General features: G+C 39.5%; 56 protein-coding genes and 2 pseudogenes (1 of these 58 running past the window's edge). 19 read left to right on the forward strand and 39 right to left on the reverse strand.

Annotated features, from left to right (window positions below; genetic code table 11):
- Positions 1-81: 81 nt before the first annotated feature.
- The 7 genes from ssuE to ACN6MY_RS13545 form a co-directional block, all read right to left on the reverse strand.
- Complete coding sequence (gene ssuE, locus ACN6MY_RS13515) at positions 82-630, reverse strand: NADPH-dependent FMN reductase (RefSeq protein ID WP_419880660.1); 549 nt, start codon at positions 628-630, stop codon at positions 82-84.
- Between the two features lie 360 nt (positions 631-990).
- Complete coding sequence (locus tag ACN6MY_RS13520) at positions 991-1875, reverse strand: LysR family transcriptional regulator (protein ID WP_419880661.1); 885 nt, start codon at positions 1873-1875, stop codon at positions 991-993.
- Positions 1876-1997: 122 nt separating this feature from the next.
- Positions 1998-2135: a hypothetical protein gene (locus ACN6MY_RS13525; RefSeq protein WP_177201437.1), complete on the reverse strand. Its 138-nt coding sequence runs from the start codon at positions 2133-2135 to the stop codon at positions 1998-2000.
- 27 nt (positions 2136-2162) lie between these two features.
- Positions 2163-2384 carry a heavy-metal-associated domain-containing protein gene (locus ACN6MY_RS13530; protein ID WP_419880662.1) on the reverse strand — a complete coding sequence of 74 codons (222 nt, stop codon included), beginning with the start codon at positions 2382-2384 and terminating at the stop codon, positions 2163-2165.
- 14 nt (positions 2385-2398) lie between these two features.
- Positions 2399-2893 carry a DUF1641 domain-containing protein gene (locus ACN6MY_RS13535; RefSeq protein ID WP_419880663.1) on the reverse strand — a complete coding sequence of 165 codons (495 nt, stop codon included), beginning with the start codon at positions 2891-2893 and terminating at the stop codon, positions 2399-2401.
- Positions 2868-5849, reverse strand: coding sequence for a formate dehydrogenase subunit alpha (fdhF, locus tag ACN6MY_RS13540; protein ID WP_419880664.1), 2982 nt, complete (start codon positions 5847-5849; stop codon positions 2868-2870). The genes ACN6MY_RS13535 and fdhF (ACN6MY_RS13540) overlap by 26 nt, the downstream gene beginning before the upstream one ends.
- A 21-nt stretch (positions 5850-5870) precedes the next feature.
- The gene (locus ACN6MY_RS13545; RefSeq protein ID WP_419880665.1) at positions 5871-6653 is read right to left on the reverse strand and encodes a formate/nitrite transporter family protein; all 783 of its coding nucleotides are present in this window, start codon (positions 6651-6653) and stop codon (positions 5871-5873) included.
- A gap of 259 nt (positions 6654-6912) precedes the next feature.
- Between ACN6MY_RS13545 and istA the strand changes: the two genes are divergently transcribed.
- Genes istA through ACN6MY_RS13560 form a run of 3 tightly spaced genes read left to right on the forward strand, consistent with a single transcriptional unit; the run spans position 6913 to position 9164 of the window.
- Positions 6913-8169: an IS21 family transposase gene (gene istA / locus ACN6MY_RS13550; protein WP_419884159.1), complete on the forward strand. Its 1257-nt coding sequence runs from the start codon at positions 6913-6915 to the stop codon at positions 8167-8169.
- The gene (gene istB, locus ACN6MY_RS13555; protein ID WP_419880522.1) at positions 8166-8927 is read left to right on the forward strand and encodes an IS21-like element helper ATPase IstB; all 762 of its coding nucleotides are present in this window, start codon (positions 8166-8168) and stop codon (positions 8925-8927) included. The genes istA and istB overlap by 4 nt, the downstream gene beginning before the upstream one ends.
- A 27-nt stretch (positions 8928-8954) precedes the next feature.
- Positions 8955-9164: a hypothetical protein gene (locus ACN6MY_RS13560; RefSeq protein ID WP_419880666.1), complete on the forward strand. Its 210-nt coding sequence runs from the start codon at positions 8955-8957 to the stop codon at positions 9162-9164.
- A gap of 50 nt (positions 9165-9214) precedes the next feature.
- Here the strand turns inward: ACN6MY_RS13560 and ACN6MY_RS13565 are convergent, their stop codons facing one another.
- From ACN6MY_RS13565 to ACN6MY_RS13605, 9 genes are all read right to left on the reverse strand, one after another.
- Positions 9215-10249 carry an LLM class flavin-dependent oxidoreductase gene (locus ACN6MY_RS13565; protein WP_419880667.1) on the reverse strand — a complete coding sequence of 345 codons (1035 nt, stop codon included), beginning with the start codon at positions 10247-10249 and terminating at the stop codon, positions 9215-9217.
- A gap of 143 nt (positions 10250-10392) precedes the next feature.
- Positions 10393-11388 carry an LLM class flavin-dependent oxidoreductase gene (locus tag ACN6MY_RS13570; RefSeq protein WP_419880668.1) on the reverse strand — a complete coding sequence of 332 codons (996 nt, stop codon included), beginning with the start codon at positions 11386-11388 and terminating at the stop codon, positions 10393-10395.
- 568 nt (positions 11389-11956) lie between these two features.
- Complete coding sequence (gene pepF, locus ACN6MY_RS13575) at positions 11957-13744, reverse strand: oligoendopeptidase F (protein WP_419880669.1); 1788 nt, start codon at positions 13742-13744, stop codon at positions 11957-11959.
- A gap of 277 nt (positions 13745-14021) precedes the next feature.
- Entirely contained in the window at positions 14022-14936 is a 915-nt protein-coding gene (gene cysK / locus ACN6MY_RS13580; protein WP_419880670.1) for a cysteine synthase A, read from the reverse strand.
- An 89-nt stretch (positions 14937-15025) separates the two neighbouring features.
- A complete protein-coding gene (locus ACN6MY_RS13585; protein ID WP_419880671.1) occupies positions 15026-17281 on the reverse strand; it encodes an AAA domain-containing protein in 2256 nt (751 codons plus the stop codon).
- A 395-nt stretch (positions 17282-17676) separates the two neighbouring features.
- Positions 17677-18324 (reverse strand): pyroglutamyl-peptidase I, encoded by a 648-nt coding sequence (gene pcp / locus ACN6MY_RS13590; protein WP_419880672.1) that lies wholly within the window; start codon positions 18322-18324, stop codon positions 17677-17679.
- A 14-nt stretch (positions 18325-18338) separates the two neighbouring features.
- Positions 18339-19301, reverse strand: coding sequence for a DUF979 domain-containing protein (locus ACN6MY_RS13595; RefSeq protein ID WP_419880673.1), 963 nt, complete (start codon positions 19299-19301; stop codon positions 18339-18341).
- Between the two features lie 13 nt (positions 19302-19314).
- Positions 19315-20013 carry a DUF969 domain-containing protein gene (locus ACN6MY_RS13600; RefSeq protein ID WP_419880674.1) on the reverse strand — a complete coding sequence of 233 codons (699 nt, stop codon included), beginning with the start codon at positions 20011-20013 and terminating at the stop codon, positions 19315-19317.
- Between the two features lie 39 nt (positions 20014-20052).
- Positions 20053-20814 carry a LamB/YcsF family protein gene (locus tag ACN6MY_RS13605; protein WP_419880675.1) on the reverse strand — a complete coding sequence of 254 codons (762 nt, stop codon included), beginning with the start codon at positions 20812-20814 and terminating at the stop codon, positions 20053-20055.
- Positions 20815-21166: 352 nt separating this feature from the next.
- Here ACN6MY_RS13605 and pxpB point away from each other — a divergent pair, with 352 nt between their 5' ends.
- Together pxpB and ACN6MY_RS13615 are read left to right on the forward strand one after the other, a co-directional pair.
- On the forward strand, positions 21167-21850 hold the full coding sequence (pxpB, locus tag ACN6MY_RS13610; protein WP_419880676.1) for a 5-oxoprolinase subunit PxpB: 684 nt from the start codon (positions 21167-21169) through the stop codon (positions 21848-21850).
- A complete protein-coding gene (locus ACN6MY_RS13615) occupies positions 21847-22851 on the forward strand; it encodes a biotin-dependent carboxyltransferase family protein (RefSeq protein ID WP_419880677.1) in 1005 nt (334 codons plus the stop codon). Before pxpB ends, ACN6MY_RS13615 begins: the two co-directional genes overlap by 4 nt.
- A 142-nt stretch (positions 22852-22993) precedes the next feature.
- On the opposite strand, the gene ACN6MY_RS13620 is transcribed toward ACN6MY_RS13615, so the two are convergent.
- Entirely contained in the window at positions 22994-23749 is a 756-nt protein-coding gene (locus ACN6MY_RS13620; protein ID WP_419880678.1) for an IclR family transcriptional regulator, read from the reverse strand.
- Positions 23750-24409: 660 nt separating this feature from the next.
- On the opposite strand from ACN6MY_RS13620, the gene ACN6MY_RS13625 reads away from it, so the two are divergent.
- Positions 24410-24589 carry a hypothetical protein gene (locus ACN6MY_RS13625; protein ID WP_419880679.1) on the forward strand — a complete coding sequence of 60 codons (180 nt, stop codon included), beginning with the start codon at positions 24410-24412 and terminating at the stop codon, positions 24587-24589.
- A gap of 439 nt (positions 24590-25028) precedes the next feature.
- Here the strand turns inward: ACN6MY_RS13625 and ACN6MY_RS13630 are convergent, their stop codons facing one another.
- From ACN6MY_RS13630 to ACN6MY_RS13640, 3 genes and pseudogenes are all read right to left on the reverse strand, one after another.
- Positions 25029-26024 carry a multidrug resistance efflux transporter family protein gene (locus tag ACN6MY_RS13630; RefSeq protein ID WP_419880680.1) on the reverse strand — a complete coding sequence of 332 codons (996 nt, stop codon included), beginning with the start codon at positions 26022-26024 and terminating at the stop codon, positions 25029-25031.
- A gap of 236 nt (positions 26025-26260) precedes the next feature.
- Positions 26261-27352, reverse strand: coding sequence for a branched-chain amino acid aminotransferase (locus tag ACN6MY_RS13635; RefSeq protein WP_419880681.1), 1092 nt, complete (start codon positions 27350-27352; stop codon positions 26261-26263).
- 185 nt (positions 27353-27537) lie between these two features.
- A pseudogene (locus ACN6MY_RS13640) lies at positions 27538-28385 on the reverse strand (patatin-like phospholipase family protein).
- A 240-nt stretch (positions 28386-28625) separates the two neighbouring features.
- Between ACN6MY_RS13640 and ACN6MY_RS13645 the strand changes: the two are divergent.
- The gene (locus ACN6MY_RS13645) at positions 28626-29738 is read left to right on the forward strand and encodes an AI-2E family transporter (protein WP_419880682.1); all 1113 of its coding nucleotides are present in this window, start codon (positions 28626-28628) and stop codon (positions 29736-29738) included.
- A 177-nt stretch (positions 29739-29915) separates the two neighbouring features.
- On the opposite strand, the gene fdhD is transcribed toward ACN6MY_RS13645, so the two are convergent.
- Entirely contained in the window at positions 29916-30710 is a 795-nt protein-coding gene (gene fdhD, locus ACN6MY_RS13650; RefSeq protein WP_419880683.1) for a formate dehydrogenase accessory sulfurtransferase FdhD, read from the reverse strand.
- 15 nt (positions 30711-30725) lie between these two features.
- Positions 30726-31070: a DUF2294 domain-containing protein gene (locus tag ACN6MY_RS13655; RefSeq protein WP_419880684.1), complete on the reverse strand. Its 345-nt coding sequence runs from the start codon at positions 31068-31070 to the stop codon at positions 30726-30728.
- A gap of 484 nt (positions 31071-31554) precedes the next feature.
- Between ACN6MY_RS13655 and fdhF (ACN6MY_RS13660) the strand changes: the two genes are divergently transcribed.
- The 3 genes from fdhF (ACN6MY_RS13660) to ACN6MY_RS13670 all read left to right on the forward strand — a co-directional run bounded on the left by fdhF (ACN6MY_RS13660) (position 31555) and on the right by ACN6MY_RS13670 (position 36126).
- The gene (gene fdhF / locus ACN6MY_RS13660; protein ID WP_419880685.1) at positions 31555-34509 is read left to right on the forward strand and encodes a formate dehydrogenase subunit alpha; all 2955 of its coding nucleotides are present in this window, start codon (positions 31555-31557) and stop codon (positions 34507-34509) included.
- Positions 34510-34524: 15 nt separating this feature from the next.
- The gene (locus ACN6MY_RS13665; protein WP_419880686.1) at positions 34525-35004 is read left to right on the forward strand and encodes a DUF1641 domain-containing protein; all 480 of its coding nucleotides are present in this window, start codon (positions 34525-34527) and stop codon (positions 35002-35004) included.
- Positions 35005-35328: 324 nt separating this feature from the next.
- Positions 35329-36126, forward strand: a complete 798-nt coding sequence (locus ACN6MY_RS13670) for a formate/nitrite transporter family protein (protein WP_419880687.1) — start codon at positions 35329-35331, stop codon at positions 36124-36126.
- Positions 36127-36162: 36 nt separating this feature from the next.
- Here the strand turns inward: ACN6MY_RS13670 and ACN6MY_RS13675 are convergent, their stop codons facing one another.
- Positions 36163-36624, reverse strand: coding sequence for a YueI family protein (locus ACN6MY_RS13675; protein ID WP_419880688.1), 462 nt, complete (start codon positions 36622-36624; stop codon positions 36163-36165).
- Positions 36625-36763: 139 nt separating this feature from the next.
- Between ACN6MY_RS13675 and ACN6MY_RS13680 the strand changes: the two genes are divergently transcribed.
- From ACN6MY_RS13680 to ACN6MY_RS13690, 3 genes are all read left to right on the forward strand, one after another.
- Positions 36764-37459 (forward strand): DUF421 domain-containing protein, encoded by a 696-nt coding sequence (locus tag ACN6MY_RS13680; RefSeq protein WP_419880689.1) that lies wholly within the window; start codon positions 36764-36766, stop codon positions 37457-37459.
- Between the two features lie 348 nt (positions 37460-37807).
- Entirely contained in the window at positions 37808-38542 is a 735-nt protein-coding gene (locus tag ACN6MY_RS13685; protein ID WP_419880690.1) for a L,D-transpeptidase family protein, read from the forward strand.
- Positions 38543-39149: 607 nt separating this feature from the next.
- Positions 39150-39689 carry a GNAT family N-acetyltransferase gene (locus ACN6MY_RS13690; protein ID WP_419880691.1) on the forward strand — a complete coding sequence of 180 codons (540 nt, stop codon included), beginning with the start codon at positions 39150-39152 and terminating at the stop codon, positions 39687-39689.
- A gap of 224 nt (positions 39690-39913) precedes the next feature.
- On the opposite strand, the pseudogene ACN6MY_RS13695 reads toward ACN6MY_RS13690, so the two are convergent.
- The 3 genes and pseudogenes from ACN6MY_RS13695 to ACN6MY_RS13705 form a co-directional block, all read right to left on the reverse strand.
- Positions 39914-40021 (reverse strand): annotated as a pseudogene (locus ACN6MY_RS13695) (IS1595 family transposase); the annotation flags it as partial.
- Between the two features lie 431 nt (positions 40022-40452).
- The gene (locus tag ACN6MY_RS13700; protein WP_276205164.1) at positions 40453-40575 is read right to left on the reverse strand and encodes a hypothetical protein; all 123 of its coding nucleotides are present in this window, start codon (positions 40573-40575) and stop codon (positions 40453-40455) included.
- Between the two features lie 405 nt (positions 40576-40980).
- On the reverse strand, positions 40981-41388 hold the full coding sequence (locus ACN6MY_RS13705) for a MarR family winged helix-turn-helix transcriptional regulator (RefSeq protein ID WP_419880692.1): 408 nt from the start codon (positions 41386-41388) through the stop codon (positions 40981-40983).
- Between the two features lie 431 nt (positions 41389-41819).
- On the opposite strand from ACN6MY_RS13705, the gene ACN6MY_RS13710 reads away from it, so the two are divergent.
- Both ACN6MY_RS13710 and ACN6MY_RS13715 read left to right on the forward strand, forming a co-directional pair.
- Positions 41820-43334: an amino acid permease gene (locus ACN6MY_RS13710; protein ID WP_419880693.1), complete on the forward strand. Its 1515-nt coding sequence runs from the start codon at positions 41820-41822 to the stop codon at positions 43332-43334.
- A gap of 156 nt (positions 43335-43490) precedes the next feature.
- The gene (locus ACN6MY_RS13715; RefSeq protein WP_419880694.1) at positions 43491-44468 is read left to right on the forward strand and encodes a cation diffusion facilitator family transporter; all 978 of its coding nucleotides are present in this window, start codon (positions 43491-43493) and stop codon (positions 44466-44468) included.
- Positions 44469-44524: 56 nt separating this feature from the next.
- Here ACN6MY_RS13715 and ACN6MY_RS13720 read toward each other — a convergent pair whose 3' ends face one another.
- The 11 genes from ACN6MY_RS13720 to queC form a co-directional block, all read right to left on the reverse strand.
- Positions 44525-45028, reverse strand: a complete 504-nt coding sequence (locus ACN6MY_RS13720) for a DUF1648 domain-containing protein (RefSeq protein WP_419880695.1) — start codon at positions 45026-45028, stop codon at positions 44525-44527.
- A gap of 537 nt (positions 45029-45565) precedes the next feature.
- Positions 45566-45709: a hypothetical protein gene (locus ACN6MY_RS13725; RefSeq protein WP_419880696.1), complete on the reverse strand. Its 144-nt coding sequence runs from the start codon at positions 45707-45709 to the stop codon at positions 45566-45568.
- 278 nt (positions 45710-45987) lie between these two features.
- On the reverse strand, positions 45988-46161 hold the full coding sequence (locus ACN6MY_RS13730; protein WP_419880697.1) for a DUF3934 family protein: 174 nt from the start codon (positions 46159-46161) through the stop codon (positions 45988-45990).
- Between the two features lie 411 nt (positions 46162-46572).
- A complete protein-coding gene (locus ACN6MY_RS13735; protein ID WP_419880698.1) occupies positions 46573-47223 on the reverse strand; it encodes an amino acid ABC transporter permease in 651 nt (216 codons plus the stop codon).
- 13 nt (positions 47224-47236) lie between these two features.
- Positions 47237-47839, reverse strand: a complete 603-nt coding sequence (locus ACN6MY_RS13740; RefSeq protein ID WP_071352568.1) for an amino acid ABC transporter permease — start codon at positions 47837-47839, stop codon at positions 47237-47239.
- Between the two features lie 102 nt (positions 47840-47941).
- Positions 47942-48751: a transporter substrate-binding domain-containing protein gene (locus ACN6MY_RS13745; protein ID WP_419880699.1), complete on the reverse strand. Its 810-nt coding sequence runs from the start codon at positions 48749-48751 to the stop codon at positions 47942-47944.
- 15 nt (positions 48752-48766) lie between these two features.
- Entirely contained in the window at positions 48767-49495 is a 729-nt protein-coding gene (locus ACN6MY_RS13750) for an amino acid ABC transporter ATP-binding protein (protein ID WP_419880700.1), read from the reverse strand.
- Positions 49496-49693: 198 nt separating this feature from the next.
- Positions 49694-50098 (reverse strand): hypothetical protein, encoded by a 405-nt coding sequence (locus ACN6MY_RS13755; RefSeq protein ID WP_419880701.1) that lies wholly within the window; start codon positions 50096-50098, stop codon positions 49694-49696.
- A 323-nt stretch (positions 50099-50421) separates the two neighbouring features.
- Positions 50422-51150 (reverse strand): 7-carboxy-7-deazaguanine synthase QueE, encoded by a 729-nt coding sequence (gene queE, locus ACN6MY_RS13760; RefSeq protein ID WP_419880702.1) that lies wholly within the window; start codon positions 51148-51150, stop codon positions 50422-50424.
- The gene (gene queD, locus ACN6MY_RS13765) at positions 51143-51622 is read right to left on the reverse strand and encodes a 6-carboxytetrahydropterin synthase QueD (RefSeq protein ID WP_419880703.1); all 480 of its coding nucleotides are present in this window, start codon (positions 51620-51622) and stop codon (positions 51143-51145) included. The genes queE and queD overlap by 8 nt, the downstream gene beginning before the upstream one ends.
- 4 nt (positions 51623-51626) lie before the next feature.
- Positions 51627-52286, reverse strand: coding sequence for a 7-cyano-7-deazaguanine synthase QueC (gene queC, locus ACN6MY_RS13770; protein ID WP_419880704.1), 660 nt, complete (start codon positions 52284-52286; stop codon positions 51627-51629).
- Positions 52287-52736: 450 nt separating this feature from the next.
- On the opposite strand from queC, the gene ACN6MY_RS13775 reads away from it, so the two are divergent.
- The 3 genes from ACN6MY_RS13775 to ACN6MY_RS13785 all read left to right on the forward strand — a co-directional run bounded on the left by ACN6MY_RS13775 (position 52737) and on the right by ACN6MY_RS13785 (position 54811).
- Positions 52737-53618, forward strand: a complete 882-nt coding sequence (locus ACN6MY_RS13775) for a LysR family transcriptional regulator (RefSeq protein ID WP_419880705.1) — start codon at positions 52737-52739, stop codon at positions 53616-53618.
- A 120-nt stretch (positions 53619-53738) separates the two neighbouring features.
- Positions 53739-54107, forward strand: a complete 369-nt coding sequence (locus ACN6MY_RS13780) for a CidA/LrgA family protein (RefSeq protein ID WP_419880706.1) — start codon at positions 53739-53741, stop codon at positions 54105-54107.
- 83 nt (positions 54108-54190) lie between these two features.
- Positions 54191-54811 (forward strand): LrgB family protein, encoded by a 621-nt coding sequence (locus ACN6MY_RS13785; protein WP_419880707.1) that lies wholly within the window; start codon positions 54191-54193, stop codon positions 54809-54811.
- A gap of 224 nt (positions 54812-55035) precedes the next feature.
- On the opposite strand, the gene ACN6MY_RS13790 is transcribed toward ACN6MY_RS13785, so the two are convergent.
- The gene (locus ACN6MY_RS13790) at positions 55036-55758 is read right to left on the reverse strand and encodes a CBS domain-containing protein (protein ID WP_419880708.1); all 723 of its coding nucleotides are present in this window, start codon (positions 55756-55758) and stop codon (positions 55036-55038) included.
- A 226-nt stretch (positions 55759-55984) separates the two neighbouring features.
- On the reverse strand, positions 55985-56929 hold the full coding sequence (locus ACN6MY_RS13795) for an aminoglycoside phosphotransferase family protein (RefSeq protein ID WP_419880709.1): 945 nt from the start codon (positions 56927-56929) through the stop codon (positions 55985-55987).
- Between the two features lie 244 nt (positions 56930-57173).
- On the opposite strand from ACN6MY_RS13795, the gene ACN6MY_RS13800 reads away from it, so the two are divergent.
- A protein-coding gene (locus ACN6MY_RS13800) for an MFS transporter (protein WP_419880710.1) crosses the window boundary here: on the forward strand, positions 57174-57671 show its 5' end (the start). Its footprint extends 720 nt past the window's final position; 498 of the gene's 1218 nt are visible here — the first part of the coding sequence; the start codon lies at positions 57174-57176; its stop codon lies off the right edge, out of view.

Genomic DNA, 57671 nt, shown 5'->3' on the forward strand with positions numbered 1-57671 from the left:
GCATGAAGCTTCTATGCAATTTAGAACAGCAAAAAGAGCTGATTTGCTTAATCAGCTCCTTAAGTAACTTTTAGCCTTCCGTTATCGATTCCGAAAATGCTTTTCCTTATGAACCGCTTCTTCGAATTGTTCCAGCTGATTATTCAGCCTGCCAATCAGTTCCATATCTTTCAGCGGCATATTTTCATCTGTTTTATCAATTTGCTTATCTATAAAATAAAGTCCCTGGATCGGCTGTCCTTTTAATATAGCTATAAGAGGTTTTAAAGAATAATCAATCGCCAGCAAATGCGCCATGCTTCCGCCTACCATGATTGGCAGGACGGGTTTATTTTTAAAAGCCCCTTCAGGCAAAAGATCAATCAGCGATTTTAAAACTCCGGTATATGATGCCTTATACACTGGAGATCCAATAATCACTCCGTCTGCATTCAGGATAGCTTGTGATAATTTTTCAATCTCCGGGCTGTCATAGCGGGCATTTGCCAGGATATCTGCTGAAAAATCCCTCACTGAAACATATTCCGCAGAAAAACCATTCTTTTCTTCAAGCAATTGCACATGTTTAAGAATCAGGTCGGTCCTCGAAGGCGCGGACGGGCTTCCGGAAATGATGACAATTTGGCTCATTATATACTTCTCCCCTTTTTTTAGAATACAGATTATTTTTTAAAAAGCTCTGTTAAACTTGTGTATTGATTTTCGCTGTAAACGCAAGACTCGCGGGGGCGTCCGCCGAGCCTCCTCACAGCTTAGCTCCTGAGTGGTTTCGCCTGTAACGCTAATCCTCCAGGAGTCAAGCGAATCTGCTCCACTCAACAAAGTTCAGAAACCAACAATGTACTTTAACCAAAGCCTTTTAAAAAATGGATGTTTATCCGAAGCTGGCCTTATAAAATACATTATGATTCAAATACCTTGGATTAAATCATAATCTTCTTTTTAAATTACTGTCAATATATAGAGCCGTTATAAATGGCGGGTGTGGTTTCATTTAAGCGGGTAATTTTCATTCAGCCAAAGAGTGACTGTGGCGATAAACTTTTCTGCTGCAGGAGAAAGGCGTTTAAAGGATAGTGCGGATAAACCGATAGAACTGTATTCTTGATGGCCTGCAAGCGGAATTTTTTTCACACCGGCAGGGATGCTGCCTACAGCAATTTCCGGAAGTATGCTGACCCCGAGATGTTTATCCACCATGGCCAGTATAGCTTGCTCATCTTCCAGTTCGTATGAAAAACCAGGTGATATACGCTGTTTTTTTAATAATTTAAGAACGGTTTCACGAAAAGATTTTTTTAGAATCAAAGTTTCCCCCTTCAGCATGGAAAGCGGGAATTCGCTTGTTTGTGTAAGATTATGAGTTACAGGCAGTATCAAATATAATTTTTCGCTTTTCAGATTTAAAACTTCAAAATTTCCGGCTGGGGGCAAATTCACAAAACCGAAGTCAATGATTCCATCTGCTATCCATGAGCATATTTCCTGCTGATTCCCTTCCATAAGGTTAACTTTAATCGACGGATATTGATCGGTAAATTTTTTTAGCATTCCCGGGTACCAATGTGATGTAACGGATGAAAAAGAACCTATTTTTATGCTGCCGGTCTCGAGGCCGGAAATCTCTGCCGCATCCTGCTTTAATTTATGATAGCTGTTCATCATTTCCTTAATATGTATTAAAATCTTCTCACCATCTGCAGTCAGCGAAATGCCACCCCTGTTGCGGATAAGCAATGAAAACCCCAGCTCTTTTTCCAGGGAAGAGATCGCATGGCTGACTGCTGACTGTGAAATTTTTAAGAATTCGCCGGCTTTTGTTAAACTGCCGGTTTCTACCACTTGATAAAAAATTTCATATTTTCCCAGTGTCACAATAAACGCCTCTTTTAAAAGATTTTGTATATCGAATATAAATCAATATCAGGGAATGGGCAAAATTTTATACACCCGGATAAAAATAGCGGGACAACTTATTGCTGCCCCGCTAAACGATCTTATATGATTGAATCGCTGTCTAAATTATATCTTCTGTCATTGATGCAGTCTTCACACAAATAAAGATGTGATTCACCAACCAGAACCTCTTCGTCCTTCATATCCTTTTGATGTCCGCATATTTCACATTTATACATGGATTTTACCTCTTTCTGTCATTGGTGCTATTGCTGTTCATTACTTTCAATCCCATATCCAAGGTCCAGTATTGCCTGTTCAAAGTCCTGCCGGGAAGCCATCCTGCTGTCATATGAAAAGCTTGCTTCACGATGTTTTAGATCGATTTCAGCTTTATTGATACCCCAAACTGATTCTAAAGCCTGAAGGATTTTTTTACCGCTTTCCTGGCTGTCCAATCCGCTGACAATCATTTTCCACTGCTCCACTTCTTCTCTTCCTTTCAATGCTTTTTATTATTTTCAAGAAAGACTTCTCCCATGCCCTCCATGAAATCTACCATTGTGGTCATAGCCGCACGTATTTCAGGACTGCGGAGTCTTTTGCGCATTTTCCATAAAGATTGTTTTTCTCCCTGATGTCCCGTTTTGGAAAGGCGTTTAATACCATGGCTGACGCCTTGAAGCATTGTTTCAAGTTCGTTTGGATTCATTGCTGATAAAAAACCAAATAATCCCATGGCGCTTTTAATAATGTTATGGACAGCCGGCTGGTTGATTTGTCCAATGGCGATTGCGGCAACCTCTGTCCGCTGTTCGAGGAGAGAGTTAGCTGCTTCTAAAATCGTCAGGTCATTAAGGCCTTTCAAAACCCCTATTGCTGCCAGGACAGCTTCGCGGTTTTCTGCCAGCTCTTTCACAATATCTGCCACTGCTTGATTTTGTTCTTCTAAAGAATTTGGAATTGCTTTATTAATTTGCCTGATTGCTTTCGCCATATTCATCCCCCTTTATCTTAAAAAGTTCAGTTATTGGTTTAAAATCTTCTCTTTGCCACTTTTCTTCAACCCGTACACTGATTTGAGGAACTCTGTTTCCAAAACGATGGTTATGGCGTGGCAGTGGCGGCTCCCCTTCTTTTTCGATTACAGTCATCTTGACCCCAACTTCTTTATAGGCAGGTGTGTGGGTAATCGTATCATGATAGCTGCTTGTCAGGCGGTTAACAGCTTCATTATCTTCAAATGAATTCATGGTTAAGTAAAGTTCGTTGCCCTGGACTCTTTCCGTGACCATGACCCGAACCTCAACATGGCCATATGGCGAAGTTAGCCCTACAAGTGAACCGTCCTCCAGGTTTCTTTCAGCAGCTAATTCAGGTGAAACTTCTACCCAAGGATTAGGCACTTTATGTGTAAGCCCTTCTGATTTATATGTCATGTTTCCTTCATGGAAATGCTCAAGCAGCCTTCCATTATTCAAATGAAGGTCATATTCTTCCCCGGAAACGAAAGGAGGCGTCCACTCAACACTGACCAGCTTCGCCTTTCCATCAGGGAAAGGGAATTTATCTTTATAAAGCAGAGGTGTATCGGCCCCATCTTTAGCAACCGGCCATACAAGACTTTTGAAGCCTTCCAGTCTATCATAGTTTACTCCAGCAAATAATGGGGCAAGGCTTGCTGCTTCATCCATGATTTCGCTTGGATGCTGATAATTCCAATTTGCCCCCATCCTGTTAGCTAAATCCCGGAAGATTTCCCAATCAGGTTTTGAATTTCCAAGCGGCTCGAAAACTTGATAAAAGCGCTGGATTCTGCGTTCTGTATTCACAAATGTTCCATCTTTTTCAAGTGATGGAGATGCAGGGAGCACTACATCGGCATATTGTGCAGTTTTACTGAAAAATACATCCTGGACTACAAAAAAGTCTAATTTTTCAAATCCATCAATGACATGATTGGAGTTGGAGTCAACAATTGCCATATCTTCGCCAAATAGATATAAAGCTTTTAGCTTGTCATTATGAATGGCTTCTACCATTTGATGGTTATTCAACCCAGGAACTTCAGGTATGGCAGTACCCCATGCTTTCTCGTACCTCTCTCTTGCCTTTGGATCTTCAATAGCTTCATATCCAGGGAACCATGCTGGCATTGTGCCAAAATCACATGCTCCTTGAACGTTATTATGGCCCCTTAAAGGAAAAGCCCCAGTTCCAGGCCTGCCGTAATTACCGGTAATCAACAGGAGATTGGAAATAGCTGTGCTGGTATCTGTTGCTCCCTTGTGCTGTGTTACCCCCATTGCCCAAAGTACACATGCTGACTTTGCCTCATGAATCATTTCTGCAATTTTAATAAGATCGCTTTTTGGAATGCCTGTTTTTTCAGCTGCATAATCAATAGTGTACTGTCCCAAACTTTTCTTGAATTCCTCATATCCGGAAACACGCATTGAAATAAAGCTTTCGTCATGCCAATTCTGATCAATGATATATTTAGTAACAGCATTTAGCCAAATAAGATCTGTGCTAGGCTCAGGATGAACAAGGAAATCTGCCCGCTCTGCAAGTTCATGCTTTCTGATATCTGCTACAAGGAGCTTTTGGCCGTGCAGCTTATGCGACCGTTTAACACGGGTAGCCAGAACCGGATGTGACTCAGCGGGATTCGCGCCAATGACAATAATCAGCTCAGAGGCTTCAATATCTTTTATGGTTCCTGAGTCTCCTCCCATTCCGACTGTTCTCAGCAGTCCAGCGGTAGCAGGAGACTGGCAATAACGGGAGCAGTTATCCACATTATTTGTTCCCATGATGGTACGGGCGAATTTTTGGAACAGGTAGTTTTCTTCATTGGAGCATTTAGAAGAAGCAATATAGCCAATTGAGTGGGGACCATATTTTTCTTTAATCCCGCCTAATTTTTCTGCTATCAAATCAAGCGCTTCATCCCATGTTGATTCCACAAATTCATCTCCGTGGCGGATTAATGGCTTTGTCAGCCGTTCCTCACTGTTTACAAAATCCCATCCCCATTTGCCTTTTACGCAAGTAGATATGCCATTGACAGGAGCCTCTGTCTGCGGCTCGATTTTTAGAATATGCCGGTCCTTTGTCCATACTTCAAAGCTGCAGCCAACCCCGCAGTACGTACAAACTGTCTTAGTGCGCTTGATACGAGATTGACGCATAGTTGCTTCCACCTCGGAAACGGCAAAAATTTCTCTGTATCCAGGCTCCACTTCCTTCGTCATATCAATCATTGGCCCAAGAACCTTAGGAGGGATGCCTGTTAGATAGCCCGCCTCGCCCAGCATGGATTTTTCCATTAATGCATTGCATGGACAGACAGTGACACAGTGTCCGCAAGATACACAGGATGATTGGTCAATTGGTACATCATTGTCCCATATTACCCTCGGATTTTCCCTGCTCCAGTCAATAGTGAGGGTTTCATTAACCTGCAAATCCTGGCAGGCTTCCACACATCGGCCGCATAAGATGCATTGATCCGGTTCATAGCGGTAAAAAGGATGTGTCATATCAGGTGAATATGGCTTAGCCTCAAAAGGATACGCCTGATGTGCCAAGTCCATTAGTTCTACTGTATTATGGATTGTGCAATTTCCATTATTATTGTCGCAAACCGTACAATAAAGCTCATGATTTTTTAGTATTCTTGAAATTCCTTCATATTGGGCAGCCTGGACAAGCTGGGAAGAAGTATCAATAATCATTCCAGGTTCTGTTTTTGTCGCACATGCCCTTACCAGCTGGTTACCTGCATGAACAAAGCAGGTATCACATGTCTGGATACTTCCTAAATTAGGGTGAAAACAAATGCTTGGAATGAAAACATCTTGTGCTTTTGCAGCGTCAAGTATGGTTTGGCCAGGCTCAGATAAACATTCTTTTCCGTTAATCTGTATTGTAAAGTTTTCTTCGTTCATTTCCATGCCTCCTAAAAATGATCAGCTTCTATTTTCTAGTTTTTTTATATAAGAGAGCCAGTAGATGCCTGCTACAAAAAGTGCGCCTCCGATAGCATTGCCGATATAAACAGGAATGAAATTCATCCAATAGTCCATCCATGTAAAATGGCCGCTGAAAATGGCTGCCGGAATGACAAACATATTGGCGACAATATGCTGAAATCCGATTGCGACAAACCCCATCACCGGAAACCATATCCCAAGAATTTTACCAGTGAAATCATCACTTCCGTATGCCAGCCATACTCCAAGTCCCACAAGCCAGTTACAGCCAACTGCTGAGAATAAGGCTGCAATGAATCCTTCTTCAAGCTTAGCTCCTGCAATCGCCGCTGTCTTATCCAAAAAAGGACCAGTTTCTGTAAGGCCGACAACATGACCAAAGATATAGGCTACAAACAGGGCACCGATAAAGTTTGAAACGGTAATATAAAACCAGTTGGAAGCGAGATTTGTAAATGTTATCTTTCTTGAAAAAAATGCCATTGTTACAGCCATCATATTTCCTGTCAGCAGCTCGCCTCCTCCAAGTACGATCAAAATCAGTCCCATTGGAAAAACAGCAGCTCCAAGGAATGTGCCAAATGAACCCCATTCTTCGGGAAGATTTGCACTTACCCTAATGTCTAGCAGGAATCCAATTGAAATGAATGCCCCTCCCAAAAATCCAAGCAGCAGTTTGCTTGTAAGCGGCAGTGATACTTTTTTGAAGCCGTGCTCTACTGCTTTTTGTGCAATTTGCTCAGGATTGTTAAAAGCCATTATGCCTGCCTCCTTTTGAATCTGTAATATTATGAACGAAAATGGGGGAAAATATAATGAATAAATGGATAATTTAAATTGTGGTAGTCAAGAAAGGAGAATTTTGAATGAAAAAAGAAATTTTATATAGCCGTATACACTCAATGATTATGTCATCTGTCATCAACGGTGCTAAAATACCCAATATCAGCGGTTTAAAATTCCCCAATAATAACAGATAATTGTCTCATCACTTAAGAGGGTTGGAGTGTTTGAGACGATGCTGAAGACTGGGGAATTTTTTATGATAAGAGAATTACATCAAAAAGGATGGACAAAAACAGCTATAGCTGAAGAGACAGGGTTTGATCGTAAAACAGTAAGTAAATACATAAATCAAGATCAATTACCTCAATCATCTAAGCGTAAGGTTAGGGAGAGTAAATTAGAAACATTTAAGCCTTATCTTCTTCAAAGGATTCAAGAAGGAACGACAAATTGCATGGTTCTATTTGAGGAAATTCAAGCCATGGGATACGAGGGGAAAACAACTATCCTCCGAGAGTTTATAAAACCCTATCGGGTTCAACCGAAAAAACAAGCCACTGTACGATTTGAAACAGCACCAGGAAAACAAGCTCAGATGGATTGGGCGGATGTAGGTATGTATGAAGTAGATGGTAAGCTTCAAAAAGTTTATGCATTCATCATGGTTTTAAGTTATTCCAGAATGAAATATGTGGAGTTTACAACAGATATGAAATTAGAAACACTGATGAAATGTCACATGAATGCCTTTGCATACTTTAACGGTCTACCGGAACAGATTCTCTATGACAATATGAAAACAGTCGTCACGAAGCATAGTCCAGTAGAGATTCGATTTAATAGAACGTTTGAAGATTTTCTAGCCTATTATGGAATCATCCCAAAAGCATGTAAACCTCATCGTCCACAAACCAAGGGGAAAGTGGAAAGAACGGTTCTATATGTAAAGAATAATTTCTTCCAAAGAAAACATGAACCTACAATATACGCCTTAAATCATGATATCCGTATATGGCTTGATCAAACAGCGAATCAAAAGAAGAATCAAACAACTAATGAACCACCGGTTCAACGCCTACAACACGAACAAAGGTTTCTTCAGACTTGGGGAACAAAACCCCTCTTCCCGACTAGTCATTGGGAGATACGTGAAGTAAGCCGGGATTGTTTCATCTCTTATTTAGGCAAAAAGTATTCTGTCCCTTTCCGGTATGCGGGCCACAAAGTAAAGGTTAAAGTAACCTTGGATCATCAAATTGAAATCTATGATGAGAAGGAGTGCGTGGCTCAACACCCTATTTTAACGGGTAAAACGAGTGTTCATGTGAAGCTAGAGCATTATGAAGGATTACACAAAACAGGAAAAGAGCAGGAACATCAGAATCCCACTGGTTTGGCGGCCAAAGATTCTGGAAATGTCCCTACTCCTATTGTTGAAACACGTTCTCTAGCTTCTTATGCTGCTCTGGAAGAAGGTGATTCAATATGAAAAACCAACTCGAAGAGCAGCTAGAGAATCTTGGTTGGCAGGAAATAGCCAACCAATTAGATGATCTTTTAGAGAACGCTTCTAGAAATAATGTATCATATTTTGATTTTTTGCACACTCTTGTTTTGAGAGAAACTGAAGCTAGACAGGGGAATCTCTTGTCCAAGAGGATGAAGAGCGCCAAGCTTCCTTACATGAAGAACATCCATGATTTTGAGTATACGTTTCAGCCTAGTGTAAGTGAACAGCGTGTGAAGGAAACCTTGACTTGTAGGTACATCGCAAACGGGGAAAATAGGATTCTATTAGGTCCACCAGGTGTAGGAAAAACCCATTTAGCGATATCCTTTGCCGTAGAAGCTATTACACAAGGATACACTGCGTTATTTTTAACGGCTGATGAATTGGTATCAGAATGCCGAAAGGCAGAATCAAAAGGAACTCTCCATCGCTTAGTTAACAAATGGAGCCGCCCCAATTTACTCCTCATCGATGAGGTAGGATATTTTCCATTTGATGAACTAACAGCCAATATCTTTTTTCAGGTGGTGTCCAAACGATATGAAAATGGGGCAATGATCTTAACATCTAATAAATCATTTATTGAATGGGGAAAAGTATTTGGGGATGATGTTTTAGCTACAGCGATTCTAGATCGACTCCTTCATCACTCTGTCACTTTTAATATCAAAGGAGAGTCCTATCGCCTCAAAGAAAAGAAAAAGGCTGGAATGTTCCCAGCCAAAGTAACTGAGTAACCGATATAAATGGGGACTTTTATTCCGATGACAATGGGGAAAAATAAACCGACGTTGACATCATCAGCAAAAAGTCCGAAATATATGTCTATTTCATCTGCAAAGCTTGCGCAGCTTTGGGATATGAGGATGGAAGATATTGAAGAAGGGCTGCAGGAACTGCTGCAAGAAGGGAAAATAATAAAAAAGACCCTTGCCGAACCGCCAAAATATGAATATTACTTGCTCCCTCAATAAGGAATAGAATCATAAAAAAACCTCCCGATTACCATGGGAGGTTTTTGTTATTAGTTTTGCCGCTTGTTTTTAAGAGCTGATAAAATTTCAAAAGAGTGCAACCTTGCTGCATGATCAAATATTCCTGAAGTAACCATGATTTCGTCTGCCTGGGTTTCATTAAGGAATTCCTGAAGTTTTTCTTCTACTTCATCCGGGCCGCCAATGATGGATGTTTTAAGCTGCTGCAAGACGGCAGCTTTTTCATATTCTGTCCAGATTCCCTCCATCGTTTCCACTGGAGGAGCAAGCGGGCCAGGATTATTGCGGATTAAGTTCAAAAATTGCTGCTGGTGGGAAGTAGCCAATTTAGCTGCTTCTAACGTTGTGTCTGCTGCAAAAACATTTACTCCAACCATTGCGTACGGCTTATCTAATACCTTGGATGGTTTAAAATTGTTGCGATAAAGGTTTAAGGCAGGAACTGTATTCTCAGGTGAAAAGTGGCTGGCAAATGCGAAGGGCAAGCCAAGCTGAGCAGCTAATTGAGCGCTAAAACCGCTTGAGCCAAGAAGCCAGATCGGTATATTCAATCCTTCTCCCGGAATGGCCCTTACTGCCTTGCTGCTTGAATTTGCGTCCAGGTAACTCCGGAGCTGTTCCAAATCTTCTGGGAACTCCTGTCCATTTCTCCTGACATCACGTCGCAGAGCCATTGCTGTTAACTGGTCGCTTCCGGGTGCTCTTCCCAAGCCAAGGTCTATCCTGCCTGGGTACATGGATTCTAGTGTACCAAACTGTTCTGCAATGACCAGTGGAGAATGATTTGGCAGCATGATTCCCCCTGAGCCCACTCGTATTTTGGTGGTACCGCCGGCAATATAGCCAATGACGACTGATGTAGCTGAACTGGCTATTCCAGGCATATTATGGTGCTCGGCCAGCCAGTACCGGTTAAAGCCCCATTTTTCTGCATGCTGAGCCAGATCCAGGGAGTTCCGGAATGACTCGCCAGCAGAACCGCCCTGAAGAATAGGAGCTAAATCCAAAACGGACAAAGGTATATCCTGAATCTGTTTTTTGCCTGTTGAATTTTGATTAGACATACGTTCATCTTCTTTCATATAGGTTTTACTTTTGTTTCAATAGTGCCATCTTATTAAAAAATAGACAGAATTGCACGTGATACGGCTTGGTCCGAAGCTTTGCGCAAAGCTGGTGAATAGCGGAATTTTCAGAAAACATGCGGTTATTCTAAAATCGCACGGGCAATCAATTCGTAGGAATTAATCCGGTCACGTATATCATGTGCAATAGTAAGTATCATTAGTTCATCCGTTTTATACTTCTGCTGCAATCCTATCAATTGATCCTTTACTTCAGCGGGATTTCCTATGATAAAATTAGAGCTCAATTGTCCGCTGCTGCTTTTGGTGCTATGCTTCTTGAAATACTTTTTTGCCTGCTCTTTTGAAGGAACCTTCCCTCCCGTACCGATAGAGGCATTTATTTTCCACAGCAGGCTGCTCTCTGCTATTTCTCTCGCTTTTTCCGCTGTTTCTGCACAAACTGCATTTATCGTCAGCAAAGACATAGGTACCTTTAAACTTTTTGAAGGTATAAAATTGTCATTATAGATTGATAAAATTTCTGTACCTTCTTTATCAGACATGAACTGGCCGAATGCATAAGCCATTCCTCTTTCGGCTGCAAGCTTAGCGCTTTTGGCGCTTGTACCGAGGACCCATGGTACAGGGCTGGTTTGAGGAACAGGGGCTGCCGTTATTTTTGAAAAGATATTTTCTTCGGGAAAATCAGCATGAAGAAAATGCAGGAGTTCGTCTGCCAGCTCAGGCATTTTATAAACCTGCTGAAGGAATGCATCAGAAAGAGCTGAAGTTGCTTCTGCCGAACCTCCAGGAGCCCGCCCAATGCCTAAATCTATCCTGCCAGGGAAAAGTGAAGCCAGCATATTGAACTGCTCTGCTACTTTATACGGCTTATAATGAGGAAGGAGCAAAGCCCCAGAACCGATTCGGATTTTATGTGTCAGTGCACCTATATAACTCAGCAATATTTCCGGAGCAGAACAAGCAAGTCCGGGCATATCGTGATGTTCAGTCACCCAAAAACGGCTGTATCCGTATTTTTCTCCTGCTTGTGCCAGTTCAAGAGAGTCTTTGAGGGCATCTGCAGCAGTTTTTCCTTCTGGAATTGGCGATTGATCTAATATACTTAATTTCATGGAATACTCCTTCCTGTGCTAATTATTCATCTGGTTATAAGGATCCTGCTGTGGTCATATCTTTAGCTAGTTTAACGCAATGATAGTGATATTACCCCTTATAAAGCTTGGGATAGCAGAGAGACTGCCTAAAAAGTTTTTAAAGTCAGCATGTGTTTAATGGCCTTTTTTATTTCTCTGCAGAATGCCGAGCTGTATAAGGGCGGATGCTGGATACTTTCCGCACTTTTGTTTTAATTCAATTTGGTGTTATTAAAAGACTCTTTTCTTAAATATTATTGTTTTTATTTTGTGAGGCGATCACATAGTTGTTTGGAACGCAGAGTGCGAAACTACTTCGGGATTAGCGGTACCCGCATCCGCTGCCGAGTAAACTCACTGCCCGCCCATCGGAAAGCGAGCATCATCAAGCGAAAATCAACCACCTTGTTGCAAAGCAGCAATATTTACAAAAACAGCCTATGAACCGGACTTTATAATTACATCTTTTTAAAACACATGTAAAAGCCGCACTTCCAAAAAAGGATAAGTGCGGCTCTTGCCGTGTAATGTTCTGCAATAACATCTATTAAAGAGCTGCGAACTCTTCAACTAAATCACTGAAAATGGTAAGTGCATGTTTAATGGTTTCAGGTTCTGTAAGATCTACCCCAGTAGATTTAAGAAGATCCAGAGGATATTCCGAGCTTCCGCTTTTTAAGAAGTTCAGATAGTTGTCAAGCGCTCCTTGTTCTCCTGATAAAATATTGTCAGCGATAGTGATGGCTGATGCATAGCCAGTGGCATATTTGTATACATAAAACGGGCGGTAAAAATGCGGTATGCGTGACCAGCCATATTTTACTTCGTCATCCAGAATGATTTCTTCTCCATTGTACTGCCTATAAATGCTTTCGTATGTTTCATTGAACACATCTACATTTAATGGTTCATCCTTTTCTGCTTTTTCATGTACCAATTTTTCAAATTCAGCAAACATGACCTGAGTGAAGAATGTCCCTTTAAAACCGTCAATAAAATGGTTCAGCAAATGCTTTTTCATTTCAGTATCTTCTGTTGTTTTTAACAGATAGCGAATAAGCAGGATTTCATTCACAGTGGAAGCGACTTCTGCCACAAAGATGGAATATCCGGCTGTGATTTGCGGCTGATGCTTTGAGCTGAAATATGAATGCATGGCATGGCCGGATTCATGAGCCAGTGTGAATAAGCTGTCAAGATCATCCTGGTAATTCAGCAGAATGAACGGATGAACGCCATAAAGGCCAAGATTGTAGGCACCGGAGCGCTTGCCTGGAGTCTCTCTTACATCAATATATCGTTTTTCCTTAAACTGTGATAATACTGACTGATACTCTGCACCTAAAGGCTTCAGACTGGCAAGCATGGTTTTGTAAGCCTCTTCATAAGGAATTTCCTGTTTTACTCCTTTCACAAGCGGTACGCTTAAATCATATTGACGCAATTCCTCCAGTCCAAGCCGCTCTTTTCTCACACTCATATATTTGTGCAGGGGCTTTATATGTTCCTTGGTGGCCGAAATGAGATTATTGTACACTTCATTTGGCACATTATCTCCAAACAGGGATTTTTCAAGCGCAGAAGGATAATTTCTTAATTTGGATAAAAGGACATTATTCTTAACAGCAGCTGAAAGAGTAGAAGCGATTGTATTCTGCAGCCCTAAATATGGCTCATAGTAGGCCTTATATGCTTCTTTGCGCTTCTCCCTGTTTTCATCTTCAATGAGCTTGCTATACATTCCGCGGGTAAGCTCGACTTTACTGCCTTTTTCATCTGTTACTAGCCCAAATTTGATGTCAGCATTATTAATCATACCGAACGTTTTTTGAGGAGATGACAGGGCTTCACCAAGCTGGGAAAGCACCTGTTCCTGTTCTTTAGAAAGGACATGTGCTTTATAACGGAATGATTCCAATAAATCATCCTCGAAATATTTCAGTCCTTCTTCTTCCTCAATATACCCTTTTAATGTTGTTTCATTTAGTGAAAGCAGAAATGGCATGAAAAAAGAAGAAGCACTGCTTAACTTTTGCCCCAGCTGGCTTGCTTTATCCAATAATGCCTGAGAGCTTGTCTTCCTTGTATCAAGATCCACATGAAGCATCGCATAAACATATACTTTATTGTATAAATACCCTGTATCTTCGCTGAGCTTCAAATATTTCAGTAAACTGCCGGCATCACTTATCTTACCGTCAAAGGATTTTATTTTTTCAGCAGATTCAAGTATTTTGCTGAAGTCTTTTTCCCAAAGGTCAAGACTGCTGTATATGTCGTCCAGGTTCCAGGTATCCTGAACCGGCACTTCTTCACGTTGTTTATAAGTCTTCATATTATCCCGCCTTTTTAATATGTATTTAGCTGATTTGCAATGTGCGAATCCAGCAGTGGTGTGATCAACTGCAGAATTCAAAAAAACAGGTCATCAATAGTATAATGAATCAGACAAATAAATATGTTTGTGAACCAGCAGACATTTCAAGGTGATTCTCTGCAAATAGAAGAATCCGGAGTCTGCGGGGTTTCCCTGTTGCTAATCCCGCTGGCTCCAAGGTAATCTGCTCCAATTTATAAAACGCAGAAATCAGCCAAGTCCTTTAATAGAGTTCTTAAAATAAATTCATGCTTAAGTAGCGTTCACCTGTGTCAGGCGCAATACATAATACCTTTTTGCCGGCTCCGAGCCGCACTGCAACCTGTATGGCAGCATAAACGGCAGCCCCTGCTGAAGGACCTAGGAATAATCCTTCTTTGCTTGCAAGCTTTTTGAACATGTCTATTGCCTCTTCATCGGATATTTGCATGATTTCATCATATACCGCTGTATTTAAAATAGCTGGTATAAAACCGGGGCTTGTTCCGACAAGTTTATGGGGACCGGGCTTGCCGCCTGAAAGGACCGGGGATCCTTTTGGTTCTGCAACAGTAATGTGAATTCCAGGCAGCTTCTTTTTAAGTGTTTCCCCGATGCCTGTAATGGTCCCGCCAGTTCCCGCTGTGGCTACAAATGCATCGAGCTCGCCGTCCATCTGCTCCAAAATTTCAATTGCGGTTGTGCTTCTATGAATATCAGCATTTGCCGGATTCTCAAACTGCTGAGGAATAAAGCTGTCAGGAATTTCATTTTTTAATTCAAGAGCTTTTTCTACCGCGCCGCCCATTTTTTTCTCGCTGGGCGTCAGGACTACTTCGGCACCATATGCTTTAAGAATGCTAATCCTTTCCTTTGTCATATTGTCGGGCATGACCAAAATGGCATGGTACCCTTTGGCTGCTGCAATCATGGCAAGCCCGATGCCCGTATTTCCGCTGGTAGGCTCAATAATTGTGTCTCCTTCTTTCAGTAAACCTTGTTTTTCAGCTTGTTCAATCATATTGTAAGCTGCCCGGTCTTTAACACTTTTAGAAGGATTGAACATTTCCAGCTTTACATAAACATCTGCAGCTCCTTCAGGTACTAGTCTGTTAAGTCTAATCACAGGTGTTTCCCCAATTAAATCGGTAATATTCTGAACTACTTTCATTATGATGGCCTCCAAAAATTATGTGATTTATATTATTTAATTATTTAATTCTTCTTCATTATAAAATATCAGATTAATGTTACAAGTTATTAGCTTTCTTCTCCAATTCCTGGAATTTGAGAAATGAAGTGGCTGCAGAACACAGAGGAATCAAGTCTTGCAGTGACAAATGGCGCCTCCCTGTATAAAGATTGATCAAGGGGCAAACCCAGCCAAAAATACCTCTCATCTATAATAATGAATGGATATGGCACATTATGCGGTATTGCCTTATAATTCCCGAGGCTGGGCCATTCTGTCCCGGAAAGCACAGTAATCCTGACTTCCTCGGATTTTAATTTAAAAAGGTTTTTCCATTGAGATGATAAAGGGGTGCCTTCCGGAAGAGAAACAATAATAGATTTCTCCGCGGCATTTATATCAGAAAAAATCTTATCGGTCTTTTTAGCGTGCATCCACTGCAGCTTCGGATGCTGATTTTTAATCCATTTTCCGATTGTATCAATTTCAGCCGTCATATGGTATTTTTCTTGATGATCAACGAGCTGCCTCAGTGTTTTGCCATGGTGAATGTGTTTTTTTATGAACGATCGGTCACTTACCTGAATGAATTTACCCTTGGTTCTTGTGACTGCGACATTTATTAGCCTTTCACTTTCTTTTCCGGTTAAAAGCATACCTGCACGAGACTCCGGATAGCTGTCAACTGTATCAAAAATCAGGATATCCCTTTCGCTTCCCTGCAGTTTATGAACGGTTGCAGCGATAATATCAGCTGAATTCATTTCTTCACTGTATAAATCAGCCAGGAGATTCTGCATGAAAACAGCCTGTGCCCGGTATGGTGCCACATAACCTATAGAACGCGAGCCGCCTTCATATGCTTCGTGAATCAGCTGAAACGAAAGCAATAGGTGCATCGGATTAAACCTGGACATAGACATTCTTTCCTGCGTGCAATGCGCACCTGTAAAACTCGTATCCAAAAGGACAGCAGCCCTATTATTGAACGGGGCACGGGAAACAATCTCATTTCTGGAGTTCAGCACACTTTTATGATCTTCAACGAGTGAATGATAAATATAGCGGTTAGTAAATGACGAAATGTCCGGATGCATTCTTCTTTGCTGTTTTAATAAAAATAAATGGGGGTGAAGATGCTCTTTCGAAACCGAATCAGCTACTCCTGATTTATGAAAAATATCTTCCTTCAGCCACTGATTTACGAGAGGATTTCTTGAGGCGGCAATCGGTGGCAATTGTTTGAAATCGCCGCTGATAATCACATTGCTGCCAAGAGCAGATGCAAATGCTGCCTGAGGTATATAGGCCATGCTAGCTTCATCCACAATGACTAAATCAAACTCTCTCTCATAGATAGCAGGATCTCCTGCGGCTTTGGCAAGGGTCGTTCCAATCAAGCAGGCCTCTTTTGCCAGATGAATCTCTTTTTGCCGTATTTTTTCCAGTACTCTGGCTATCTTCTTTTCTATCTCAATAAGTGCTGAAGAGTCCCTTTTGCTGAATGAAGAACTGAGATCCTGTTTCAATCCCTTTTTTTCACCGGTTAACCTGTTCTTGTCATCCAAAAGGCCTGGATATTCTTTTTTGATAAGTGCTGAAGGGAGAATATCTTCGTGACTGTTCAATTCGTCTCCAGCCTGTGATCCGTAGCGAAGCACCTCCCCTTCATTAAACCTTTTTTTCAGCTTAATGAACCCTGATATTTCCTTCATCAGTACATCAACAGCCTGATTGCTGTGCGATAATATTAAAACATTCTTGTCTTTAAAATAGGCATTTGCTGCAGTGCGGGCTAATGTATAGGTTTTGCCAGTGCCAGGCGGGCCCCAGACATATGTTACTGGATTGTATTTGCTTCTGAGATAAACCTCTTCTACACTGCTTTTTGTTTTGCCCTCAGGATGTTTCGCAGGCATGGATGGATTCATGAGTCTTTTTATGCGCAGCCGTTTTTTTTTGTTTTTTTTGTTTTCCTGCAGTCTTTCGATAAGCTGCTCAAGAAGCTCCCAGGGATCATGGAGCAAATTTGCTTCTCCTATTAATTCCCCCATGTTCTTTTCAAATGTAATGATTATACTTTTGCCTTCAGATGAGAGTATGCGGCCCTCTGATTTTTCCTTTCCCCTTTCAAGCTTTACGATAGAGCCTACAGGGATCTTAAGTACCATATTACTGTCAAAATAATAGGTAAATCCAGATTCCGCCGTTAAAAGCCGGCCGCTGAATACCCGGTATTTGGTGCTTCCGAATTTTTTTAGATGGCGGATTTCAAAGACAAGTGCTTGCTGCCATTCTTTGATATATTCTACAGTTGTATTCATTTTAATCTTCCTTTTAATGAAAAAAAACCCATCAAATATGATTGAGTTTGTTTTTTGAATAACCTTTACTATAGCACTTTCAGGTTACTTTATCCATTGGCCGCATATTATCGTAATTACTTCCTATGTCAATGCAGGACAGGTGTTAGTCCCTGCGGGCGCAGATAGGGAGGCTCACCGCCGGCCCTGCAGATAGCGAGCATCCTGAAGCGGAAAGACCACCTTGTTCCATAGCAGCAAAGTTTACGAAAACAGCCATTTAAAAAAGGTGAAAAGCTGCCTATTCTGGAAGCTTTTCACCTTTTTACTGATCTTTTCTGCCATTTACACTGAAGGTATATTTCTCTTGTACGAAAAGTAATTGGTCAAACATGATGTTTAAATATACCTTTGAATTAGCTGATTTGGCCCCCTTCAGCTACAATATCTTCCTGATATTGAATGGACGTTTCAATGGCAATCTTTAATCCCTTAACAATGGTTTCAACTGACATACTTGGCTGGGATCCCTTGCCGATTGCCTGTTCAGGAAGATATGGGATATGAATAAACCCGCCGCGGATGTTTTTAGGCAGTGAATGAAGCTCATGCATCAGGCCGTAAAACAAGTGATTGCAGACAAATGTTCCTGCACTTTGCGATACAGAAGCCGGAATTCCTTGAGCATTCATTTCTTTGACAATCGCCTTGATTGGAAGTGTGGACAAGTATCCGACAGGACCGCCTTTTATGACTTCTTTATCAATGGGCTGATTCTGATCGTTATCTGGTATGCGCGCATCATCGACATTAATCGCAACACGTTCAATAGAAAGGTCATGTCGTCCCCCTGCCTGTCCAACACATATAACAATTGCCGGATCACTTTCTCTTATCGCTTCCTTAAGGTGATCAATGGATTTATGAAACACAGTAGGAATCTCTTTTACCTTAATTTCATGATCACTTATGGTAATTCCTTTTAACTTTTTGACTGATTCCAGGGCAGGATTTACCTGTTCCCCTCCAAATGGATCGAATCCTGTAACAAGAACTGTTTTCATCTCAGGTTCCTCCTTTAAAAATTATATACAAGCACATACATTAAAAGCATATTAATAATCATTAGTGGCAGTGCAATGGGAAGCTGTGCCTTAATGACTGCATTTTTATCCTTTAAATCCAGAAGCATGGCAGGCACAATATTAAAGTTGGCCGCCATTGGTGTCATTAAGGTTCCGCAATATCCGGCGAACATACCTAATGCACCCATGATGGCAGGATTGCCGCCATGCATCTGCACAATAAGGGGTATTCCAATGCCGCCGGTAATGACAGCAAATGCTGCAAAGGCATTTCCCATCACAATAGTGAAAAGAGTCATCCCAAGGCAATATGCGGCAACAGCAACAAAGGCATATTGTGTTGGCAGTACATTGCCGACAATTTCAGAAACAACCTTGCCGACCCCGGCCGACGAAAATATGCCGCCAAGGGCAGATAGCATCTGAGGAAGAATAATTGCCCAGCCGACTGCCTGCATCAGCCGGCTCCCTTCATGAACAGGCACCGATGCTTTTGCCTTGGTAAGATAAAGCGCCGCAAAGCAAGCAATCACCGTGCTTAACCCAAGAGAAATAAGGGTGACATTCTTTGGATCTGCCAAGTATGTACCACCGATATGCAATTTCCCTAATGTCAGTGTTCCGATTACAGTAAACACGGGTATCAGTAAAGCTGGAATGAAGACCTTACCTTTTATCCGGCTGGCATTCAAGATTCGTTCCTCTTTGGGAGGCTCGCTTTCTTTGCCAGCTTTCACCTTTCCGAGTGCCGCAATAATGACCATGATTAAAACTAAATATCCGACTGCCAAAGAAGGAATGAATTTACCGAATAGAAAGGTAAATGCAAAGATGCCCCAAAATAGAAAGGATCCTATGCGGGCAGGGTGCGATTTATCCATTACTACCCGGATGGCTACTAAAGCAACAATGATTCCAAGCAAGTAATATATATATTCCAGTGTAATGATACTCATGGGCTGCACCTCCTTAAGCAATGTGATTTTTGGATTTTTTTGTTTTTCCATGGATTTCATTGTGAATGTTTTTATCCAGTCTGCTGAATCTCCACCATGAAAGTAATAGTGCGGAAATGGCTGTAGGTATTCCCCATAGGGCCATGTCCCAGACTCCTACGTGCAGGCCTGCTGAATCATAATAGCCCTTCATAAGCAAAATAGCGCCCGTTGCAATAAAAATGTCTTCACCGAAAAACCAGCCAACATTTTCTGATGCCGCTGCATGGGACTTAATATCATTCTGGATTTTTTCTGATAGTTTTCCATGCTTTGCAGCTGCAGCACCTTCAGCCATTGGAGCAACCAATGGACGCACTGTTTGAGCGTGGCCGCCAATATTCAGCCCCAGCGCTGCAGAAATTTCCCTGATAAGCAAATATGACAGCATCACTCTTCCAGCAGTAGCGGCTTTTGCCCTGATTATCAGTGCTTCTGCCCTTTCTTTCAGTCCGTGCCTCTCAAGAATGCCTATAACGGGCAATGTAAGTATGATGGGAAGGGACATATACCTATTATCGATAAATATTTGTCCGAATTGTGAAAGGATCTCATTAAAAGAAAAACCAGAAACCAATCCAGTGACAATACCTGCAGCCATAACAACGAGCAAGGTATTGACCCTGAAACCAAAACCAATGGCTACAATTATAATGCCAATAAGTTTAATCATCAGAAAACTCCTCTCTCTTCGGTTTTGTTTTTCATATTATCACCTTTGAATTCCTCTGATTCCGATTCCTTCAAGTTCAAGCGCTTTCTTGATGTGGACGGCAAACTCGAGGGCACTTGGTCCATCTCCATGAATGCATATGGTATCTGCCTCTATTGGTATATAACTTCCATCATGTATTTTGACTTTTTTATTCTTTATCATTGAAAGGACGTTTGAAACGGCGAGGTCTTTTTCCTCTATCATCGAATTTTCTTCGGTTCTTGGTGTGAGCGATCCATTACGCTGGTATGTTCTGTCGGCAAATACTTCATTTGCAGTATGTATACCCGCATCTTTTCCTGCTTTAATTAATTCACTTCCAGCCAGTCCGTATAGGATAAGATCTGGCTGAATCCTGTATACAGCTTCAGCGATAGCCTGGGCATATAGCCGGTCCTGTGCAGCCATATTGTAAAGTGCACCATGCGGTTTGACATGGTTAAGCCTTCCGCCGGCAGCCTTAACAAATCCTTGCAGTGCGCCTATCTGGTATATCATCAGATCATATATTTCTTGGGGGGCCATTTTTAATTCCCGTCTGCCAAAACCAGTTAAATCATTAAACCCCGGATGGGCTCCTATATTTGCATTCTTTTTCAATGCAAGGTTTACGGTTTTGCGCATTACCGTTGGATCGCCAGCATGAAATCCGCAGGCTATATTTGCTGATGTAACAATATCAAGAATTTCTTCATCATTTCCCATCTCGTACCTGCCAAAGCTTTCTCCCAGGTCACAGTTTAAATCGATTGTTAACAAAAAATCCTCCTCCTTTTGTAAAAAAAGTTCCGAAATGCGGAATTTAAATTCCGAAATTTCTATTATCAGAATACTATATATTTAGAATTTTTACACTTATAAGTTTTTAATTTAAATAAGTTATGCATTAAATTAGCTTCAGCCTGTTTGATTTTTCCTGTTTTTATTGGCAGCAGAACCCCTGATAGCGGATATTTCACTTTAATTATTGTTTTTGTAAATTCAGACTATTATAATATTAAGAAACCGTCATCCGGAATAATAGTTCCGAAAATAGGAATTGAGGGATAATAATATGAATAAAATTTTAAAGGAAAATTTAAAAATTATGCCTTTAGGAGATTCCGCTTTAATGATTCAATTAGGCAGCACAATTAATCCGGAGCTTCAGCATGTGGTCAGTTCTTTAACAGCACATCTCGAAAATACCCCATTTCCCGGGTTTATCGAGTGTGTCCCCGCCTTCGCGAGCATAACTGTATACTATAATCCGATGGCTGTAATAAAAAGCAGGATATCTTCCGGTTATCGAGAATCTCCTTATAAAATAGTGCATTCTTATATTACGAATATTATTCAAGATAATGGAAGTGCTGAAAAATTCACGAGGAGAAAAGTAGACATTCCAGTTGTTTATGGCGGGGAATATGGACCAGATTTAGAGTTTGTTTCCAGCCATCATTCTTTGTCAGTACAGGAAGTTGTTAAAATCCACTCATCAAGTGATTACCTTGTGTATATGATAGGATTTGCTCCCGGTTTTCCCTATCTGGGCGGGATGTCCAACAAAATCGCTGCTCCCCGAAAATCTTCGCCTCGTTTGCGAATACCGGCTGGTTCTGTTGGCATTGCCGGACAGCAAACAGGGGTTTACCCTATTTCAACGCCTGGCGGATGGCAAATCATTGGCCGTACACCGCTTCCGCTTTTTAATCCGGCCAATTCCAGCCCAAGCTATCTTCAAGCTGGGGATATAGTCACATTTACTCCTATTAACGAAAAGGAGTTTCAGGAGTTTAAGGAGGAAAGACATTGAGCATTAAGGTTATTCGCCCAGGTCTTTTAACCACCTTTCAAGATCTTGGGAGATATGGGTATCAAAAATATGGCGTTATCGTATCAGGAGCAATGGATATAATTTCATACAAATTAGCGAACATGCTTGTCGGAAATCAAGAAGATGACGCTGCCCTTGAAGCTACTTTAATCGGGCCGGAGTTAAAAATTGAAAGAGACATGCTATTGGCGATAACAGGAGCAAACCTTAGCCCTAAGATAAATGGGGAAGCTGTTCCTTTATGGAAGCCATTGTTTGTCAAAAAAAACAGCATTCTTACTTTCGGGGCATGTAAACAGGGGTGCCGATGCTATATTTCATTTTCCGGGGGATTGATAGCAGAGGAAGTCCTAGGGAGCAGAAGCACTTACTTGAGAGCGGAATTTGGCGGGTATCGCGGAAGAGCTTTAAAAAAAGATGATATCTTGTTCACCAATGGTACCAGCAGAAATGCAGCTTCTATTTTTCAAGATCTTAGAAAAAAAGAAAAAGCAGGTTATGCGGAAGCCAGCTGGCATATTCGGGGGGGTTTTTTTCAAAAAAGAAACCAGCAAATTCTTAGAGTAATAAAAGGACAGCATTTTAGTATGTTTGATGAAAAAGCTAAAAAAGATCTTTTTGAAAAAACATTTAAAATTGATTCTCATTCTGATAGGATGGGATATCGACTTTCAGGCCCGCAGCTCCAAACCTCAGTTTCAAAGGAATTGTTATCCGAAGCTGTAACTCACGGCACGATTCAAGTTCCCCGAGATGGAAGACCTATTATCCTTTTATCTGACAGGCAAACAACTGGAGGTTATCCCCGGATAGCGCACGTTGCTTCCGCAGATGTGCCCCTGTTAGGCCAGCTCAAACCAGGTGAATCTATTTCCTTTCAGGAAATTACTTTAATGGAGGCGGAGCGTTTATTAATAGAAAGAGAAAATTGGCTGGATGAGGTGAAGATAGGCATCCAGCTTAAACTAGAAAGTTACTAATATTTACTAACAATTAGTTTGCTGCAAGACCTCTTTGTAGTAGGCTCTTGCAGCAGAAAAAATAGTTTCTGCTAAGAAGGCAACCCTTTATATCTCTTTAACTGGCAGGAAATACCCTACTGCTTATTATAGTAATCGCTACCTAATCCCGGTATCCCAGTTTCATTGAGATTTTGGCAGCTTCTCTTTTGAGCTTCTCTATAAACACTGTAAGGCGGTCTTCTCCAAAATTTCCTTCAATTCCCGCAATGCTGATTCCTGCAGCTATTTCACCCTCGTGATTGAATATCGGGGCAGCAACCGAAACGGTATGGTTTTCAAGCTCAGAATAACTTACTGCATATCCTTCTTTTCTCGCTGTTTCTAAAGAATGCTGCAGCAATATTTTATCCGTTATCGTTCCGGAAGCTAACGGAAGGAGATTGCTTTTCTTTATATATTCCTCTCTTTCATTTTCTTTCAAGTTGGCAAGGATGATGCGGGAACACGCACCTGCATATAGCGGAGACCTTCTCCCTATTGCCGTAAAAAGCCTAACAGGATGCTGGGTATCCAGTTTTTCTACATAAATTGCTTCATCTCCATCCCTCACAATCAGGTTAACCGCTTCTCCTGTTTCGTTTAGCAGGTTGCGCATGAAAGGAAGTGCTACTTTTCTTATGTCTAACCGTTGGGAAACAATTTGGCCAAATTGCAAGAACATCAATCCTAATTCATAATAACCCGCCCTGTCTCTGACCAGGAAACCCATCTCGATAAGGGAACCTAGCATCCTGTGAACCGATGTTTTAGGAATGTTTGAGAGATCTGCAATGTCCTTTAAGGTTAACTTGGGATGCTGAAGAAAAAGATTAAGAATTTCCATCGACTTAATAACTGTTTTATTTTGGTTCTGCATGATTAAGCTCCTTTATTGGCTTGGCAAATTCCGAAATTCGGTATTAAAGTTATTATACGATTTACAGTTTTAATTACAAGAATATTTAGAAATCTTTTAGGCGATTCATCTATCTTGGATATAAAGATTTACCATTATTACAAATGTACTTTGCTGCTGGCTATTCTGCTCGCTAAATAAAAAGAATTTTTAAATTTATCAGATTAAATGTTTGTCCTTCTTCATACCGGGTATACAGTAAAATGTAAGACATTCTCATAACACCAAAGGAGATGGTTAGATTGATTGTAATCAGCAGCCAATGGAATAGAGAGAATGACGCAGCGGTGTATAGTCCCGGTGATCAGCGCTAGATTTTTTAAAAAGAAATGCATTTAACATTCTCATAACACCAAAGGAGATGGTTAGATTGATTGTAATCAGCAGCCAATGGAATAGAGAGAATGACGCAGCGGTGTATAGTCCCGGTGATCAGCGCTAGATTTTTTAAAAAGAAATGCATTTAACATTCTCATAACACCAAAGGAGATGGTTAGATTGATTGTAATCAGCAGCCAATGGAATAGAGAGAATGACGCAGCGGTGTATAGTCCCGGTGATCAGCGCTAGATTTTTAAAAACTATGGATCTTTCCATTCTCAGCTAAAGGAGATGATTACTGTGAACATCAACCCTAGCCAGTGGAACAAAGAGAATGACGCAGCGGTGTATAGTCCAGGTGATATTGATCATTCTTCAATATCAAAAAATTTACTAAGCGTTACTGCATTTGAAATGTCTCAATCAAAAAATGATACTCCTGAATATGATATATATGGTACGGTCTTGAACGATTTGTAAAAGATAAATTGTCCCCTCTTTTTAGAAACAAACCAGCCTATCTGCAGTTAAACTTTAAGTTTAGCAAACCTGCAGATAGGCTTTTTGCTGTATAAATAAAAATAATACTTTTATAGATTACTAGGTCTTCTAACATTGTTTCCTGTAATGCATTGTGAAATAGAAAAAGAGCTTTTAAATAGCTCTCCCCTTCAATAATATTGTTTATTTAGAAAATGAATATGTACCTATAATAGAGTCGGTATCATCACCGATGAAAAACGTTTCCGTCCATTTCATTACGGCTCAGATCAGCATGCTTTCTTATCTGTTCAATATACAACTCTATTTTAAGCGACTTCCAAGCCGTCAAATACTTTTGCGGCTGTAAACCGGGAATCAGAAACGGTTTTTCTCTGTTTTTGAGTATTTTTGGTGCTCTGCCCTGCCCTATATGATATCAAGCTTTTATCTTTGGTTTTTCCTTATCATCCATCCTGGAATACCGGACAGCCTTTTCATGTCTTGAGGATAGAATGCTATGAAGAATCATACCCAAAACGACAAGTCCCAATCCTGACAGAGAACTATTTGATGGAAAGGCTGTTCCAATAAAAATCATCTCTCCTATCAAAGCAAATACAATTTCGGCAGATTGTGTCGCTTCTACCCCGCTTAAAAGTCTAATATCATCTTTGACCAGATCTGTGGCGGCAAAAAATAATACTGTAGCACAAACACCCGAAAATAAAGCAACTAAGCCCGCTTGCAGTACCTGGCTTTTACCTGGCAGGCCTTCCTTCAAAAGCCCGTAAACAAATAGAATAAGCCAAAATGGCAGGCTTGCAAGTGTCATCCCAAGTACTCTTTGATATGCATCTACGTTTCCTTTACAAACCTCCATCATCTTCCGGTTTCCTAAAGGATAAGCAAATGATGCTATAATGATGGGGATGATGCAAAGTAAGATTTCCTTTAACGAAAGTTTAGAAGCATGATCATACTGCATAATCATAATTCCTAATAAAATAATGAAAGACATAGAGAGTCCCTTTAAGGGAATTTTTTCTCTAGTTTTTACAAAACCTGATGGTGTTTCACGTATATTGATGAACAGCGGGGCCAAAAGAGATCCAGATATGATTGTAATTTGCCAGGTGCCTGCAATCAGCCAGCCGGGACTGTAGGCAGAAGCAAAACAAAGCGGTGCATAGAAAAGGACAAAGCCAACAAAACTCCAAATCATCCATAGTGAAAGCTGCTTTCTCATTTCCTGCATCAGCTGAATGAAGTTTCCCCGGAACAATACAATAATAAGTAGTAAAGGAACCATAAATAAGTAACGCAGGGAAGCACTCCAAATCCAGCTTCCCCCTGAAATATCCATCATTCTATTTAGTACAAACGTAAAGGCAAAAAAGAATGCTGCGCCAATTCCAAGGATTATCGCACGCAAGTGATCCCTCCTGTCGGTATCCCTTTTTTATAGCTTTAAAAATGACATGGTTGATACATAGCTGGTTTTCTTCACTTTGAAAGAAGCTTGAATGCTGAGGCATGACTCCTCGTCAGGCTGCGGTACCCGGAAACAACAGGCATGTTTAACAGAGCAATAACCCCATACACATCGTATGGAGCTGTTTGCGCTTGTTATTAATCCGCATGCATCCCTTGCTGTTAGAGCGGGTCCATCTATTTAACAGATTCTGCAGTCAATACTTTTGTTATCCAGCCTAGCAAATCAGGTTCCGTTCCATTTTGAATACCTGTAAGTGAATCATAAAGCTTTTTAGAAATTTCGCCTGTTAACCCATTGTTGATGACCATTTTTTCATCATTCCAGAGAAATTCTCCAATTGGTGATATAACAGCTGCTGTGCCTGTGCCGAACGCCTCTTCCAATTTCCCTTCATGATAGGCTTCACGTATTTCTGCCATTGATATCTTTCTCTCGGCAACAGGGATATTCCAGTGGTTAAGCAGCTCGATAATAGACGTTCTGGTAACTCCCTGAAGAATGCTCCCGTTCAATTCAGGTGTAATAATTTCTCCATTTATTTTAAAGAAAACATTCATGCTTCCTACTTCTTCGACGTATTTCTTTTCAACACCATCGAGCCATAATACTTGTGAATATCCCAAGCTTTCGGAAACTTCTTGTGCCTTGAGCGAGGAGGCATAATTTCCTCCAGTTTTTGCTTCACCGGTTCCGCCGCTGACGGCACGTGTAAATTCTGTTTCCACTGCTATTTTAACCGGATGGATTCCTTCTTTATAATAAGAGCCCACAGGGGACATAATGATAATGAACTTGTAGCTGTCCGATGGAGCTACACCAAGATAAGGTTCTGTAGAGATTACAAATGGGCGTATGTACAGGGATGTGCCTGGTGCCTCAGGAACCCACTCATTATCAACTTTAATCAGCTTTTTAAGAGCTTCTAAAACAAAATCCACATCTAATTGAGGAATGCAAAGACGGTCATTGGATTTATTAAGCCGCTGGAAATTTTTCTCTGGCCTGAATAATACAATGTCTTTATCTTGAGTTAAATAGGCTTTCATTCCTTCAAATACCGATTGGCCATAATGAAAGATCATTGCTGAAGGATCTAAGGATAGCGGCTGGTAAGGGATGATCCGGGGGTCATGCCACCCTTGTCCTCTGGTATAATCCATGATAAACATATGGTCTGTAAAAACCTTTCCAAACTCCAGCGTTTGCGAAGAAGGCTTTTCCTTTTTTTTCTTGTTAAAAATAATTTCCATATCTAATTGGTTCATTGCCAAAACTCCTTGTTGAATAATTTAGTTGTGAAAGGTTTATCAATCTATAAAAGTCATTTTACTCCTAAGTGGCCAGATTATTCAACCATTAATTATTAAATTTTCGGAATGTTACAACTTTTAAAACGATTTCAAGAAATACTATATTCAAATATACTATAGCATCACTACGATTATGGAACTTAGCTTAAAAATTCCTTCAGGGCAGGAAAATGCTGCATTGTTTCATGGTAGCCCTTTTGAAACAGCTTGTTTAGTTTTAAAGGATTGCGTTCAATTCTTCCTACATCCAACTTTTCTTCAGGACGGATTATAAAAACGTTCCCTTTTGCTTCTTGATCTTCCAAATAGCTAACCGTCTCATTATAAATGTTATGACGGTGCATCATGGCATGAATCAAACCTTCATATTGGCCATATTTACGCTTTATGTACCAGCTAAAGGATTGCTGTTTTTTCAGATATCCCTTATTCCTTGTTAAAACAACAACATTTTTATTGTTCCCGTCTTTTTCGGACTTTAAAATAGGAATCGGGTCTGAAATGGCGCCATCCAGAAGATATCTTCCTTCATAATTGATGATGGGAGCCATCACAGGGATGGAGCTGGATGCTCTCAAGATGGTCAGCATATTCTTGTAATGCAGCTGTTTATCATAATAGACAGGTTCTCCTGTAACACAGTCAGTAGTTCCTACGATGAATTTCTCATCTGCGTCTCTAAAAGCCTGGAAATCAAATGGCTCCAGGTCATTTGGAAGTTTATCAAAAATAAAATCCATCCCAAATAACTCTCCCCTGCTGAGAAAACGTTTAAAAGAAATATACTCAGGATGCTTAATATAATCAATATTCACAATTTTATTTCTGTCCATCTGCCTCGCCACATAGGAGATCCGTTGCAGGCACCTGCCGAAACTCCTATTATATAGGGTATATATGTTTCTTTCTCCATTAAATAGCGAAGCACTCCAGCGGTATAAACACCCCTCATTCCCCCGCCTTCAAGGACCAGCCCTGTTTGTTTCATAATATTCGCCTTCTTTGAATTAATGTATGTGTTACATGCGAAAAAAATGGGATATACCAATAATAAAAATTAACAAAATATTTTATCACAGCTCCAATTATAATAAAACTATTTTAACTTTGCGCGTTTTAAGTTCCCTTTTTCGAAATAATAATTTCAATTTGAGTTTAAATCTTGATAAAAGAAGGAATGAAAGAAGATGAGAGGAATATTTCTCATTTATATAGGGAGGTTAATGGATTGTGGATTAATAAACCGTTTTTTAAATATGCAGCGGGCATTTTGCTGACAATTTTGATTATCATTTCACTTGGGAAAATAGATTATGTGCTGTGGCCCATACAGAAAACAATTGCCACTGTTTTTTTTCCTATCATTATCGCAGGGCTGCTTTATTACATAATTAGGCCTGTTGTAACACTTTTATCAAGATACCTTCCGAAAACAATCAGTATATTAACGGTTTTCTTGGCCGTCATTGGCATTATTTTTGCCATTATACATTTTGGAGGCCCATCAATCGCCGAACAAATCCAAAATTTGTCCGAAAAAGCGCCTCAGAAGGTTAAAGAGCTTACAAATCAATCACAGGAAGCACTGGATCACAATAATATAAGCTTTTTAAAAAATTCGAATTTAAAGGAAAAAGCTCTATCTTATTTTAATGGCCTTTCCAAAAGAATTGCAGGCAATGTAATAGAGATATTTACAACAATCACCAGCATAGCTGCAGTTCTCATTATTGTTCCATTCCTCTTGTTCTATTTTCTGAAGGATGACCACAAGCTTAGGCCTTTTTTATTAAAATATCTTCCTGATGAAGTATGCCACGAAGGAAATTTAATCCTTAAAGATGTTGATAAAACACTTTCAACGTATATAATCGGACAATTTATCATAGCAGTTGTCGATGGAGTGCTGATGTATATTGGCTACTTGATCATTGGACTGGATTATGCACTTGTGCTTGCCGCAATTGCCACATGCCTGACAGTAGTTCCTGTACTTGGCCCATTTATGGGGGTCATACCTGCTTTATTAATTGCTTTTCAAATGGATCCCTTTATGGCTGTTAAGGTATTGATTGTCCTGCTGGCTGTACAGCAGGCAGAGGGGCACCTGGTAACACCGTTTGTTATGGGAAAAAGATTAAGCATCCATCCGATTACCATCATTTTATTGCTTCTTGTGGCTAACTCCATTTATGGATTTGTCGGGATTATTATAGCAATACCTTTATATTCTGTTATCAAAACGATTATCAAAAATTTCCGCCGCTTTTATCAGTTAAAGCATATGGCGAATAAAAAAATTGTAAATATATCAAAAGGAGAAAGCGGGCAGAAATCTTAAGTGCCTGCTTTCTCTTTTTAATGAAAGCTTCATATTTATGAACTGAATCCATTCCGGAGAATTAGTTTAATTATGGATATGTTTAAAATGCAACTTTTTCACCCAAAGACAAAGCGATAAATAAAACCAGCCTATTTAACGTAAGCGGGTCAGCATTAATATTTTCTTGTGACCAAGTCATCCCAGCCGCAGCCGTTCATGCCCAGTGTAGACATTCAGGGATTCATTTCGGACAAATCCGATGGCAGTAATGCCTAGTTCTTCAGCAGCTTGCAGTGCAAGTTCGGTTGGAGCTGATTTAGATACAACAATTTCACAGCCGATTTTAGCAACTTTTAATAATATTTCCGATGAAATCCTTCCACTGAAAACTAGGATTTTATCCTGGATTGAAATGTTATTTTTCAAACAATATCCATATATTTTATCAAGGGCGTTATGGCGGCCGATATCCATTCTGCTGACTGTATTTCCTTCCAGGTCGGATAATGCGGCATTATGCACACCGCCCGTTTTTTGGAACATCTCAGCCGAATCCTGGAGGTTTCTCATCAGGCGGAAACAATCATCAGGGGAAACGGTAACATTAATTTCATTCATTTTTTTTGCTGTAAGGGCATCATTGACAAAAACAAAGCCTTGTCTGCTCATGCCGCAGCATGAAGTTATGTAGCGCTTATTTTGGAAGTTTTCAAAGTAAGGATTGATAGCATTTGTCTTAATATGTACAAAGCCCTCCTTTTCCTGAACCCATATTTGTTCAATGTCAGAATACTTTTTAATGACTCCTTCTGATGCCAGGTAGCCTATTGCCATATCTTCAATATATTCTGGTGTACAAACCATCGTGACAAATTCTTTCCCATTAATCTTTAGTGTAACCGGGTATTCGGTTACAACTTGATCTTCTATCCATTCTGCTTCTCCATTTGAAAAACGAAGGATTTCTCTTTTTGCTGCTAGAGGCTTCATGACATTTCTCTCCATTTACATAATATTTTTATCGAAAACAAAAACACTTACGCCTATGTCTTCTTCCACCTTGATATCAGAAAATAAATGCACAAGAGTCGCTTCCATTAATTCATTCATGCCTTTAGGTGTCTCATTCTTATAGAGATCCTGAATGAGTTTTGTTCTGGCTGAATGAACCATTTCACGTCCTTCAGGCGTTTTGGCAATGAATTTTTCGGTTGGAGTCAAGTTTCCATACAAAGTAGAAATGACCATATTTTCTGCAAAAACGGTTGTGATGCGCTCTGGCCCTTTTCCGAATAGTTCCTTGCGCAGCTTTCTAATAATATCGTTAAATTCATGAACCTTTTTAGACACAGTCTACTACACCTTCTGTTCATTGTCATAAAATGAATGATAGCCTTATTTCAATTTTCTATAATAAATCATACTTCTGAAAATGAAAAGCGTTATGGCTTTATTGATTAATTATAGACTTTCTGTTGTCAGTTTCAAAATTCAGAGGTATAATGGCCAAGTTGGATCTCCAATAATGATTTTGTTGGGGGCCTATCAGACTGTATTTATATAATGGATTGGTACGTTGGTAGGGTTTGCTAATGAACTATTCCACCATGTAAACGTTTCCTTTGGATTTTTATATCCTAAAGGTTTGTTTATCATGGTGGTTTTTTATTTTTAGCCTCTGTCATAGCTACATGTTGATTTTCACCGAGTGGAATGTGCGGATTACAGGAGACCTCTCAGGAGACCAAGAGCCTGCAAGGTCGGGTGAAAGCATCTGCCGTTTTAAAATCAGCAGTAAAGATAAAGAGCTATTTTCAAGAAGGAAGGTTGCAGGATGGAACAAACAGTAACAGCTGTAAAAACTATTACAGTTACAATTAATAATCAGCATTTTTCGGCAGCTTCGGGTCAAACCGTACTGCAGATTTTAAATGAAAATCAAATTGAACATCCCCAGATTTGCTATGTACCCGAGGTGGATCCGATTCAAACCTGCGATACATGTATTGTAGAGATTGACGGAAAGCTTGCCCGTTCATGTTCGACAATTGCAATGGATGGAATGAACATTGATTTACATTCAAATGGTGCAGTATCAGCCCGTACAGAAGCAATGGACCGCATTTTAGAAAATCACTTGCTATATTGCACGGTTTGCGATAACAACAATGGAAATTGTAAGCTACATAATACTGCAGAAATGATGGGTATTGCGCACCAGGCTTATCCTTATACACCTAAAGTAACAACAGAAGCTGTAGATATGTCACATCCCTTCTATCGCTATGATGCAAATCAATGTATTGCCTGCGGACAATGTGTGGAAGTCTGCCAAAGCCTGCAGGTAAACGAAACAATCTCGATTGACTGGGAAGCAGACCGTCCCCGGGTTATTTGGGACAACAATGTGCCAATCAATGAATCTTCTTGTGTCGGCTGCGGGCAGTGTGTGACTATTTGCCCTTGCAACGCTTTAATGGAAAAATCAATGCTTGGCGAAGCAGGCTTTATGACTGGTCTTGAAGATGAATTGCTTTCTCCGATGATTGATTTAATTAAAGAAGTTGAACCGGATTACACGACTATTTTTGCTGTTTCTGAAGTTGAGGCCGCTATGCGTGAAACACGCACCAAAAAAACAAAAACTGTCTGTACATTCTGCGGTGTTGGCTGTTCATTTGAAGTCTGGACGAAGGACCGCAAAATTCTTAAAGTGCAGCCTGTTCATGAGGCGCCAGTTAATGCTATTTCCACATGTGTTAAAGGGAAATTCGGCTGGGATTTCGTGAATTCTGAGCAGCGCATCACCTCTCCTTTAATCCGTAAAGATGGTGAGTTTGTTGAAGCTACCTGGGATGAAGCCCTTGATTTAGTAGCGAATAAACTGGGTAATATCAAAACTCAATATGGCAGCGGGTCTGTAGGGTTCATTTCTTCATCTAAAATTACTAATGAAGAAAACTATGTGATTCAGAAGCTGGCACGCCAGGTATTCCAGACAAACAATGTTGATAACTGTTCACGTTATTGCCAGTCCCCTGCTACAGACGGTTTATTCCGCACAGTCGGTATGGGCGGTGATGCAGGTACGATAAAAGATATTGCACAAGCAGGTCTTGTTATCATCGTTGGAGCCAACCCTGCGGAAGGTCACCCGGTATTAGCGACACGTGTAAAACGCGCGCATAAACTCCATGGCCAAAAACTTATTGTTTCGGATCTCCGGAAAAACGAAATGGCTGAGCGTTCTGATATCTTCATTAGTCCTAAACAAGGCACAGACCAGGTTTGGCTGATGGCTGTTACGAAATATATCATTGATAATGGCTGGCACGATCAGGAATTCATCAAAGAAAATGTTAACTTCTTTGAAGATTTCAAAATGGTTCTAGAAAAATACACGCTTGAATATGCAGAAAAAATTACAGGAATTTCAAAGACAAACCTAATCAAAGTAGCTGAAACTATTCGCGATGCTGATGGTACATGTATTCTTTGGGGAATGGGTGTCACGCAAAACACTGGGGGATCAGATACTTCTGCTGCTATTTCTAACTTGCTTCTTGCAACAGGAAATTATCGCCGTCCGGGAGCCGGAGCCTACCCTCTCCGCGGACATAACAATGTACAGGGCGCATGTGATATGGGTACACTTCCAGGATGGCTTCCAGGATATCAGCATATTACAGATGATGTTGCCCGTGCTAAATTTGAAAATGCGTATGGAGTTAAAATCGATGGAACACCAGGCCTTGATAATATTCAAATGCTTCATGCTATTGGAGAAGGAAAAATGAAGGCTATGTATCTTGTTGGTGAAGACATGGCACTTGTGGATTCCAATGCAAACCACGTTCATGAAATTTTATCAAGCCTTGAATTCTTTGTCGTTCAGGATATTTTCCTGTCAAGAACCGCTCAATATGCAGATGTCATTCTGCCTGCAACTCCATCATTAGAAAAAGATGGAACATTTACCAATACAGAGCGTCGTGTTCAAAGACTATATCAAGTCCTTCCAACGCTTGGTGACTCTAGGCCTGACTGGTGGATTGTACAGCAGGTAGCAAACCGTCTTGGTGCTGGCTGGAACTACAGCCATCCTAGTGATATTTATGATGAAATGGCAAGCCTTTCTCCGCTGTTTTCTGGAGCTAATTATGAAGTGCTGGAAGGATGGAACAGTTTCCTTTGGGGCAGTTTCGAAGGCGAGAGTACTCCGCTTCTATATGTGGATGGATTTAATTTTCCTGATAAAAAGGCTCGCTTCGCCCTTTCTGATTGGGTACTTCCTGCTGAATTCCCGGAAGAATACGATCTGCATATCAATAATGGCAGAATGCTGGAGCATTTCCACGAAGGTAATATGACTAATAAATCAAAAGGTATTCAATCCAAAGTGCCTGAAATCTTCATCGAGGTCTCACCTGAGCTGGCGAAAGAACGCGGCATAAATGATGGATCTCTTGTCCGTCTGGTATCTCCATTTGGCGCCTTGAAGTTAAATGCATTAGTAACAGACCGGGTAAAAAATAATGAAATTTATCTTCCGATGAATTCAACTGATAAAGATTCAGCAATCAACTTCCTTACAGGCCCAGCTATGGATCAGCGTACCCATACTCCTGCCTATAAACAGACAAAGGTTAGAATGGAAGTTATCCGTACAGATGGCGAAACCCCTCTTCCGGCTTCGAACCCGCGCAATAAAAAACGCAACCCGCAAAATGGTGTTGAAGTACAGCGCAAATGGAATCGTGAAGGATATGTTTCACTCACTGACTATTGAGAGGAGTAAAGAGAAGTGGCCGAGCCGATTACTTACATTAAAAAAACTGTATTGACAAAAGAAGAACAAAGGCAGCAAAAGCTTGAAGATTTGACAGCACTTCTTGCAGAAAATGATGATTCCTTGAATAAGATTATGGGGATTATTGGTGAATTGAATGATATTGGTGTCCTGCAGGCTGCGCATTCAATGATTACTGCTAAAGAAAAAATAGCCAAGATCGGACTTGAACAAATAACCCGTGAACCGGTAACCAATTTGATCAATACACTGATGGGAGCTACAGGCGCGCTGATGAGCGCTGATTCTGAAGCAGCCACAAAGCTTGTAAAAGGCGCCGTCGCTGGCATGGATTCAGGCAGTGATTTCCTGAAAAGCAATCAGAAAATTAAAATCCGCGACCTTATGAAAGTAATGAATGATCCAGATATTAATAGGACCTTAGGATTTGGAATTCACTTTTTAAGAGGCATGGGAAAAGAATTAAAGAATTAAAGAAATGCAGTCAAAAGTATGTTGGAAACTAAACTAAGTATCAAATAATAAAGAACCCGTCTCTAAATAGGTTTAGAGGCGGGCCATTTATGTAAACATATAGATTATAAATACTATTTTGAAAAATCGGCTTAATTTGCCTTTACATAGAAATATAAACACCCCCTTGCTGGATGATTTACGGTTTAATGATAGAAGCCCCCCTTCTATCTTAAATAGGCTCCATAGCTCTCTTTTTCCGTTGGGAAAAATAAGCTGCTTTTATAGAAAAGCGCGGGGCTATGAGGGTCATCATAGATTGCAATATTACGAGGAGGAAACAGGATGGGATTTAGAACACCGGTGCAGATTGCAGAATTTGCAGCAGAAACAGGAGCTAAGAAGGCTGCTCTGCCAATCAGCAGTATGCTTCTTTTAGGTTTTTTGGGAGGTGCCTTCATATCTTTGGGGTTTTTACTGGATATAAGGGTCATCGCTGATATACCAAAGGAATGGGGTACCTTTGGGTCTTTCCTGGGTGCTGCTGTCTTTCCATTAGGACTTATTTTAATTGTCATTGCAGGCGGAGAATTGCTTACCGGAAATATGATGGCCGTGCCAATGGCTGTGCTGTCGAAGAAAATATCTGTTGGCAGCTTAATCAGAAACTGGTTCTGGGTTACGATTGCTAATTTTATTGGAGCAATTTTTGTAGCATATTTCTTTGGACATGTTGTAGGATTAACAGAGGCTGGTCCGTTCCTGCATAAAACAGTTGCTGTAGCTCAAGGCAAATTAGATGCTACTTTTGTACAGGCTTTAGTCTCTGCTGTCGGCTGTAATTGGCTGGTTGGCCTTGCGGTGTGGATGGCTTACAGTGCAGAAAGCATTGGCGGGAAGATTCTTGCAATTTGGTTCCCTATCATGGGATTTGTTGCTATTGGGTTCCAGCACGTTGTTGCAAATATGTTTGTCATCCCAGCTGCTATTTTTGCAGGTTCGTTCACGTGGATGGATTACCTTTCTAACTTTGTACCAGTATTTATCGGTAATGCAATTGGCGGAGCTGTTTTAATCTCTGTAGTATATTGGGCGGCATATTTGCGCAAGCAGCCATCATTATTATCCAATGAAAAAAAATAACTTTTTATTGAACGGCTAAAAGAGGAATGGTGCCAGTTATGGCGCTTTCCTCTTTTTTTGCTTTCGGATTAGGAACCGGTACAGCTTGAAGTACCATTTTACTTTTGTGCGGGCCGGCTTTTGTACTTTCTTCTTCGTAAGATAGATATCTTCTTTGTCTATGGCATATTCCTTCGCAAGGACCAGCCCTAGATTTGTCTCCCCCTCTTTATTTATAACAATTTTATAAGGAATATGATATCTCGATGCAAGAGTTATATATTTATTCAAATGAGAAACATCTACTTTGCCATTCAGAAGCAATTTTGCATCTTTATGTTCATTCATGAATCCAGCCACTTCTTCATAAAGCTTAGTCTCCCTAACCTGGGCCTGTGTTAATACAACGATCACTCTCTCCCTGAAGGTTCCAAGAAATTTCTTTTTTTCATCCGGTTTTATCTCCTTTTTCCCATGTATCCCCTGATGCAGGATTTCATCAACATTTAGCCTGGACACTCTCCTGCCCCCTCCTTTTATCTTTCTATACTTTATGGACTTTGTGAGATAAAGTGCAATAAAATGTTGAAAACAGGATAATTAACACTCCCGCTGTAAAAAATAGCAAAGAAATTATTTGATTACAGGATGTGAAGGAATGGACTTCTTTAAGGGACAAGGAACTCTTGAATCAGCGGAGTGGGTATTAAGAGCAGTCTATTCTTTTTTCTTTTTGATTCTTTCAGCAAAATGCATGGGACGCAGGGCCATTTCACAAATGGGGCTGCTGGATTTCATTATGGCTCTCATAATAGGCAACATTCTTGCCCATCCGCTCTCGGATCCAAGATTGGGTATAAAGGGTTCAAGCATTTCCATGTCTGTGCTGGTTTTTTTATATACGGCAATTTCTTTTTTAAGTTTAAAATGGAAAACTCTGAGGTACATTATTGACCCTCCACCCTTCCCTCTAATAAAAGATGGCCGGATTATTTACCGCAATTTACGGAGGGCAAGAATTTCTTTAGACTATTTACTGGCAAGCTTGCGGGGGGAAAAAGTAACAGACCCTCAAAAAGTGGCTTTAGCCTTGTGGGAACAAAATGGCAGTGTTTCATGTTTTTTAAAAACGGAGCATGATCCAGTGACTTCAAAGCAGTTTAAAATGCAGGTTGCCCCCTTCTATATGCCGGTAACTGTTATCAAGGAAGGCAAAATTAATGAAGAAGAGCTGAAGTTGATCGGAAAAGATATGAACTGGCTTTTACAGAAAATTGATCCTGCTGAAATAAAGAACATATTATTGGCGATACATACACAAGATGATAAACTGGAAATGTTTTACTATAAATAAAGGGGAAATCTCTGTTTGAAGAGATTTCCCCTTTTTCTGCTTAAGTCTGCAATAGTACGCTTCAGTAGGACAGAAGCCATTCCTCTTCGCAGCTTGGTTTCTGTGGTGCCTCGCCTTATACGGTACCCACCAGGGAATCAAGAAAATACACCAGATCAGAAAAGTGCAGAAAGTAACCATTTACTTTTAATCCTTCGAAAAAGACAGGAGTGAAATGAAGCCTGCAAAAGCCCGATTTTAATATGAAAACCCCGCGGTTTTAATTTTAACCATTTTCTTACCGTCATCATAGACAGGCAGTGCCGCATAGAATTAATTGGTGAAAATGGTTAAAAAGGATGGGGATTCATGAAAAAAACAGTTTTTTTATTATTAGCTGCATGCTTTATATTCTTTTTTGTACAGCCTGCATATGGGCAGGGAAGCCAATTGATTATCATTAATAAAGCGAACAATCAGCTGGGTTATTATGAAAATAGCCGTCTCTCGAAGGTCTTCAAAGTAGCTACTGGGAAAGTTTCATCGTACACACCAGAAGGCAAGTTCAAAATTGTGAACAAGATTGTCAATCGTCCGTACTACACTGGACATATACCGGGAGGAGATCCCAGAAACCCATTAGGCAACAGATGGCTCGGACTGAACGCAAGAGGAACATGGGGAACCACATACGCCATTCATGGCAATAATAATCCTGGTTCAATAGGAAAATATGTGAGTGCCGGCTGCATAAGAATGTATAATAACGAAGTGCAATGGCTCTTTTCAAAAGTGAAAATTAATACTCCTGTCATCATTGCAGCAACTGGCAAAACGTTTAATGAGATTGCCCGGATAAACGGCTATAAAGTAAGTGATTCTTCTGTACCTTCTCCTTCAGGCACTGTTTTAAAGAAAGGAAGCAAGGGACCTGAGGTGAAATCTCTTCAAAGCAGGCTATCCTCTCTGGGTTACAGCACGAAAGGCATCGATGGGATATATGGTGCTAACACTGTAAGTGCTGTGAAAAAATTTCAAATTGCAAATGGATTGAAAGCAGATGGTATTGCAGGCCCTGCAACTAAAAAAGCTTTAAAGTTGTAATAGCTTATATGAGGCCTCTTTTGAAGCCTCTTTTTTATTGGCTCTTTTCTCAAAATTGTTAATTCAGGGTGATTGTAGCGTAAGGTGACCGCCCGCCCCGCGGAGAGAGAGCATCCTGTAGCGGAGATCAACCACCTTGTTCCTTATGCAACAGTGTTTACGAAACAGCCCTTTTATTTAACTTGAAAATCATATTTTTTTTAATTTTTTAATAAATGAAAAATATGTTATAATTTTTAGGAATGTAAAATTTCCTCAACAGGCGAAAGATAATCCCTTGCAATGTTTTGCTGAACGTATGGAAATTTGAGAGCTGTGTCCCAGATAAAATTGTACGGTTACTCTCCAATCAACAGAATTAAAATGCAAGTAAACGGATTACAAAATCTATATCTTTACATATCAGGGAGGATTCAGGAATGGATGAAACACTTTTATGGATAATCAAAGGTTTGCTTATCATAGGATTTGTGGGCATGTTTGCTGTGCTAGGCGTTATTAAAGGAGAGGATTAATAGTCAAAAGTAAAAGGGGGTTTCTTCTCGGAAACTCCCTTTTACTTTTGCAGAGGCTGTTTTCGTAAAGTTTATTGTTTTTGGAGGTTATATTGAAGAATAACAAAAAATTACCTATATTAGCAGTGGAAGATAGGGATTTAGGAGGATATAATATGTCGTTTGTATTCAGAAAAACAACAATGGAAGATATAGATATTTTACTTCCAATTCAAAAAGCCTCCTTTCAAGAGGACTTGGAAAAATACGAGGACTTTGAAACTAATCCAGCTTGTGAATCATTTGAAAAGTTAGCTCAAAATATTAAAAAATATCATCACTTTACAATTCTAGACGGAGAAACAGTTATCGGTGCAATTGATGTAAGGGGTAATAATGAGCGTATGCACTTAGATAAAGTCTTTATTTCTCCTTTCAATCAAAATAATGGTGCTGGTACTGCCGCTATTCTGTTTCTGGAAGAAAAATTTCCGAATGTTAGATTATGGACTTTGTATACCCCTTATTTAAGTTTTCGTAATCATTATTTTTACGAGAAATTGGGATACAAAAAAACCAAAGAGGTTCAGCTTGCGCCTAAGTTAATTTTATTTAAATACGAGAAATTATCATGTGTGCTGATGTCAGAATAGCAACCTGCTTAGCGGGACCATCAAACAGGTGGTCTTTTTTTAATTGGCTATGTTAAAGGAAAAGTTTGATTGATAGTAAAATGGTATGGTGACACCTACCTGCCTCTGATAAGTTAAATTCGCCTCAACTTGGCATTTATGTTTAAATCAAATCGAGTTTATGAAGTTTTTACACTTCATCTAGATGAAGAAAAACTTTTAGCTTGTTTCACAGTCGGTACGGTTTTCTTGATTAAATTGCTTTCCATTTTTCTATTGTCAAGGAATTGAAACAACACTAAATAAATTTGGAAATACTCCGTCTAAACACCATTGAACCGGCGTATTGTTTTTTACGGTCACTAGCATGCTCGTGGTTTAAACCCTTTATTTAGCGAATTTCTTGTAGTTAGTAGCTGTATCAGTACAGAGTAAAGTGGCGAATAAGTTCGCTTCGTTTAATTCTCTCCCCCCTTCCCTTCAGTCATTAGTTTAGCTCATCCGAAGTTACAAAAGGTTCAGCTGATTTCCCCCTTCATCACTGTGGCTATTGATTTCAAGAATTCAAGAATGTATTTAAACCTAGAGTGAGCAGATTATGCTTCGAAAGCAAGTGAAGATTAGTATGTATTTCTCTGATATTATTTCCTTTAACAATTAATGGTTGCTAATAACCTTATCCATTATCAAACCCAGGAGCTAAGCGAACTATTTCAATCAGCAAATTGCAGATTTTTAACAAAGCAAAAAAGAAAAAAAGCATGAGCTTTATATGCCATGCTTTTTACCAATCATCAGTATATTCCAGCAAACGGTCTATATCAATTAAATGTCCGCCAAGTTCGATATCTTCACTCGCGATTTCTGCTGTTTCTTCCAGTAACTGATCAATATCAATGGTGGGCATATGTCTTGGGCCTCCTTAATAATAAAACTATTATCGGTAAAAATGCTGATTATGTTTTTTTACCCTTATATGTATTCTAATAAACGTTTCGAACCAGGTCTGAAAATTATGCGGGTTATCATTTTTACTTAATAATTGTCATTTTACTGTTACTAAACTGAAATACTACTGAATGTTGCAGTCTTTTAGATAATTGGGGGAAATGGAAAAAAGCCTGAATAACCCTATTCAGGCTGCAAATATTATGAAGGTCTTAGAGGCTTAAGCAGGACATTTTAATCTCCGCAAATGTACAGAAGACAATTAATCAATTCTGCATCCGAATGCGGGTTTAACATTATGATCCACGGATATGTTACTCTTTATCGGCGGCAAAGACTTTTTTTGTATTTTCGTTAATTTGAATTAGGACCTGCTGAAGCAAGTTAAATCCTCCTCTGAAATCCCATTGAGCAGCTGCTTTCCATATAAGCCCTCTATAAAAGGATACAAATGTTCTTTCAGTTTTTTTCCAGCTTCAGTAATGTGAATGAGAAAGGAACGTCTGTCTTCTTTATTCGGCCTTCTCTCGATAAGGAGTTTTCTTTCCAGGATATCCAGGATTCTGGTTAGTGTGGCTTGGTCTTTGTCTGTTTTTTGCGATAATTCCTTTTGAGTAACTCCATCATTAATTTCGAGACTTTTCAGTACTGACCATTGTTCAGGAGTAACTTCGTATTCTTTTAATTGTAATGCCAGGAATCGCAGAAGATTACGGCTAGTTTGTGATATCAGCATTCCAACTGGCTCTTTTTCCTTAAGAATTTTCTTCATAAATCTCTTATCCTTCCGGAATTTTAATTTTTACATACCTTCATTCTAACATAATTATAAAAATATATGAGTGGCCACTGAGAAACGGCCATGAAAAATAAACCATCAGCAGCAGCTTTTCATACCAGCTAAAGGATGGGAAAGAACATTTGTAAATAATTGTAATAGTTTTTGTCTTTTCCTTCAATAACTATTTTTTAAATAAAAAGAAAGTCTATCTTAGTTTATTGCCAATAAAAATCAAGTGCAGATTGGTTTATCATATTTTAAAAACGGTAATAAACATTTTAAACAGTTATATTGCAATATAGTATATTTTTGGCTCTGTTAATCTTGTCTGCTGATTACCTTTTGAGGTACTTCATCAAAAATAGATTAAAATCATCATGGACCGTTAACAGAGCCTTATCCTGACTAATTGAGGTGTCAACATGGAACAAGCGCATCCGGCAAAAAAATCAGCCCGTGCAAAATCTGACAAAAAAGTAATTACAGCAGCTTCCACAAATAATAAACCAAAAGATGGACTGAAAAGGAAACTGCAGGCAAGGCATATTACCATGATTTCACTTGGGGGAACGATAGGAACAGGCTTGTTTCTCGCCAGCGGGAATGCAATTCATACAGCTGGCCCCGGTGGTGCTTTGATAGCATATGGTCTAGTTGGCATCATGGTCTTTTTCCTAATGACCAGCCTTGCTGAAATGGCTGCTTATATGCCGATTGCAGGTTCATTCAGCGTGTATTCATCTAAATTTGTGGATGAGTCCCTTGGTTTTGCAATGGGCTGGAATTATTGGTATAGCTGGGCAGTGACTATCGCAGCAGAATTATCGGCTGTAGGATTGGTCATGAAATACTGGTTTCCTGATATTCCAACTATATTATGGAGTGCCATTTGTTTAGCTATATTATTTTTTATTAATATCCTTTCTGTTAAAAGCTTTGGAGAATCAGAATACTGGTTTGCTCTTATAAAAGTAATCACCGTCATCATTTTTATTATAACTGGGATCTTAATGATTGCAGGAATCATGGGCGGAGACAGTATTGGAGTTAAAAATTTCACTGTTGCTGATGCCCCGATACATGGAGGTTTCTTCTCAGTACTTGGAATATTCATGGCAGCTGGCTTTTCTTTTCAGGGAACTGAATTATTAGGAGTAACGGCTGGCGAGAGCAAGAATCCTGAAAAACATGTACCAAAAGCAGTAAAACAAGTGTTTTGGAGAATCCTTTTATTTTATATCTTAACAATTACTGTAATCGGCTTAATTATCCCCTATACAACGCCTGAGCTGGCTGCATCTGATGATGTTACTGTCAGTCCATTTACATTGGTTTTTGAAAAAGTGGGTTTTGCTTTTGCAACCTCTGTAATGAATTCAATCATTCTTACAGCCATCCTTTCTGCTGGTAATTCTGGAATGTATGCAGCGGCAAGAATGCTTTGGAATATGGCTAAAGAAGGACACGCTCCTAAAGCTCTAGGAAAGGTCAATTCTAAAGGAATTCCTGTAAATGCCCTAATATTGACATCTCTAGTAGGCTGCCTGGCATTTTTATCATCCCTCTTCGGTGACGGTGAGGTATATACTTGGCTCCTTAATGCCGCTGGTTTATCAGGGTTCATAGCTTGGCTTGGCATAGCCCTTAGCCATTATAGATTCAGACGGGCCTTTGTCATTCAAAAGAAGAGTATGGATGAGCTTCCGTACAAAGCAAAATGGTTTCCTTTTGGCCCTCTTTTTGCTTTCACCCTCTGTGCTATTATCATAATTGGCCAAAATTATTCTGCCTTTACTGGCGGAGCAATAGACTGGCGGGGAATATTGGTTTCATATGTTAGTTTACCGATTTTTATTGTTTTGTGGCTAGGTTATAAATTCTTAAGAAAAACTAAAGTTGTAAAATTATCTGATTGTATCTTGGAAAAAGGAAAATAATAATAGTGCCCTTCTTCAAATATTATTATTTAGCGAAGAAGGGCCTTTGTTTTTTAAATTTATACTAAGCTGCGCTTTCAAAAGAGTTTTATTGCTTTACTTGTAGTTAATTTTATAGCACTCTTAAATGAATAAGTATATGGAAGGAATGATTTAATGAAGGAATTGTTTGTTTTATTGAAACAAGGAAACAAATCAGCATTTTTGGCAGCCATAGTGAATGCCGTCATTGCCATAATTAAAGGGGTTGCTTATGCATTTACGGGAAATGTAGCCATGTTTGCTGAAACACTGCATAGTTTAGGTGACGCTGCAAATCAGCTTTTTGTATTTATTGGTTCAGCCCTAAGCAAAAAGGCCCCTACTCCCCGATTTCCCAATGGATTTGGCCGTTTGGTAAATTTAGTTTTACTCGGTGCCGTCTTAATTGTAGGAATCATGTCATTTGAAACAATCAAGGAAGGCTTTCATCATATTATTCACCCCACTAAATCCACCGGTCTCCTGATTAACCTATCTGTTTTGCTGTTAAGTGTCATTCTGGAAAGCTTTGTATTATTCAAAGCAGCCAGGGAAATAGCACATGAGACAGGCATCCAGGAAAAAGGCGTGATGTTATTAATCAAAAGCATAGGTTCATTAAAAAGAGCAAAACCCGCTACAAAGCTTGTTTTCATGGAAGATACAGTTGCTACGCTAGGTGGCCTTTTAGCAATTGCCGCCATCCTGTTATCCCATTTTACCCCCTTTCACCAGGCAGAAGGGATTGCTTCGGTAATAATCGGGCTCATGATGTTCATTGTTGTGGGCAGAGTATTTTTGGATAATGCAGCCGGTGTTCTTGGAGAATCTGACGAAGAAATGAAGCAAAAGATAGGTGATATGATAATAAGCGATCCAGATGTAAAGGATATTCAGGATATTTCGGTTATAAAAGAAGGCGAAACCCTGCATGTTGAGGTGGAAATCGAGGTAGACCCACTGATTACAGTTGCTAAAGCGGATGTTATTAAGGACCGGCTTGAAGAAGCCATCCGCCAAGAAAAAGGCGTTGCTGATGTGATTGTAGAATTTGATGAGGATGATGGTATAAAGCAATGGACTGAAAAAAACGGGAGCAATGAAAATAGCTAAAGAAAAGGCAGTGGGATATATGCGTATTCCATTGCCTTTTTCTCTAGCTGGATCCACTATTTCAATTTAAATGAGCGGACAATAAAAAAAATCAATGTTAAGAAAACAATTAAAACAGCAAGCAGAACACTTCCTGAACTCAATCTCTCTAATTTCCCTAATGGAAATTGGATGAATTCCCAGGATTCATAAGAAAAAAACAAGACGATCTCAGCTTTAAGACAATTTAGCATGCACCTGGCATTTTTATATTGTTTTTCAGTGTTATCTTCTGTAAGAAAGGAATAATGATATTTATGAGGAAATCTCTCCAGTAGTGAAAAGCCTGACCATATTACAATATTCAGTGCTATAAAAACCCAGATTACATTTTTTGATTCATGATTATCAGGATCACCGTTTGCATTAAAATGAATAGGAATGGTATGCGGAATCTCATTCCAAATCAACACAATATAAACAGCTAAAGCCATTATTGATATGACAGAGACTATATTTAGTACTGTTTCTAAACTGCTTTTCTTAAGTTTCAGTTTTGGACGGACCATAACAGTTTTCATGAAAAACCCACCTTTACAAAGTTTCTCCTGTAGTTAAACATTATGAGGCTGATTATATAATCAGACGTGCGCCAAAGCTATAACTTTCAAAATTCCAGCAGGTAAATCTTCCTTTTAAAAACTATTTCTATTAATAATTCGGCAAACATAAGATTAGTTCCTCTTTTGTGAAATAATACATCGGTTTATCTAAAGGTTTGTTTGGCAGATGGATTGCTGTATACGCCAGCAGTTAAAAATCCTCTTTGTTTCTTTAAAATAAATATCTCGGGGATGCAGCACTGCACCCTGCTGCGTGCAGCAAGTTATCATATAAAATCTCATGTATGTAATGCATTTTATTATTAATATATTTCCTTTGTTTGTTTTTAGAGATTGTTTTTAAACTAAGTGGTCTGTAAGCCGTGATTGCAAAACTCCCGGGGAAAGCGGGAAGCAAGCTGGGAATAAGGGGGTTTTATTTAAACTTGCTATACAAAAAGATCGAAATAATCGATCCTTTTGTATAGCAAGTAAAATGTGCTTTTGCACTTTGAATTAAGCGTCTGCTGAAAACAGCTGCTCCACATAATCTCCATATCCATCGGTTACTGCATCTTCCCCGCCATTCCGATTGAAGGTTTTTATATTTAAATTTTCGGTATGACATCGATTTTCATTGTTTATATCTTCTTTTTCCATTGGGATCTCCCTCCTTTAATAATTTATTCAGTATTAAGCCTGTTCGGTGCAGAATTTACTGAAGGAAGTAGGGATTTTAACGATTTTTAACCACTTGATTAGGCGTGCAGCTGCTTCTGACGGAAAAGTTAGAGTTTATAAACAATTTGTCATCATAACTTTGAAGGAAGTTAAAAAAATATTTACGGGTGACAACAGAGCCTGCATTTTTATGAAGTTGTTTTGAGAAAAAAGAACTGCCTTTTGGCAGCTCTGGTCTTTTTTGTCATATTAATGATTCATTCGGTCTTATCATCATTATTATTGCCGGCAGGCTTGCCAGCCTGGTTTTTAACATTTTTGCTTGTATACGGCTTAGCGCTTTTAGCTTTATTGGCCTTGGATTTCCAGCGGTTCCACCCTTTCTTGCCAGTACCTCTGCCCGTTCCGCCTTTACTTTTTGCTTTACTCATATAATCACTCCATTATTATTGTACACCTGACTTCTTAGATGTTTGTACACCCAATTATCTTTAATATCTTTTTGGCGCAGTAATATATACCATATCATACTTATTTAATATTGGCTCTGTAAACTTGTCTGTGAATTTCCCCAGCGCAAGACTTCACAGGACTTCTCTGAGTTCCATCTTTTCTTAAGGCTATAGATTTTCTCTTATACGCTTTTCCCCCTGTATTTGGGCGTATTAACCAATCTGCAAGTACAGAAACCTGCATTGTTTTATAACCATTCTTTTAAAAAATAGAAAAAGGACATTTTTTTAAGATTCACCACTAGAAGGCACATAATAAAAGCCTTGCCTGTTACTGGCAAGACTTTTACATATCATTGTTCATGGTTTCTCAGGCAGTCCTTCTCCCTCCTATACTCGTTTGGATTCCAATCTATAAGCAATCCGGGATAGGGCGAAATTCACTATAAAATACATGAAGGCAATCAGTATGAAAATGGGACCAAGATATGACATCTTTTGGCTATAAATGATCTGCCCATTATGCAGGAGCTCTGGCAGGGAGATGCTGACTGCAAGTGAAGTATCTTTTAAAAGAGAAATAAACTGGCTAACAATTGGCGGTATCATTCTTTTTAGTGCCTGAGGTAGTATGATGTGCCATAATGTCTGGACATAATTCAGGCCGGAAGAACGAGCTGCTTCTATTTGTCCTTTATCAATGGAATTCAATCCGCTGCGGATGATTTCCGAAAGCATGGCTGATTCAAAAATAGTGAGAGCGACAATTGCAGCCGGCAGGATTTCAAGTTTAATATTTACCTCTGGAAGAGCAAAGTATGTGAAAAAAATGATAAGAAGCAGCGGCAGGTTCCGGATGATTTCTACCAGTACGCCAAGAAGGCGGGAGAAAAATGGAATTTTTGCGTATCTTCCTATCCCAATAAGTGCTCCGAAAATAAAGCTTAATGCTATAGAAATGAAAGCTGCTTCAAGAGTAACTCCAAAACCCTGCAGCAAAAATTTCAAATGATCCGGTGTATAAGCTCCTAGAAAGTCCAATAGGCTCCTCCCTTCAATTGCTTCTAGCCAGGCGTTTTTCCAAATACCCCACACCAAGGCTCAAAGGAATAGTTAGGATTAAATAAAACATGGCAACAAAGATATACACATCAAACACAACGAAGGTGCGGGATGAAATCAAATCACCCTGATACATTAAATCTGCTCCTGCAACCAAGGAAATGATGGAAGTGTTCTTCACAAGGTTAATAAACTGGTTTCCTAGTGGAGGAATCACAATTTTGAATGCTTGAGGCAAAATGATGATCCGCATTGCCTGGCCATAAGAAAGGCCAGATGAGCGGGCAGCTTCCATTTGGCCCTGAGGCACTGACATGATGCCAGCCCTGATGGCTTCTGCCACAAAGGATGCTGTGTAAATGGTCAATCCTAATATTCCTGCATATAGTCCGCTAAGTTTAAAAACAAGAAAGATAAAAATCGTAATAACAAGCAGCGGAATGTTCCGGATAAATTCAACGTAGATGGTTCCAAGCCAATTTAGTGGCTTGAATGGAGCAATCCTCATGACCGCAAGGACGGTACCTAAAAGGAGGCTGGCTGCAAGTGCGATAAGACTTGCATAGACAGTGTTTTTAAATCCTTCCAGAAACATATCAAGATTATTTGTCAACAAGCTGAAATTCAAGTAAATCCTCTCCTCTTGCACTAACAGGAGGGCAACCCCTCCTGTTAGGCAGCAATCAAAGCAGATCAGTTAATTTTTTATCCATTTATCATGTATTTCCTGATATTTTCCGGAATCCTTTAATTTTTTTAGTGCTTTATTAAGTTCATCCACTAGCTTTTTGTTTCCTTTTTTCACGGCAATTCCATAAGGTTCTTTTGTAAATGTGCCCCCTACAAGTTCGTAGGAAGGATCTTCATCTACCATTCCATAGAGAATAGCATCATCAGTAGTCAAAGCATCACCTTGTTTTGACTTTAATGCGGCAAAGGCTTCAGAATAGTTCTCAAATTCAAGGACGGTTGTATCAGGAGCCTTTTCCCTGATATTGATTGCCGAAGTAGAGCCTTTTACTGCTAAAACCTTTGTCCCTTTTTTCAAATCTTGGATTCCTGTAATCTTGCTCCCTTTTTTTACAAGCAATGACTGTCCTGCATCAAAATAAACATCGGTAAAATCCACTTCTTTTTTTCGTTCATCAGTGATGGTCATCGTAGCTATAATGGCATCAATATCGCCATTTTGAAGAAGGGGCATCCTCGTTTTTGAGGTTACTTCCTTAAATTGCACTTTATTTTCATCACCAAGAATTTCTTTGGCAAGCGCTTTTGCAATATCAATGTCAAAACCTTCAACCTTGCCTGTGCTCGGGTTCTTTAATCCGAATAGACGTGTATCATTCTTTACTCCAACAATGATTTTGCCTCGATCTTTGATCTGAGCAAGCACATCTTTGCCTTTTCCATCCCCTGATGTTTTTTCCCCTCCGCAGCCTGCCAAAATTAGTACAGCCATCATTGATATCAGAGCCAGTTTAAATATTTTTTTAGGATTGATCATACTATTACCTCCTGTTTAATGATTTAAAATACGGCTTAAAAATAGCTTTGCCCTTTGTTCACGGGGACTTTCAAAAAATTGATCCGGAGCCGCCATTTCTAAAATCTGTCCATGATCCATAAATACGATTCGGTCAGCAACTTCCTTTGCAAAACCCATTTCGTGCGTAACTACAACCATTGTCATACCTTCATTGGCTAATGTTTTCATAACATCCAGCACTTCTCCAATGCTTTCTGGATCCAGTGCTGATGTAGGTTCGTCAAACAGCATAATCTCCGGATTCATGGCCAGTCCCCTGGCTATGGCGACACGCTGCTGCTGGCCCCCGGAAAGCTGAGAAGGATAGGAATCTGCCTTTTCCAAAATTCCTACTTTCTTAAGATATTTTTGCGCAGTTTCTCTTGCTTCCTTTTCTGACTGCCCTAAAACCTTCATGGGTGCTATTGTGATATTTTCAAGTACGGTTTTATGCGGATATAGGTGGAAGTGCTGAAAGACCATCCCTATGTTACGGCGGAGTTTATTGATATCTGACTTTTGATCAGCAACAGATATGCCATTTACAGTCAGAACACCATCTGATATGCTTTCTAAACGGTTTATGCAGCGGAGCATAGTGCTTTTTCCGGAACCGGATGGTCCGATGACGACAACTACTTCTCCTTTAGATATTTTAAGGTTAATATCTTTTAAGACATGAAAATTGCCGAAAAACTTATTCACCCCTGAAAATTCAATCAATGAGCATCTCTCCTTTCTTTTTAAATTTTATGTACCAGAAAATTTACATTATAAGGAATAGAAATACTTTTGTAAATTTTCTGACATATAACGTTATATAAAAAATATATACTGAAATGTGGAAAGAAGTCAAACTATTGTCTGAAATTGTAAAAAAAGGAACATCTGTAAAGATGCTCCTTTTTTTATAAATTGTTGCTATAATGCAGCATCTTCAAATGGAGCGGAAAATTTTCCTTTGGGGGCAATGATATCTGTTTCTGATTGCCGTTTTTCTCCTGCTACATCATATTCACCGGCGGGATAGTAATCAAACAGTCCGCTTTTTATATGCATTTCGAGAAAATTATCCTGCAGATCATCAAGCATTTTCCGGTATTTTTCTTCATTCAGGACTTCTCCGTACTCATCAATCTCAAAATTTTCTCTTATGGCATCTTGAAGTTCTTCATTGTGGGAATGTGCAATATAAAAATCAACATCCCCGCATTCCATGCATAACAATAGCTTTTCTTCACTGGCCTCCACATAAGCTTTTTCTATCAAATCATGCATAATTTTATAAACCTCAGATTCATTTTTCAAAATAATATTTTTTATCATTATCCTTCCGCCTCCATTATCTATATTCGAAGACTCATTCCTTCATAAGGTGCCATAGCCCTATTTTAAATGGTTTATGTAAAAAAAACATGACTTAGGATTATTACTCATAAATACAGCCTGGCAGACATTATGCCTGCCAGGCTTGGTTGTACTATGGATATGAAAAGTGCTTTTAATAGTGCAGCTGAAACTTACTATTGCATAGATATTTTCCCCAGCTCCGGCACTGATTCCGTAAAATATTAGATCTATTGCTCGCTGGAGGAACTAAGGCATGTGCATAGCAGAAAAAAATACTTTTTTTGCACGAGGGGGGATGGTTATACACCCCGTTTGTTTCCCCAGATATAAGTGTGCAGCTGAGGAAGGACTTTTATATCTGTAAATCGGCCATCTGCCATAACCTTATCGATAAGTTCCTGGTAATGTTTCAGCAGCATCATAGTAAGCTCTGTATTATCAGCCGTTGAGATATCCGGATTTCCTACCTGAAGGTAAAAGGGTACTCCTTGATATCGCTTGTAAACGGTTAGTGCATATTCGTAATCCAATTCATCGAATACAACAACTTTGATACTGAAGCTTTTCCCTTTATTATTGTTTCTCAGGTTTTTAATGATTTCATCCAGAATTGTAAAATTTGTTTCCATTTTCGAGCTTGGCGGTTTTGGGGAAAGAGTTAGTTCATCAATGTCATAAAACCAATCCTGCCATCTGCTTCCTTGTGTCTCTAAACAAACTTTCACTGAATGGGTGTTCAACAGTTCTATAAGGGTGCTGAGGTTTTTCAAAAGGGCCGGATTGCCTCCGGAAATGGTAACATAAGAAAAGCCGCTTCCGCCTAAAGTTTGGAGCTCTTCCCAAACTTCTTCTGCTGACATCTGTCGGATATCCTGTTTTCCTGATCCATCCCAGGTAAATGATGAGTCGCACCAGGCACAGGAATAATCACAGCCTGCCGTTCTTACAAACATAGTTTTTTGGCCTATTACCATGCCCTCTCCCTGTATGGTAGGTCCAAAAATTTCCATTACTGGTATTTTACTCAACCTCCATCCACTCCCTTCTAGCCTCAGCATACGAAGTAGGAGTTTCAAAAAGCCTTACGAATTCCAACCTTACTCCATTTTCTGTCCATTTGGCCTCTTTTTTTAAGTAATCAGCCATCATTTCATACATCCAGACAACTATGTTTTCAGCTGTCGTGTTCATCATCGGCAAGGTGTCGTTCAAGTATCGGTGATCAAGATGAATTTCGATCTCATTTTTCCAGATTTGCTTAATTTCACCGAAGTCAATCATTAAACCCGTATCATCCGTATAGCCGCTGATCCCGAATATTGCCTTATAGGTATGTCCATGGAGGTTCTTGCATTTCCCTTCATAGCAATGTAAATGGTGTGCAGCGTCAAATGTGAATTCCTTGCTGACCAGCACCCTTTTATGATGATACTTAAGCTGTTCTTTATGGATATCTTCATTTATTTTTTGAAGCTTTTCAACAATTTTGAAACCAGTCATAGCATCACGCTTCCTTTCGGGACATGAGATAATCGTCAAGCCCTTTTTTGCGCAATAAGCATGCCGGGCATTCACCGCACCCATCTGCTATGATACCGTTATAGCAGGTTAATGTTTTGTTTCTGACAAAGTCAAGTGCCCCAAGCTCATCTGCCATTTTCCATGTTTCCGCTTTATCAATCCACATAAGCGGAGTATGTATGACGAAAGAATCATCCATTGAAAGATTCAGCGATACATTCAATGATTTAATAAATATATCGCGGCAATCCGGATATCCGCTGAAGTCGGTCTCGCAAACACCAGTGACAATGTGTCTGGCGCCAAGCTGCCGTGCCAGGATGGCGGCAAAAGAAATAAAAACTAAATTCCTTCCTGGTACAAAGGTAGAAGGCAATTCACCGTCTTCTCCTTCTTTTACATCAATATCGTTTCTTGTCAAAGCGTTTGGAGCAAGCTGGTTTAATAGTGACATATCGAGGATATGATGCTTTATGCCAAGTTCATTGGCAATATCCTTTGCACATTGTATTTCCAAGCTGTGCCTTTGATTATAATCGAAAGTTACCGCTATAACTTCTTCAAATTGCTTCATGGCCCAAAATAGGCAGGTTGTACTGTCCTGTCCGCCGCTGAATACAATTATGGCTTTTTCTTTTTTCATTCTATAAGTCTCCTTTAACATGAAAAAACAGGAATGCTAAAGAAAGCACACCTGTTTTTCCTTAGTTTTTTTGAGAGGGTAGCTAACAACCTCTACCGTTATTAAACGGATTTTTATCAAGTTAACTGTACTCGAATTATTTTAGCATAATTCAAAAAAACCGCAAGTTAAAACGAAAGCTTTTCTGCATTTTTTCGCGAGTCTTGCCGTTATTTGCGCTTTCCCGAGAAATATCTAATACTTCCTTTTTTTTAAGCTGTTTTCGTAAACATTGTTTATTGGAACAAGGCGGCTGATTTCCGTTCCAGGATGCCTTGCTTTCCGCAGCCTGGCAATTTGCATTCTCAGCTGCGCCTGCATTTCACCTGTCCCGCTAATCACGCAGAAGTCTTAGACCACAAGGGTTTTTTCCAAGATTGTTACTTATAATAAAGAAGAAGGAGTGTTTTTATGGATTTTCGCCAATTAAAGTATTTTTATGAAGTAGCCAAACAAAATAACATAACAAAAGCCTCACAGACTCTTCACATTTCACAGCCGGCACTCAGTAAGATGATAAAAGGTTTAGAAGAAGAACTTGGGATGCCTCTCATTTTACGTTCTAATAAAGTAAGCGAGCTGACCGATGCAGGTAAGGTAGTTTATGAGTATGCACAAAGAATTATTTCTCAAGTAAATGAAATGCATACAACTCTAAATGATATGACACATTTGGCAAGAGGAGAAATTAATATAGGAGTTCCGCCGATAGTAGGCAGCCTTTATTTTCCGAAGGTCATGGCTAATTTTCACCGTTTGTATCCTAATATTGAAATCAATATAACTGAATATGGAGCAGCCAGAGTTGTCAAGAGTGTTGAAGAAGGCGAATTTGAAATGGGCGTGGCCGTATTGCCTGTTAATGAAGAAGTTTTCAATATACACCCGATTGTGTACGACGAGTTAAAATTGCTGGTTCACCCTGAACACCGTTTTGCAGAACGCGACACAGTTCATCTAAAGGAATTAAACGGTGAAGACTTTATTTTTTATAGTGAAGAATTTGCTTTATACGAAATCATGAGGAAAAAATTCATACAGCAAGGCTTTGAACCCAAAATTCTTTTTAAAAGCTCTCAGTGGGATTTCATGTCTGAAATGGTAGCGGCTAATTTGGGGATTTCTATTCTTCCTGATTCAATATGCAGGCGCACTGATCAAAAAAATATCAAAATCATTAAACTTATCCCTGTCTCTCCCTGGAATCTTGCTCTGATAACAAAAAAAGAAAAATACATTTCAATTGCTGGGAGGACCTTCATCGACTTTATGGTGGCAAGTATGACGTTATAACTATAAGTTATATTCATTATGTTAAATATGTATTTTACTTATGATAATTATGATAGTAATATAGTTTTAACCAGAGGAGCGAAGTGTCGCTTCTTTTTATTATTTAGGAGTGCTGTAAAAATGAAACTTATTACAATCATTATTCAAATAATAATTCTGCATATCTTCCTTTATCTAGGTGCAGGGATTAAACATTTTATTCATATACCAGTTCCTGCTTCAATGATTGGTTTAATTTTGTTATTTGCCGCATTGATGCTGAAAATAATAAAGCTTGAATGGATAGAAAAAGGCGGAAACTGGCTGCTTGCTGAATTGCTCCTCTTTTTTATACCTTCTGCTGTCGGTATAGTGAATTATGATGAAATCCTGAGCTTACAGGGTATTAAGGCCCTCCTGCTGATTGGCGTCAGCACATTCATTGTAATGGGTGCTACGGCTTTTACTGCAGAAAAAATATTTAATAAGAAAAGAAGTGAAGCATCATAATTTCCACAGTATTTTTCACCCTAATAACATATGTCATTTACATGATTGCAAAAAAAATATATAAAAGAAGGTCATACTTTTTTATGCATCCTCTTTTGATCAGCCCGCTGGCATTGATTGCCCTGATCAGCTCCCTGCATGTTTCGGGAACACAATATATTCATTCGGCAAGATGGCTTTCTCACTTGCTCGGTCCGGCGACTGTTGCTTTTGCCATTCCGATTTATAAGCATAGGACGCTGCTTAAAAAAAACCTTGGCATAATTATTACCAGCATTACAACAGGTGTTATTGTTGCCATTTTATCATCCTTCGCCCTCTCTAAGCTTTTGAGAATGGCACCAGACTTAATTATCAGCATTCTTCCCCGGTCAATTACTACTCCAATTGCCATAGAGGTCTCCAAGGAAATTGGCGGCCTGCCGGCATTAACTACTGTATTTGTAATCGTTACTGGCATAATGGGAGGAATTATGGGCCCTTCTGCTATTAAATGGCTATCCATTGAATCACCAATTGCCAGAGGATTGGCATTTGGCATGAGCGCCCATGGAGTTGGAACAAGCAAGGCAATGGAATACGGAGAACAGGAAGGTACTTTTTCGACCCTTGCCATGATTTTTGCTGCGTGGATAACTCTATTAATGGGAAATTCCCTGATTCCTATGCTGATTCATGCAGCTAAGCTTACTTCTGGTGTTTAATATCGCGTTTCTAAAAAGAAGAAGCATTTTTACTATATGCTTCTTCTTTGCCTTAGGGCAAACAAGCTTGTTGAAGTTAGGGAAATATTACCAGATTGGTTCTTGTCTGGCATGCTGAGGTTTTAAGCAAGGAAAAACGCCTGGTTAGGTGGTACCCCAAAAAGTTAGATTTTTACACTCTAACTTTCGGAGGCCGCTACCTTATCCAGGCGTTTTTTTAGTGGCTACTCGCTTATTTCTGCCTCCAGGAGATCCAAAGTAGTGATAATACCGTTTGGTTTCTCTGATGGCTTTCCATTTTTGGTAATCAGCACAGCTTCAAGTTTTCGATTTTTACGCTGATATTCTTCAAAAATATCCTCCACATCAAGCACTGTGCTGTTCTGAGATGTAAATTCAACGTAATGCCTGAAACGCTTAGTATGAATATCTTTAATTTTTATGCTATTTAGATCCAGGCTGGTTTCAGAAAAGTGATCCGCCATCCATTTTACGATTTCTGCAGAAGTAAGCAGCCAAAGATAACAGTCATTTGAGTCGTAAACAGGAAAGCGTGAGTGTGAATGTTTACGGATAAGCACCAATACTTCAGACAATTTATCATCTTCATTAAAATAGTAAACAGGTTTAGTGGCAATAGAAAGTGCTGATTGAGGTTTTTCGAATTCATCAGCCATGCTCTCAATTTTCTCGACAATATCAATATGCGGTTCCGCTATATAATAGCCTTCTTCAATTTTTTCATGGACAATGGCATTGCGAAGCTTGGCAAATTGACACAAATCATGTTCATAAAATCGAATTAACGTGTGGCTCTTCCCTTTATAAACAAGATCGGTGAATTTATCGCTTCTTGCATTTTTCACATTATGCATAAGTGATTTATGTATCCTGTTAAAAGCTGTCTCAAACCTTTCAGATTGGCTTATTTGGGTTGCTGAAGTCATGACAATCACTCCCTAAATCCTTTTATATTTTGTTATTTCCCCAAAAAAGTGATTTAGTAACTTGCATAATCCAAAAATATTTTTCTTGAACAAAGCATCAATGTTTACATTAATTAATGGATCACTGATTCAGCCATTTTCTTAAAATATTTTGATCGCCCTGTTCATGACAGAACTTTAAATAAGCAGAATGAAAAGTCATCCAAGGGGCAGCGGCACCTGACTATTATACTTTATTTAAGCATTGTGCAAGCGAGCTCAAGGTTTCATCAAGCTGGCTGTGCAATTGATTTTTAGGCCATTTTGAATTCTCTATTAATAAATCCGAGGAAATCAGAAGAATCATCCAAATTGAAAAAACAGACGAGAATATAAAATATTCTTTAAAGAAATTTTCTTGATCTATGGCAGCTCCCTGCTGGTCTGCAAGCCTGCAGTACATATTTAGAATATCTTCTCTCAGTTCACTCGATGTATTTTTAGTGAATACAGGATGAGACATATCAATTAAATGATACAAGTCCCAATGCCTGTAATTCAGGTGAACATGTTCCCAATCCAGGACAACTATAGAAGTTTTTGTTTTTGCATAATTGCCAAGATGCAAATCTCCATGTGAAAGCACCATTTCATCATTAAACACTGTTTCTTCTAACTTTATGAAAAACTTATGAAGCAAATCTTCCGAAATATAGTAACCTTTCAGAAGATCCAGTATCTCTTCCTTTTTTTTTATTACTGCTTTTGAGATATGTTCAATACCTGGCTTTGGACCTTTTACAGGTATTTCTGCTAGTTCTCCGACAGGAAAAGAATGCCACTGGACCATAAGCTGAACAACTTCCGCAAGGATTTTTTCTTCAAAAACATGGATCAGCGGCCCCATATCTTCAAGTATGATCCAGCTTTCCTCAGGATCATTTGATGTGCTGTGCGCCAAAATTTTAGGATAGACGGGTGGTAAGTCCAATAAAATCCTCTCTTGGGCCCATATTTCTCTTCCAAGCTGATCTGTATTGGTCAATGGTTTAAAGATATAACTTTGGCCATCTTCTATGTAAAATCTCTCTACATACTTCCCGTTCATTCCTTGATAAATTTTTTCTCTCTTTGTTATTTTTCCATTATCCAATTTTCCGCTTGGTTCAATATAGTCAAAAAATGTTTTCATGGCCCCTCCCGAAAAGTTAATGAGTGTGTCTAATATTATATCATCGAATAACCTCATTGAATGAATGAAGAGATGCACTTGACACCGGAAATTCTGCATGCTCAGTTTCGAAAAAGAGGCATCTAAAATGAAAGGTGCAAAATTATTTCTTTCTTTGTTAAATAGTTTTATACTAATATTTAGAGTGACGAAATAATAGTCTATATATATTACGGAAATCGAAAATTAGAAAGTAGTGTGATAAATGAAAAAATTACAGCACGCCAGACGGAATCTGGTTATTATGTGGTTTGCAAACTTTTTCATTGGTGGCAGCACGACCATGGTTCTTCCTTTTCTTTCTCTCTATATCGGTACTTTTGGCCATTATTCAGAAAAATTTATTCAGCACTCATCAGGGCTGACATTTGGCGTAACTTTTGTCACTGCCTTTTTGGTTTCTCCAATCTGGGGAAGAATCGGCGACAGATTGGGCAGAAAGAAAATTCTTATATTTTGTGCCTTTGGAATGGGACTCTCCATATTCTTAATGGGATTTGTTACATCTGTGTGGCAGCTTTTTGTTTTGCGAATGCTTACTGGCTTTTTTACGGGGTTTGTTTCCATGTCACAAGCTTTCATATCCACACAAACACCTAAAGAGATTGCAGGGCGTGTCCTGGGCACCCTGCAGACAGGAAGTATTACCGGATCCTTGCTGGGGCCGATGCTTGGGGGCTTGATGGCTGACTCTTTAGGCTAC

Source organism: Peribacillus sp. B-H-3 (assembly GCF_048572925.1).
Taxonomy (GTDB): domain Bacteria; phylum Bacillota; class Bacilli; order Bacillales; family DSM-1321; genus Peribacillus.

What these genes read in the sequence shown, in the direction of transcription:
- ssuE (WP_419880660.1), bottom strand. Translation starts at nt 630, where the DNA reads ATGAGCCAAATTGTCATCATTTCCGGAAGCCCGTCCGCGCCTTCGAGG.
- ACN6MY_RS13525 (WP_177201437.1), bottom strand. Translation starts at nt 2,135, where the DNA reads ATGTATAAATGTGAAATATGCGGACATCAAAAGGATATGAAGGACGAA.
- ACN6MY_RS13535 (WP_419880663.1), bottom strand. Translation starts at nt 2,893, where the DNA reads ATGGCGAAAGCAATCAGGCAAATTAATAAAGCAATTCCAAATTCTTTA.
- fdhF (WP_419880664.1), bottom strand. Translation starts at nt 5,849, where the DNA reads ATGAACGAAGAAAACTTTACAATACAGATTAACGGAAAAGAATGTTTA.
- ACN6MY_RS13545 (WP_419880665.1), bottom strand. Translation starts at nt 6,653, where the DNA reads ATGGCTTTTAACAATCCTGAGCAAATTGCACAAAAAGCAGTAGAGCAC.
- istA (WP_419884159.1), top strand. Translation starts at nt 6,913, where the DNA reads ATGCTGAAGACTGGGGAATTTTTTATGATAAGAGAATTACATCAAAAA.
- istB (WP_419880522.1), top strand. Translation starts at nt 8,166, where the DNA reads ATGAAAAACCAACTCGAAGAGCAGCTAGAGAATCTTGGTTGGCAGGAA.
- ACN6MY_RS13560 (WP_419880666.1), top strand. Translation starts at nt 8,955, where the DNA reads ATGACAATGGGGAAAAATAAACCGACGTTGACATCATCAGCAAAAAGT.
- ACN6MY_RS13565 (WP_419880667.1), bottom strand. Translation starts at nt 10,249, where the DNA reads ATGTCTAATCAAAATTCAACAGGCAAAAAACAGATTCAGGATATACCT.
- ACN6MY_RS13570 (WP_419880668.1), bottom strand. Translation starts at nt 11,388, where the DNA reads ATGAAATTAAGTATATTAGATCAATCGCCAATTCCAGAAGGAAAAACT.
- pepF (WP_419880669.1), bottom strand. Translation starts at nt 13,744, where the DNA reads ATGAAGACTTATAAACAACGTGAAGAAGTGCCGGTTCAGGATACCTGG.
- cysK (WP_419880670.1), bottom strand. Translation starts at nt 14,936, where the DNA reads ATGAAAGTAGTTCAGAATATTACCGATTTAATTGGGGAAACACCTGTG.
- ACN6MY_RS13585 (WP_419880671.1), bottom strand. Translation starts at nt 17,281, where the DNA reads ATGAATACAACTGTAGAATATATCAAAGAATGGCAGCAAGCACTTGTC.
- pcp (WP_419880672.1), bottom strand. Translation starts at nt 18,324, where the DNA reads ATGAAAACAGTTCTTGTTACAGGATTCGATCCATTTGGAGGGGAACAG.
- ACN6MY_RS13595 (WP_419880673.1), bottom strand. Translation starts at nt 19,301, where the DNA reads ATGAGTATCATTACACTGGAATATATATATTACTTGCTTGGAATCATT.
- ACN6MY_RS13600 (WP_419880674.1), bottom strand. Translation starts at nt 20,013, where the DNA reads ATGATTAAACTTATTGGCATTATAATTGTAGCCATTGGTTTTGGTTTC.
- pxpB (WP_419880676.1), top strand. Translation starts at nt 21,167, where the DNA reads ATGATTCAATTAGGCAGCACAATTAATCCGGAGCTTCAGCATGTGGTC.
- ACN6MY_RS13620 (WP_419880678.1), bottom strand. Translation starts at nt 23,749, where the DNA reads ATGCAGAACCAAAATAAAACAGTTATTAAGTCGATGGAAATTCTTAAT.
- ACN6MY_RS13635 (WP_419880681.1), bottom strand. Translation starts at nt 27,352, where the DNA reads ATGAACCAATTAGATATGGAAATTATTTTTAACAAGAAAAAAAAGGAA.
- fdhD (WP_419880683.1), bottom strand. Translation starts at nt 30,710, where the DNA reads ATGAAGCCTCTAGCAGCAAAAAGAGAAATCCTTCGTTTTTCAAATGGA.
- fdhF (WP_419880685.1), top strand. Translation starts at nt 31,555, where the DNA reads ATGGAACAAACAGTAACAGCTGTAAAAACTATTACAGTTACAATTAAT.
- ACN6MY_RS13670 (WP_419880687.1), top strand. Translation starts at nt 35,329, where the DNA reads ATGGGATTTAGAACACCGGTGCAGATTGCAGAATTTGCAGCAGAAACA.
- ACN6MY_RS13680 (WP_419880689.1), top strand. Translation starts at nt 36,764, where the DNA reads ATGGACTTCTTTAAGGGACAAGGAACTCTTGAATCAGCGGAGTGGGTA.
- ACN6MY_RS13685 (WP_419880690.1), top strand. Translation starts at nt 37,808, where the DNA reads ATGAAAAAAACAGTTTTTTTATTATTAGCTGCATGCTTTATATTCTTT.
- ACN6MY_RS13700 (WP_276205164.1), bottom strand. Translation starts at nt 40,575, where the DNA reads ATGCCCACCATTGATATTGATCAGTTACTGGAAGAAACAGCAGAAATC.
- ACN6MY_RS13705 (WP_419880692.1), bottom strand. Translation starts at nt 41,388, where the DNA reads ATGAAGAAAATTCTTAAGGAAAAAGAGCCAGTTGGAATGCTGATATCA.
- ACN6MY_RS13710 (WP_419880693.1), top strand. Translation starts at nt 41,820, where the DNA reads ATGGAACAAGCGCATCCGGCAAAAAAATCAGCCCGTGCAAAATCTGAC.
- ACN6MY_RS13715 (WP_419880694.1), top strand. Translation starts at nt 43,491, where the DNA reads ATGAAGGAATTGTTTGTTTTATTGAAACAAGGAAACAAATCAGCATTT.
- ACN6MY_RS13720 (WP_419880695.1), bottom strand. Translation starts at nt 45,028, where the DNA reads ATGAAAACTGTTATGGTCCGTCCAAAACTGAAACTTAAGAAAAGCAGT.
- ACN6MY_RS13725 (WP_419880696.1), bottom strand. Translation starts at nt 45,709, where the DNA reads ATGGAAAAAGAAGATATAAACAATGAAAATCGATGTCATACCGAAAAT.
- ACN6MY_RS13730 (WP_419880697.1), bottom strand. Translation starts at nt 46,161, where the DNA reads ATGAGTAAAGCAAAAAGTAAAGGCGGAACGGGCAGAGGTACTGGCAAG.
- ACN6MY_RS13740 (WP_071352568.1), bottom strand. Translation starts at nt 47,839, where the DNA reads ATGTTTCTGGAAGGATTTAAAAACACTGTCTATGCAAGTCTTATCGCA.
- ACN6MY_RS13745 (WP_419880699.1), bottom strand. Translation starts at nt 48,751, where the DNA reads ATGATCAATCCTAAAAAAATATTTAAACTGGCTCTGATATCAATGATG.
- ACN6MY_RS13755 (WP_419880701.1), bottom strand. Translation starts at nt 50,098, where the DNA reads ATGATAAAAAATATTATTTTGAAAAATGAATCTGAGGTTTATAAAATT.
- queD (WP_419880703.1), bottom strand. Translation starts at nt 51,622, where the DNA reads ATGACTGGTTTCAAAATTGTTGAAAAGCTTCAAAAAATAAATGAAGAT.
- queC (WP_419880704.1), bottom strand. Translation starts at nt 52,286, where the DNA reads ATGAAAAAAGAAAAAGCCATAATTGTATTCAGCGGCGGACAGGACAGT.
- ACN6MY_RS13775 (WP_419880705.1), top strand. Translation starts at nt 52,737, where the DNA reads ATGGATTTTCGCCAATTAAAGTATTTTTATGAAGTAGCCAAACAAAAT.
- ACN6MY_RS13780 (WP_419880706.1), top strand. Translation starts at nt 53,739, where the DNA reads ATGAAACTTATTACAATCATTATTCAAATAATAATTCTGCATATCTTC.
- ACN6MY_RS13785 (WP_419880707.1), top strand. Translation starts at nt 54,191, where the DNA reads ATGCATCCTCTTTTGATCAGCCCGCTGGCATTGATTGCCCTGATCAGC.
- ACN6MY_RS13790 (WP_419880708.1), bottom strand. Translation starts at nt 55,758, where the DNA reads ATGACTTCAGCAACCCAAATAAGCCAATCTGAAAGGTTTGAGACAGCT.
- ACN6MY_RS13795 (WP_419880709.1), bottom strand. Translation starts at nt 56,929, where the DNA reads ATGAAAACATTTTTTGACTATATTGAACCAAGCGGAAAATTGGATAAT.